43 protein-coding genes and 1 pseudogene (2 of these 44 only partly in view) are annotated in these 57,671 nt (G+C 61.0%); 28 read left to right on the forward strand and 16 right to left on the reverse strand.

Going from position 1 to position 57,671, the window contains the following annotated elements; genetic code table 11:
* Positions 1 to 1,020 carry the 5' portion of a H(+)/Cl(-) exchange transporter ClcA gene (gene clcA, locus EV679_RS08435; RefSeq protein ID WP_264623002.1) on the reverse strand. It extends 330 nt beyond the left edge of the window, so the window shows 1,020 of its 1,350 coding nt (coding positions 1-1,020); its start codon is at positions 1,018 to 1,020; its stop codon lies off the left edge, out of view.
* Between the two features lie 579 nt (positions 1,021 to 1,599).
* Between clcA and EV679_RS08440 the strand changes: the two genes are divergently transcribed.
* Positions 1,600 to 2,103, forward strand: a complete 504-nt coding sequence (locus EV679_RS08440) for a macro domain-containing protein (RefSeq protein ID WP_127773794.1) — start codon at positions 1,600 to 1,602, stop codon at positions 2,101 to 2,103.
* Positions 2,104 to 2,247: 144 nt separating this feature from the next.
* On the opposite strand, the gene EV679_RS08445 is transcribed toward EV679_RS08440, so the two are convergent.
* Together EV679_RS08445 and EV679_RS08450 are read right to left on the reverse strand one after the other, a co-directional pair.
* The gene (locus EV679_RS08445) at positions 2,248 to 4,134 is read right to left on the reverse strand and encodes a LeoA/HP0731 family dynamin-like GTPase (RefSeq protein WP_207224908.1); all 1,887 of its coding nucleotides are present in this window, start codon (positions 4,132 to 4,134) and stop codon (positions 2,248 to 2,250) included.
* Between the two features lie 19 nt (positions 4,135 to 4,153).
* A complete protein-coding gene (locus tag EV679_RS08450; protein ID WP_130486960.1) occupies positions 4,154 to 6,376 on the reverse strand; it encodes a hypothetical protein in 2,223 nt (740 codons plus the stop codon).
* Between the two features lie 176 nt (positions 6,377 to 6,552).
* On the opposite strand from EV679_RS08450, the gene EV679_RS08455 reads away from it, so the two are divergent.
* The 24 genes from EV679_RS08455 (at position 6,553) to EV679_RS08570 (ending at position 40,381) form a co-directional block, all read left to right on the forward strand.
* On the forward strand, positions 6,553 to 7,359 hold the full coding sequence (locus EV679_RS08455) for a hypothetical protein (RefSeq protein ID WP_207224909.1): 807 nt from the start codon (positions 6,553 to 6,555) through the stop codon (positions 7,357 to 7,359).
* Between the two features lie 553 nt (positions 7,360 to 7,912).
* Positions 7,913 to 11,986 carry an Ig-like domain-containing protein gene (locus EV679_RS08460; protein ID WP_165390002.1) on the forward strand — a complete coding sequence of 1,358 codons (4,074 nt, stop codon included), beginning with the start codon at positions 7,913 to 7,915 and terminating at the stop codon, positions 11,984 to 11,986.
* 85 nt (positions 11,987 to 12,071) lie between these two features.
* Complete coding sequence (locus EV679_RS08465; protein WP_165390003.1) at positions 12,072 to 13,934, forward strand: TolC family outer membrane protein; 1,863 nt, start codon at positions 12,072 to 12,074, stop codon at positions 13,932 to 13,934.
* Positions 13,921 to 16,095, forward strand: coding sequence for a type I secretion system permease/ATPase (locus tag EV679_RS08470; RefSeq protein ID WP_068368114.1), 2,175 nt, complete (start codon positions 13,921 to 13,923; stop codon positions 16,093 to 16,095). The genes EV679_RS08465 and EV679_RS08470 overlap by 14 nt, the downstream gene beginning before the upstream one ends.
* 128 nt (positions 16,096 to 16,223) lie before the next feature.
* Positions 16,224 to 17,363, forward strand: coding sequence for a beta-barrel domain-containing protein (locus EV679_RS08475; protein ID WP_068369254.1), 1,140 nt, complete (start codon positions 16,224 to 16,226; stop codon positions 17,361 to 17,363).
* A complete protein-coding gene (locus tag EV679_RS08480) occupies positions 17,353 to 19,140 on the forward strand; it encodes a ShlB/FhaC/HecB family hemolysin secretion/activation protein (protein WP_130486963.1) in 1,788 nt (595 codons plus the stop codon). The genes EV679_RS08475 and EV679_RS08480 overlap by 11 nt, the downstream gene beginning before the upstream one ends.
* A gap of 360 nt (positions 19,141 to 19,500) precedes the next feature.
* Positions 19,501 to 20,970, forward strand: coding sequence for a collagen-like triple helix repeat-containing protein (locus EV679_RS17960; RefSeq protein ID WP_130486964.1), 1,470 nt, complete (start codon positions 19,501 to 19,503; stop codon positions 20,968 to 20,970).
* 102 nt (positions 20,971 to 21,072) lie between these two features.
* Positions 21,073 to 21,657, forward strand: a complete 585-nt coding sequence (locus EV679_RS08490) for a MarR family winged helix-turn-helix transcriptional regulator (RefSeq protein WP_083969431.1) — start codon at positions 21,073 to 21,075, stop codon at positions 21,655 to 21,657.
* Positions 21,658 to 22,039: 382 nt separating this feature from the next.
* The gene (locus EV679_RS08495; RefSeq protein WP_068369245.1) at positions 22,040 to 22,225 is read left to right on the forward strand and encodes a Flp family type IVb pilin; all 186 of its coding nucleotides are present in this window, start codon (positions 22,040 to 22,042) and stop codon (positions 22,223 to 22,225) included.
* A gap of 51 nt (positions 22,226 to 22,276) precedes the next feature.
* Positions 22,277 to 22,750 carry an A24 family peptidase gene (locus EV679_RS08500; RefSeq protein WP_083969430.1) on the forward strand — a complete coding sequence of 158 codons (474 nt, stop codon included), beginning with the start codon at positions 22,277 to 22,279 and terminating at the stop codon, positions 22,748 to 22,750.
* Between the two features lie 168 nt (positions 22,751 to 22,918).
* Complete coding sequence (locus EV679_RS08505; protein ID WP_165390004.1) at positions 22,919 to 23,425, forward strand: TadE/TadG family type IV pilus assembly protein; 507 nt, start codon at positions 22,919 to 22,921, stop codon at positions 23,423 to 23,425.
* Positions 23,426 to 23,447: 22 nt separating this feature from the next.
* Complete coding sequence (locus EV679_RS08510; protein ID WP_165390005.1) at positions 23,448 to 24,008, forward strand: TadE/TadG family type IV pilus assembly protein; 561 nt, start codon at positions 23,448 to 23,450, stop codon at positions 24,006 to 24,008.
* 76 nt (positions 24,009 to 24,084) lie between these two features.
* Entirely contained in the window at positions 24,085 to 25,122 is a 1,038-nt protein-coding gene (cpaB, locus tag EV679_RS08515; RefSeq protein ID WP_130486966.1) for a Flp pilus assembly protein CpaB, read from the forward strand.
* A gap of 52 nt (positions 25,123 to 25,174) precedes the next feature.
* Positions 25,175 to 26,620: a type II and III secretion system protein family protein gene (locus EV679_RS08520; protein ID WP_242611448.1), complete on the forward strand. Its 1,446-nt coding sequence runs from the start codon at positions 25,175 to 25,177 to the stop codon at positions 26,618 to 26,620.
* Between the two features lie 10 nt (positions 26,621 to 26,630).
* Complete coding sequence (locus tag EV679_RS08525; protein WP_130486967.1) at positions 26,631 to 27,995, forward strand: P-loop NTPase family protein; 1,365 nt, start codon at positions 26,631 to 26,633, stop codon at positions 27,993 to 27,995.
* A 50-nt stretch (positions 27,996 to 28,045) separates the two neighbouring features.
* Entirely contained in the window at positions 28,046 to 29,356 is a 1,311-nt protein-coding gene (locus EV679_RS08530; protein ID WP_372726461.1) for a TadA family conjugal transfer-associated ATPase, read from the forward strand.
* Positions 29,356 to 30,285 (forward strand): type II secretion system F family protein, encoded by a 930-nt coding sequence (locus EV679_RS08535; protein WP_130486969.1) that lies wholly within the window; start codon positions 29,356 to 29,358, stop codon positions 30,283 to 30,285. Before EV679_RS08530 ends, EV679_RS08535 begins: the two co-directional genes overlap by 1 nt.
* A gap of 17 nt (positions 30,286 to 30,302) precedes the next feature.
* Positions 30,303 to 31,295, forward strand: coding sequence for a type II secretion system F family protein (locus EV679_RS08540; protein WP_242611455.1), 993 nt, complete (start codon positions 30,303 to 30,305; stop codon positions 31,293 to 31,295).
* Positions 31,292 to 32,416 carry a tetratricopeptide repeat protein gene (locus tag EV679_RS08545; protein WP_130486970.1) on the forward strand — a complete coding sequence of 375 codons (1,125 nt, stop codon included), beginning with the start codon at positions 31,292 to 31,294 and terminating at the stop codon, positions 32,414 to 32,416. The genes EV679_RS08540 and EV679_RS08545 overlap by 4 nt, the downstream gene beginning before the upstream one ends.
* 105 nt (positions 32,417 to 32,521) lie before the next feature.
* Complete coding sequence (locus EV679_RS08550) at positions 32,522 to 33,040, forward strand: DUF3613 domain-containing protein (RefSeq protein WP_068368085.1); 519 nt, start codon at positions 32,522 to 32,524, stop codon at positions 33,038 to 33,040.
* 90 nt (positions 33,041 to 33,130) lie between these two features.
* Positions 33,131 to 35,383 carry a pilus assembly protein TadG-related protein gene (locus EV679_RS08555; RefSeq protein ID WP_165390006.1) on the forward strand — a complete coding sequence of 751 codons (2,253 nt, stop codon included), beginning with the start codon at positions 33,131 to 33,133 and terminating at the stop codon, positions 35,381 to 35,383.
* A gap of 336 nt (positions 35,384 to 35,719) precedes the next feature.
* Complete coding sequence (locus EV679_RS08560; protein WP_130486972.1) at positions 35,720 to 37,147, forward strand: sigma 54-interacting transcriptional regulator; 1,428 nt, start codon at positions 35,720 to 35,722, stop codon at positions 37,145 to 37,147.
* Positions 37,148 to 37,260: 113 nt separating this feature from the next.
* Positions 37,261 to 38,001, forward strand: coding sequence for a DUF2968 domain-containing protein (locus EV679_RS08565; protein ID WP_130486973.1), 741 nt, complete (start codon positions 37,261 to 37,263; stop codon positions 37,999 to 38,001).
* 253 nt (positions 38,002 to 38,254) lie between these two features.
* A complete protein-coding gene (locus EV679_RS08570) occupies positions 38,255 to 40,381 on the forward strand; it encodes a hypothetical protein (RefSeq protein WP_130486974.1) in 2,127 nt (708 codons plus the stop codon).
* Positions 40,382 to 40,580: 199 nt separating this feature from the next.
* Here EV679_RS08570 and rpsT read toward each other — a convergent pair whose 3' ends face one another.
* From rpsT to lpxK, 6 genes are all read right to left on the reverse strand, one after another.
* Positions 40,581 to 40,844, reverse strand: a complete 264-nt coding sequence (gene rpsT / locus EV679_RS08575) for a 30S ribosomal protein S20 (protein WP_068368072.1) — start codon at positions 40,842 to 40,844, stop codon at positions 40,581 to 40,583.
* 222 nt (positions 40,845 to 41,066) lie between these two features.
* The gene (locus EV679_RS08580; protein ID WP_130486975.1) at positions 41,067 to 43,298 is read right to left on the reverse strand and encodes a phosphocholine-specific phospholipase C; all 2,232 of its coding nucleotides are present in this window, start codon (positions 43,296 to 43,298) and stop codon (positions 41,067 to 41,069) included.
* 382 nt (positions 43,299 to 43,680) lie between these two features.
* On the reverse strand, positions 43,681 to 45,231 hold the full coding sequence (gene murJ, locus EV679_RS08585) for a murein biosynthesis integral membrane protein MurJ (RefSeq protein WP_130486976.1): 1,551 nt from the start codon (positions 45,229 to 45,231) through the stop codon (positions 43,681 to 43,683).
* 179 nt (positions 45,232 to 45,410) lie between these two features.
* Positions 45,411 to 46,067 carry an adenylate kinase gene (gene adk / locus EV679_RS08590; RefSeq protein ID WP_130486977.1) on the reverse strand — a complete coding sequence of 219 codons (657 nt, stop codon included), beginning with the start codon at positions 46,065 to 46,067 and terminating at the stop codon, positions 45,411 to 45,413.
* Positions 46,068 to 46,333: 266 nt separating this feature from the next.
* The gene (locus EV679_RS08595) at positions 46,334 to 46,522 is read right to left on the reverse strand and encodes a Trm112 family protein (RefSeq protein WP_068368059.1); all 189 of its coding nucleotides are present in this window, start codon (positions 46,520 to 46,522) and stop codon (positions 46,334 to 46,336) included.
* 21 nt (positions 46,523 to 46,543) lie between these two features.
* A complete protein-coding gene (gene lpxK / locus EV679_RS08600; RefSeq protein WP_127773842.1) occupies positions 46,544 to 47,641 on the reverse strand; it encodes a tetraacyldisaccharide 4'-kinase in 1,098 nt (365 codons plus the stop codon).
* Between the two features lie 459 nt (positions 47,642 to 48,100).
* On the opposite strand from lpxK, the pseudogene xseA reads away from it, so the two are divergent.
* Positions 48,101 to 49,540: pseudogene (gene xseA / locus EV679_RS08605) on the forward strand (exodeoxyribonuclease VII large subunit); the annotation flags it as partial.
* A gap of 455 nt (positions 49,541 to 49,995) precedes the next feature.
* Here xseA and EV679_RS08610 read toward each other — a convergent pair.
* Positions 49,996 to 50,475 (reverse strand): DUF192 domain-containing protein, encoded by a 480-nt coding sequence (locus EV679_RS08610; protein WP_130486978.1) that lies wholly within the window; start codon positions 50,473 to 50,475, stop codon positions 49,996 to 49,998.
* A 354-nt stretch (positions 50,476 to 50,829) separates the two neighbouring features.
* Positions 50,830 to 51,075, reverse strand: a complete 246-nt coding sequence (locus EV679_RS08615; RefSeq protein ID WP_068368049.1) for a cold-shock protein — start codon at positions 51,073 to 51,075, stop codon at positions 50,830 to 50,832.
* Between the two features lie 302 nt (positions 51,076 to 51,377).
* On the opposite strand from EV679_RS08615, the gene clpS reads away from it, so the two are divergent.
* Positions 51,378 to 51,713: an ATP-dependent Clp protease adapter ClpS gene (gene clpS, locus EV679_RS08620; RefSeq protein ID WP_068368046.1), complete on the forward strand. Its 336-nt coding sequence runs from the start codon at positions 51,378 to 51,380 to the stop codon at positions 51,711 to 51,713.
* Positions 51,714 to 51,812: 99 nt separating this feature from the next.
* On the forward strand, positions 51,813 to 54,140 hold the full coding sequence (gene clpA, locus EV679_RS08625; protein ID WP_068368043.1) for an ATP-dependent Clp protease ATP-binding subunit ClpA: 2,328 nt from the start codon (positions 51,813 to 51,815) through the stop codon (positions 54,138 to 54,140).
* 104 nt (positions 54,141 to 54,244) lie between these two features.
* On the opposite strand, the gene dut is transcribed toward clpA, so the two are convergent.
* From dut to ileS, 5 genes are all read right to left on the reverse strand, one after another.
* On the reverse strand, positions 54,245 to 54,694 hold the full coding sequence (gene dut, locus EV679_RS08630) for a dUTP diphosphatase (RefSeq protein WP_127773848.1): 450 nt from the start codon (positions 54,692 to 54,694) through the stop codon (positions 54,245 to 54,247).
* A gap of 102 nt (positions 54,695 to 54,796) precedes the next feature.
* Complete coding sequence (locus EV679_RS08635; protein ID WP_130486979.1) at positions 54,797 to 55,510, reverse strand: hypothetical protein; 714 nt, start codon at positions 55,508 to 55,510, stop codon at positions 54,797 to 54,799.
* A 75-nt stretch (positions 55,511 to 55,585) separates the two neighbouring features.
* Positions 55,586 to 56,797: a bifunctional phosphopantothenoylcysteine decarboxylase/phosphopantothenate--cysteine ligase CoaBC gene (coaBC, locus tag EV679_RS08640; protein ID WP_127773851.1), complete on the reverse strand. Its 1,212-nt coding sequence runs from the start codon at positions 56,795 to 56,797 to the stop codon at positions 55,586 to 55,588.
* 18 nt (positions 56,798 to 56,815) lie between these two features.
* Positions 56,816 to 57,334, reverse strand: a complete 519-nt coding sequence (gene lspA, locus EV679_RS08645; protein WP_127773853.1) for a signal peptidase II — start codon at positions 57,332 to 57,334, stop codon at positions 56,816 to 56,818.
* Positions 57,331 to 57,671, reverse strand: the 3' portion of a protein-coding gene (gene ileS, locus EV679_RS08650) for an isoleucine--tRNA ligase (protein WP_127773855.1). The gene runs 2,542 nt beyond the window's last position; the window shows 341 of its 2,883 coding nt (coding positions 2,543-2,883); the start codon falls outside the window, past its right edge — the gene reads right to left on this strand; it ends in the stop codon at positions 57,331 to 57,333. Before ileS ends, lspA begins: the two co-directional genes overlap by 4 nt.

Raw genomic sequence — 57,671 nt, forward strand, 5'->3', positions numbered from 1 at the left:
GGCCAGGGCCAGGATGGGCGCAAAAATGCCGGCCGGGGCGCCGGTGGAGTAGCTCGCTGCCGTCATGAAAAAACGCAGCAGGATCACCAGACCCAGCAGTCCGATGGGCAAGGGGTTGCTGACCAGCGCGACGGCCAGGGATTCGCCGCCGCCGGTGGCTTCGGGAAACAGAACCAGCATGGGGCCGATAATAAGGCCCAGCAGCGCCGGGATCAGGTAGGGTGAAGCTTTCAGCCCGACGTGCCGGGCAATTTCCAGGCCAGCGATGATGGTGCGGTTGAACAGGACCCCCAGGACGCCCAGCACCAGGCCCAGCCCGACGAAGGCCGGCAGGAAATATGTGGGTATTTGATCGGCGCTCATGGCCATGTAGGGCGTGGCACCTGTCAGGGCGGTAGTGGTCAGTGCGCTGAAGCCACAGGCAATGATGACCGCGCCATAGGTATTGATCCGGTACGGGAATGCGTCGCGTGCTTCTTCGATGATGAAGGCAATGGAAGCCAGGGGCGCATTGAAAGCGGCGGTCAGGCCTGCGGCGCCGCCAGCGCCCCAGAGCGCGCGAGCCTGTTCGGCGGCCAGAGAGAAACGCGAAGTCATGGCCTTGGCGATGGACGCCCCCATATGGATGGTCGGCCCTTCCCGGCCGCCGACCAGCCCGGCGCCCAGCGCCATTGTGCCGCCAATGAATTTGACGGGCAGGACGCGCTGCCAGCGGATGTCCCGCAGCCCCTGCATGGCGCCTTCTATTTCCTGTACGCCGGAGCCGCTCGCTTCAGGGGCGAAACGCCGCACCAGCGCAACGGCGCCACAGAACATCAAAGCCGAGAACACGCCCATGACGACATAAAGAGCCGGGCCGGAGAGTTGCAAGGCCGTGGGCAACTGGCGGCTCCATGCCAGGGCATGGTCGACGAGGCTGTGGAAGGCGCTGCCCAGCAAGCCAGTCAGGGTGCCAATGAGGGCGGCGAGAAAATAGTAGGTCCGGTCGCTGATCTGGCGCGGCATAAGTCTTGGGTGCAAGCGAGTCTGGGGGAACCGTCGGGCCGCGTGGGCATGGCCGCCTGGCGCTGGGAAAACTCTTATTCCCTCATTCTAAAGGGGTTTATCGAAGTCCCAAAACTGCGCTGCTTTTTTTCGTTTGCTTTGTGAAGAATTGCAAAAAAGCTGTTGGATGCCAGGGAATATCCGCTTGATTTTTGCCATGCATGGTTAAGGGTGCCCAGAAAAATGTGGGATTAATGGCGACGCGAAAAAACGTTAAATAAATTCAGGCTGTAAAATTATGCCGATAGCGGCATTGTTGTGGGTGGGATTCAATCTTGGTATTCCTGGTCAAAAAACGAATGCTGGTATTTTTCCGGCGCCGGGATGGTGTGGCCGGAAATATATGTGCGCCGGGCTTGCGCTGTATCAAACAGGGCGGGTAGAGATTCTCGCGACGCTTCCTATAATGGAATTGAAAGATTGACGCTCCGGCCTGGGAATCGAAATTCCTGCTCCGGGACGAAAAGGTTTTTGAATGGGAGCCCAAGGCTCCCCAATCCTGGCGGTGCCATGCCGGCATGAGTCCGGTGCGCCGCCATTAACGGGAGAACGTAATTGATCAAGGAAGTGACTGGCGATATTCTGCTGACCAAGGCCGACCTGCTGGCGCACGGTATTGCAGCCAATGATCCTTTTGACAGCGGCTTGGCGCTTGCATTGCGCGAGCGTTGGCCTTCGCTGGTGCGTGACTACCGTCACGATACGCGTTCCAAGGCGATCGAACCGGGCGAGGTCTGGGTTTGGGCTGGTGTGGACGAGCAGGGCGGCATGCGTCGTATCGTCAACCTTGTCACGCAGAACAGCGTTGGCGAAGGTCCGACGGCCAAGCCTGGCAAGGCAACCCTGGAAAATGTGCGCCACGCCTTGCAGAATCTGGTGCGCCTGGTACAGAAAGAAGGCATTACCAGCCTGGCGCTGCCGCGCCTGGCCACGGGGGTAGGCGGCCTGGAATGGGATGAAGTGAAGCCCCTGGTGCAGCAATATCTGGGCGAGCTTTCGATTCCGGTGGTGGTTTACACCGTGTACCAGAAGGGCCAGCAGGCTGACGAAGGCCTGTAAGCGAAAAATGCACTGCCTCCGGCCAACTCGGTAGGGGCTTTGTTGCAGCACCCCGTATGCCGGACTCGAAATCCGGTATACGGGGTGTTTTCATGTCCGGCATCCATGGCAGAGCGGGCCAGCGGCTGCATGGGAAGGCAGGGTTCAGTCGAACCAGCGCTTCCAGAAGCCTTTGCGCGCCGGGCTGGCGGGAATTTGCTGTTCGGGCGTCGCCTGGGGCGGGGCGCCAGCTGGCGCCAGGGGGGCCGGTTCAGGAGAGACGGGTGGCGCGAGGGCCGGGGCAGCGGGCGTCCCGGCTGTGCTGGAGGGCAGGGTCTCCTGCGTATCGGCCAGCGTTTCCAGGCGGGCAGCGTGAATGCGTTCACCCTGTTGACGCCACTGCTCGAAGCGGGCCAGCCGCTGGCGCAGTTCGTCGAGTTCGCAGGAGATTTCCTGTAACTGGGCCTGCAAGGGCGCCAGGCTGGGGAAGAAGCTCGCCTCGAAGCTTTCGCTTTCGATGCTGGCGACGAGGTTGCGGCTTTCTTCAGCCATCTGTTCGCATAGCTTGTCGACGGCAGCGCGGAACATGCGTTTGCGCTGTTCCTGTTGCCAGGTGTCCCAGACTTCCAGCGCCAGACCCAGGATGGAGAGCATGCCATTGATGCCCTTGGCGAGATTGACCGCACCGAAGGACTTGAATACCAGGTACTTGCCGATATCCATGCCCATGGTTTTGGCGATGCTGCTCAGGCCGTCACGCGCGGCCAGGATGTTTTGCGTGCTGATCAGGTTGCTGCCCGTCAGGTAGTGCAGCCCGTGTTTGCCCAGTGTCGCTGCCGTACTGTTGAAGTGTGAGATCCCGGATTCCAGCGTGATCTGTATGCGGTTCAGGTCTTCGGTAATACTGCTGACTTCTTCGACAAAGTATTCCTTGAGGCGCTGGCGCACCAGGCTGGCTTCCGAGCCGATCTCACGGTGATAGAAATCGGTGAAGGTATCGGGGGTCGTGCCCTGGGCCTGAAGAATCAGTTCTTCGAAATAACGCACAATCTTGCCGCTCAGGCGAACGCGGGCCTGGGCGATTTTCTGCTGTACCAGATGGATTTCACCTTGCTGGCCCTGGCGTATGGCGTCCAGTTGCCTGCTTTCTTGCAGCAGATCGGCCGCGCTGCGGCGCGCTAGCGGCAACTGTCGTTCAAGCAGATCGGAGACGATGCTGTGCCGCATGGCCTGGGCCAGCGCCAGCGGGCCGCCACTCTGGCTGATGCGCTGTTGTGTGGCGGTCTGCAGTGCGCCGATGTGGGATAGCTGCCGAAATTGTTCCAGGTGCTGCAACCAGTGCGCCGTGCCCAGGCCGAAAGGATTGGCAGCAACCGCGACGATGCTGAGGGCTGCGCGTTCCTGGGCGGAAAGCGCCAGGATGGCATCCAGGCGCTCCGTGACGCTGTGTTGCTTGATGGCGAGTTTCTCCTGGTATTCCTCTTCGTCCTCGAGGTCGGCCACCTCGTCGAAGCGGCCCAGCACGAACAAGGTGCGAGGCAGGAGGCCCAGGGTACGGAACAGCCATTGAAGCTCTTCCTCATGGCTGGCCTTTACCGGATTGGTGGCATTCATGACATACAGCACCAGATGCGCTTCGCTGACATATTGGCGGGTGATGTCGCGGTATTTCTCAATGGCGCGGCTATCCGGGTTGAATTGTTCCTTGAAGCCGAACAGTCCCGGCGTATCAACCAGTTCGAGCATGTCGCCGATGTCGTAGCGTTGCACCTCGTTGGAGGATTCACGCTGGCTGATATGCATGGTGCTTTCGTCCAGGCGCTCCAGCCAGGCGGCCGCCAGTGCCGTTTTGCCTTCCGAGAATCCACCCACCAGGGCGATGCGCAATTTTTCCTGGCCGATGTCCTGCCTGGCTTTGTCCAGCTTGCCTGCCAGCGCAGCGGGCAGTTCCACACCCAGTTCCCGGCCCTGCTGCAGGAAGCTGGCAAGTTCGTTCAGCAAAGCCAGGGCTTGCTGTTTCTGGCGGTTGAAGGTGTCCAGCGTCTGGCTCATGTTGCTATCCGTGAAAAGGTCAGGGCAGGCGTCTGCGCAGGCCGGCAATACCGTCGTGGGCCTGCTGCATGGCGTTGCGTATCAGGCGCACGGATTGCACAGGCGCGTCCAGGCGGCTGCGCACGGGTTCCGAGGCCTGCCGGATCTCCTGGGCAAGTGTTTCCATCTGCTCATCCAGGCTTTCCGTCAATGTACCGAACATGCGGCTGATATTGTCATCGGCTGCCTGGCGTTGTTGTGCCTGCCTGTGACTGGTGCTGAGGAAGCCTCGTACTGAGTTGTAGAGACTGAGCGCCAGTGTTGCCGCGCCAATGGCGGCCAGGATCCAGCCTGCCGGGTTCCAGGCCAGCAGGGCGGCGCCACCCAGGGTGGAAGCGAGGCTGACAGTCGAAATATTGCGGCGCAAGTGGAATTTGAGATCCACGGGCGGCAAGGCAGGATGAAAGCGCTGGGGCAGGGCCTGGACCAGCATGTGTTCGGTCTGCATGGCCGAGCGTTGCGCCAGTTGTTCCAATTGCTGCTGGTACGCTGCGAGTATCGGGGTAACCGCGGCCGTCAGCGCCTGGGCGAGCGCTGCACCGCTGTCTTCGGTATGGCGGCGCAGCTTGCGCTTGAAGGCATCGTTGCCGATGTTCTGGTCGATATCGTCATGGATGCGGCGCCGCAGCTGTATGCGTTCGTTCTCCAACACGTCATGGCTGGCGGTGCACAGGTGCTTTTCCGTACTGGTGCAGATGGCATCCAGTTCCCGCCTGTCATTGGCGGCCTGTTTGGCCAGGCCGGATGCCGCTTGCGCCAACTGGTTGCTGATATCCTGCAGCAATTGTTGGCCGCGCAGCAGGGCCGCGTTGATTTTGCCGGTATTGGCCTGGCGGATTTTCTCGCGATAGCCCTGACAAAGGTCGATGCTGATGAAGCGGCAGAAAGCATGCATATTGCTTTTTTCCAGCAGCTGTTCCGGCGTCATGGCAGCCCGGAACTTGGCGCGTGCGCGGTAGGCGGAACTGCCTGGCAGCAGGCAGTCGGCTACAGCATAGAATGCGGGCAGTGCACTGATGCTGATTGTATCGCGGTAGCTGCTGCCCAGTTGCGCGCGCAACTGCGTTTCGAGTTCCAGCAGGCCCCGTGCTTCATCCGGGTCGGTGAGCGCCGCGCCCTGCAAGGCCAGTGGGTTGGTGATCCGCTTGTTGAAAACGGACCAGACTTCGGCCTGGTCGGACAAATGGTCGGCGATTTTTTCCAGCGTGCCAGGGGCGTCGCCATCGCCCTGGTTGGGCGGTGCAGCCTTGGGGGTGATATACAGCACCGCGTGAGCCTGGCGGATGGCATCCTGGATGTTTGCCAGGACCTCGGCTTCCTTGCCTTCTATGCCGGGTACATCTATCAGTGCGAACTTTTGCCCATTGGCTGCGAATTCGTACCGCCTGGCGGCGCGAGTGAAATCGGCATGGCCCTGGCCGATGATGGCGCCATCCTGCAGTTCGGCCAGCGCGGCGTGGCGTGACAGCGAATCGCGTTGGTGTGCGACTGCGGCTGCCAGGCGGAGATCCAGCGCAGCGATCTCGGCCGTTTCCCGTTCCTCGGCCTGGGCTTGCGTGCTCAGTAGCGCTTCCAGGTTCCGCGTAGCCTGGGCCAGGCCAAGCGCTTCGGGCAAGGGACGGAACCATCGCATGATCTTCTGCCACCACCCGAGGGCTTGCTGCCTGGCCTGCCATTGTTGTTGCAGGCTGGCCAGTTCCTGGTGTGCTACGGTCCGTGCTTCGGCGCGTTGTTGCTGCGCCGCATCCTGGGCGGCGCGGGCCTGCTGTATATCCCGGGCCAGTTGCTCCGAGGCCTGTTCCTGGCTCTCAAGCGCAGGCTCGTCCAGGCGAGTGTCCTGCGCCAGCGCCTGAAAACGGGCGCGTTCTTCCTGCTTGCCGGGTTCGCCCAGCAGGATGCGCAGGGTTTCGATAATGGTCGACTTGCCGGCGTTGGTTTCACCGTAGAGCGCGATGGTAAAGACATCCCATTCGGCTGCGTTTTCCAGGTTCTCCAGTTCGCGGTCCAGCTGTGCCCGATAGGCGTTCAGCTGATCCAGGGCTGCAGCATGGGCAGCGCGCGCGGTCTGGCTGGCCCCTGCGCCGGCATGGGCTGGCGCAGGGGCGCTGGCGCCGATCTGCGCGATCAGTGCATCAAGTTGCCGCCTGACTTCGGCATGCAGCGCGGCGGAATGCCGAGGGGCGATGGCGGGTTGGGACGTCATGGCTCACCTGTAAAGGCCGTGCGGTTGATGAATGCACGGCAACGCCTCAGGGTAGAATTCCCTGGCCTGGCAGGCCCCCCTGGGCAAATGGAATAACGGTGCAAGCGGCGGGCGCAGTGGCACCCTGCAGGCAGATGGTATCAATATGCTTGCGGGCTGGAACTTAAATGATGGTCATGAAGCAAAAATTCAAGTCCCGGGCCCTGCTCCTGGGCACGATCCTGCTGGCAGGTACGGCCACAGCGCAGGCTGATGAAGGCCGGCAATTGCGGTTCGATACGGCGGCAAGGCCCTCCTGGGCCTTGCAAATCACGCCCTATCTTTGGGCGGCAAGCCTGGATGGTTCGGTGTCGCCGTTCCGGCGCAGCCCCACGCTGACCGTCGACAAACCCTTTTCCGAGATTTTTGATGATCTCAATTTCGGTGGCTTCATTGATGTCTGGGGCCGCCGCGGCGATTACGTCTTTTCCGCCAACCTGGCCTATACCGATATTACCGATAGCCGCACAAGCGGGCCGTTGCCGGTGCTGGATGGTACGCAAGGGGTGGACGGCAAGGCGGATACCCGGCAATTCACTGCATCCATGAAAGCGGGCTATCGGGTGCATGAGGGCGAGCGGGAAGTGCTGGAACTGGTGGGGGGACTGCGTTATTGGCATATTTCCAATGACGTAAACGTGCGCTACGGAAATATCAGCCGGTCTTATGGCGAAAGCTTTTCCTGGGTAGACCCTGTTCTGGGCGGGCGCTTCCGCTATCGCTGGAATGACCGCTGGCAGGTGCAGGTGCAGGCCGATATCGGCGGCCTGGGGGCCGGGGCTCGATTCACCTGGGAGCTGCTGAGCGTTGTCAGCTACAACATTTCCGAGCATTTCTCTGCATCGGCGGGCTACAAGGCGCTGGGTGTAGATTACCGCTCGGGCGGGCATGTTTTCGATACCACCATGCGTGGCCCGGTGCTGGGCCTGACCTACCGGTTCTGACGTATCTGTCGCGGCAGGTGCTCTTGGTCTGCTGGACGTCTTGCGCCGTGCGGTAGCGGCGGCGCAACGGCCAGGCGGGCCTATTTTTCGTTTGTTTGCAATTTAATTATTCTGTCCGCCTGCTCAGGGTTTTCTCGGGTTGCAGCGGGATCATTCCGCTTTTTTTTAATAGTTTTCGTTGTTTGTTGCCAGAATGACAGGGCTATTACTAATTTAATTAATATCTGTTGAGCCCATTAAAAGATGGAATGAATTGGCTCGGCATTTAACTATTCACATTTTTTTGAATATCAAAAAACAGCAATTTTATTGTTGCTAGAATTTTTCCTGGAATGGCTTGCCATAGGTTGAAGAAACCATGATGCCCGTATGGAAACAGCGTTTACACGTTGTGCCGGGCGAGCGGAAACAACTCGGCAAGCGCAGTGATGACGCGGCCTGCAAAGGCGGCGGTTGCGCATTTTCGCTAGTCGAACCCCCGGTGATCCGTCAGCCCTTGCTGGCCCGGTGGTTCTGCGCCAGGTAAAAATTTATTCAATTAAAGGTGATGAGTATGCCGACTGTTGCAGATGAAATCGGGAATTTCCCTGGCAGCAATATATCCCTGGTAGAGCCCAGCATCGTCAAGTTGCCGATTTCGCCGGAGCTGGTGACGGCATACGAAAAATCTGGCAATAACCTGATATTGAAACTGGAGAACGGAAAAAATGTTTCTGTTCTCGATTTTTTCAAGGTTGCCGAAGACGGCACGCGTAGCGAACTGGTGCTGGAAGCCGCGGACGGAACGCAATACTGGGGGCAGTACGAACAGCCCTGGTCTGAGTTTTCGTTCACGCAGATTGATGAAACCGAACGCAATGCGTTGGCCGAAGCCGAAGCAGAAGCGGCTGCGCGTGGGGATAGCGCCGCGCCGGTGGAATTGACGGGCGGGGCCGCTGAACATGATTTCAACTGGCTGGTTGGTGCATTCGCCGTTCTGGCCGGAGCCGGGATCGCGATCTTCCGCGACAGCCTGTCTTCCTCCGGCAGTTCCGGTGAGCCCTCAGACAACGAGGCGCCGGGTGCTCCGACCGACGTTGGCTTTGCCGACGATGGCAAAACTCTGGTTGGCAAGGGCGAGCCGGGTGCGACGGTCAACGTCAAGGATCAGGACGGCAACCCGGTGCTGGATGCCAACGGCGATCCGATTACCGGTAAGGTGGATGATGACGGTAATTTTTCTGTCGTGATCGAGCCGCCGCCCGCAGCGGGGACGGAATTCGACGTAACGCTGACCGATGGCGCGGGCAACGAGTCTGACCCGACGAAGGTCGTGGCCCCTGGTGAACCGACCAACCCCGATACGGAAGCGCCTGAAGCCCCGACGGACGTGGCCTTTGCCGAAGACGGCAAGACGCTGACGGGCAAGGGCGAAGCGGGCGCCACGGTGGTGCTCAAGGACAAGGATGGCAACCCGGTGCTGGGCGCTGATGGTCAACCGGTGACGGGCCAGGTGGGGGCTGATGGCAGCTTCTCGGTGGTGGTCGAGCCCGCACCAGCGGCCGGCACGGAAATCCAGGTCAGCCTGAAGGACGCGGCAGGCAATGAGTCCGACGCCACGACAGTGACGGCCCCTGGTACCCCGACCAACCCCGATACGGAAGCCCCGGCGGCCCCGACGGATGTGGCCTTTGCCGAAGACGGCAAGACGCTGACGGGCAAGGGCGAAGCGGGTGCCACGGTGGTGCTCAAGGACAAGGACGGCAACCCGGTGCTGGGTGCCGATGGTCAGCCGGTGACGGGCCAGGTGGGCGCCGATGGCAGCTTTTCGGTGGTGGTCGAGCCCGCCCCGGCAGCTGGCACGGAAATCCAGGTCAGCCTGAAGGACGCAGCAGGCAATGAGTCCGACGCCACGACGGTGACGGCTCCTGGTACCCCGACCAACCCCGATACGGAAGCCCCGGCGGCCCCGACGGATGTGGCCTTTGCCGAAGACGGCAAGACGCTGACGGGCAAGGGTGAAGCAGGTGCCACGGTGGTACTCAAGGACAAGGACGGCAACCCGGTGCTGGGCGCTGATGGTCAGCCAGTGACGGGCCAGGTGGGCGCCGATGGCAGCTTCTCGGTGGTGGTCGAGCCCGCACCAGCGGCCGGCACGGAAATCCAGGTCAGCCTGAAAGACGCGGCAGGCAATGAGTCTGACGCCACGACGGTGACGGCCCCCGGTACCCCGACCAACCCCGACACGGAAGCGCCGGCGGCCCCGACAGACGTGGCCTTTGCCGAAGATGGCAAGACGCTGACGGGCAAGGGTGAAGCAGGTGCCACGGTGGTGCTCAAGGACAAGGACGGCAATCCGATGCTGGGTGCCGATGGTCAACCGGTGACGGGCCAGGTGGGTGCCGATGGCAGCTTCTCGGTGGTGGTCGAGCCCGCACCGGCGGCTGGTACGGAAATCCAGGTCAGCCTGAAGGACGCGGCAGGCAATGAGTCCGACGCCACGACAGTGACGGCCCCCGGTACCCCGACCAACCCGGATACGGAAGCCCCGGCGGCCCCGACAGACGTGGCCTTTGCCGAAGATGGCAAGACGCTGACGGGCAAGGGTGAAACGGGCGCCACGGTGGTGCTCAAGGACAAGGATGGCAACCCGGTGCTGGGCGCTGATGGCCAACCGGTGACGGGCCAGGTGGGCGCCGATGGCAGCTTCTCGGTGGTGGTCGAGCCCGCACCAGCGGCTGGTACGGAAATCCAGGTCAGCCTGAAGGACGCGGCAGGCAATGAGTCCGACGCCACGACAGTGACGGCCCCCGGTACCCCGACCAACCCGGATACGGAAGCCCCGGCGGCCCCGACGGATGTGGCCTTTGCCGAAGACGGCAAGACGCTGACGGGCAAGGGCGAAGCGGGTGCCACGGTGGTGCTCAAGGACAAGGATGGGAATCTCGTCAAGGATGCCAACGGTCAGGTGGTAACGGCGCAGGTTGGTGCCAATGGCGAATTTGCTGTCGTGTTCGAACCTGCGCCTGCCGCTGGCACCGAATTCCATGTCAGCCTGAAGGATGCGGCGGGCAACGAGTCTGATCCGGCCTCTGTCACAGCGCCGGGCACTCCGACCAATCCGGATACCGAGGCCCCGGACGCGCCTACCGATGTTGCCTTCCTGCCGGATGGCAAGACTTTGACCGGCAAGGGCGAAGCGGGGGCGACTGTCATCCTGAAGGATAAGGATGGCAATGCCGTGCAGGATGGCAATGGGCACGATCTGACCGGCAAAGTGGATGCCGACGGCAATTTCGTCGTGGTGTTCAATGCGCCGCCGGCGGCCGGCACCGAATTCAAGGTGAGCCTGCAGGATGAGGCTGGCAATGAGTCTGACCCGGCTTCTGCGGTTGCACCGGGTGAGCCGGCGCGCATTCAGGCGAACGATGACGCGCAGGATGCCAGCATGGCGATTGCGGTCGGCCCGAAGAACGTCAGTTCCGACTCGGCCTATGCCAAGTCCGATCTCAGCCTGAACTTGCTGAAGGTCGGCCTGAACAAGGTGCTGGGGGTTGATCTGCTGGACCTGAACCTGCTGACCGGAACGTCTTCCTTCGACATCAATGTCGGTTCCGGGCAGACCCATACCGTCGGTTTCAAGGTCAAGGCAGGCGGCGTGCTGGGATTGCTGACCACCGTGAGCGTCCATATCTACTACGAACTGCCCGATGGCCAGTGGGCGCCGTATCAGAGCTTCAAGGACAAGTTCATCGGCATCAATCTGCTGGGTCTGAGCCCGAGCGTCAAGATTGATGGCGTGGTGCTGCCCGAGGGCAAATACAAGGTGCTGGTCGAGGAAACCGGCGGCATCAGCCTGCTGGAGACCATCAAGGTATCGACTACCAGCTATCTGGTGACGGACATCAATACCGCTGGTCCGGACGACATCAAGGTTGAAGCCGTGTCAGGCAACGTGATGCAGGATGACGCAACCTACGATTCGACGCGTCTGAATACTGTCAACGGCAAGGCGGTTGCTGCGGATGGCTCGACCGAAATCGAGGGCCAGTATGGCGTGCTGACCGTGCATGCGGATGGCAGCTATTCGTACCAGGCGTTTGCGGACACGGCCAACGTGGGCAAGAGCGATGTCTTTGTGTATGAAATCTACGATGCGGACCGCAATCAGAGTTCGCAGGCCAAGCTGACGATCGACATCAAGGGCGAGGTGGTCGAACCTGCTGCTGCCAAGGCGGCGGTGTTCGAGCACGACGTGACCGACGACGCGGGTGCGGCCGATGTCGTGGCGGACCAGGCAGATGATGCCGACGAAGGCCATGAAGGCGGCTCGCAGGATGCTGTCAGCCAGGGTGAGGATGGTTCCCTGGTGCTGGACCTGCTGCAGGCGGCGGAAACGCAGCAGGCGGATACACCGGCAGCTGATGCTGGCACGCCGTTGCTGTCCGATTCCGGTATCGACCTCGATGGCCTGTTGCAGGATACGCCGGCCGCCGCGGGTGGTGTCGCGGATGGTGTCGAAGAGGCCTTTGCCGCTCCGGTTGCCGCTACCGCAACGCCGGAAAACGGTATCGACGATGCCATCGCAGCTGGCCCGGCCAGTGTTTCCCTGGACGACTTGCTGCAGCAAAATGCATTGGTCTATTGAGGCAGGGCCATACGGCTCAAGCGTCCGCCGGCGCGGCGGACGCTGGTGTGCCAGGGCATTGGCCCTGGCTTGTGCGGGGGCATGGATGTTGCATGCCCCCGATGGCGTTGTGCAGGCACAGGAACTGGGCGCCCATCGGCGCCTTTTGCCCGTTGATAGCCTGCCGCTGGTTGTTCCGGACCGGACGGTCTGGCAAAGCGCGGCCGACGGGGGGGCCGGCACGGCGCCGGCGCAAGTCTTGCTGCCGGAGGCGGTGCCAGACATCGAGGCAGCAGGCCCGGACGCGATGGCCGTGCACGTTGTGCCCGGCGTTGCCCGTGGCGAGGAGGGGATGGACAGTGTTTTGCCGGCGATTGTCCGCGATGACGATGCCTTGCAGGCCGGCACCCCCATCGACGCGCTGTCGTCGCCGACGGCGGCGGATCTGGTAGCAAGGGAAGACATGCGCCAGGCGGCCGCGCCAGTCGTGAGCGATATGCCCCAGGAGACTTCAGGGGAACCTGGCATGGAACCGGCAGAGCTGGCAGAACATGCCGGTACCGGGATCAACGAGGCGCCGCAGGCGCGCGGGGCGGACGAGGATGAACCGCCTGTTGCCGTTTTGCCGCCCCCCATTCCGCCGGCACCAGCGTCGCTGGCCGAGTTGTTCAAAGTACGCCAGGAAACGCTGGCGCAGCACGAAGGCGCGCAAGTGCCTGCGGGTCCCTTGCCACTGGAAGAGCTGGTGGGCATGGCCGTGGACTGGCATCCTGCCATCAACCAGGAACTGGGCCGTATTCTGCAGGAGGGCGAACAGATCCGGGTGGCCAAGGCAGGCTATCTGCCGCAGATCCAGGGGGGTGTCAGCACTCAGTTCAATTCCAATACTGACAGTGGCTCCACGCGCCGGCATGTGCAGATGCTGAATTTCTCGGTATCGCAGATGTTGTATGACTTCGGCAAGGTTTCAGCGTCGGTCGGGATCGCTCAGGCCGGAGAACTGGTGGCCCAGGCCGGGTTGCTGTCCATGGTGGACGAGGTCGCACGCGATACTGCCGGGTCTGTGGTTGAGGCCTTGCGATATGCGCAATTGCTGCGCGTGGCGCGTGAGCAAGTCGATGGCGTCTCGGCGATTGCCAACCTGGCGCGGCGGCGCAATGAACTGGGCGCCAGCAATCAGTCGGATACGGTGCAAGCCCAGGCACGCCTGTCTGCCGCGCGCGCGACGGTGTTGTCAATGGAGACAGAGCGGGCGCGCTGGCTGAGCAATCTCCAGTCGCTGACCGGCCTGCGCGAGCCGCCGGAGATGGATGAGGAATTGCCGCTGGCCCTGGGGCGTTCCTGCATGACGGCCAAGCCGCAATGGGACAACATACCGGCGATGCTGGAAGCGCGGGCCGAACGCATGCGGGCCCAGTCGGAACAGGAGCAGGCGCGCGCCAACGGGCTGCCAACCCTCTCGATCAAGGGGCAATCCAGCAAGGCGCTCAATTCCATGCCTTCCTCGTATACGGGCGATGGCGTGACCGTCGCGCTGGAAGTCAGCGCGCCTATCTACCAGGGTGGCGCGACAGTGGCGCAGCGCCGGGCTGCAAGCTACGCCACCGGAGCAGCCGATGCCGCCATGGAAAAGGTCAGGGTCAGGACTGAGCGCAGCCTGTACGAGACGGTAACGCGGGCGCTGAGCGGCAACGAGCGCGAGGATATCCTGCTCGAACGCGAGCGCAGCACGCGCCAGACACGTGACCTGTACCGCAAGCAGTACCTGGATCTGGGAACGCGCAGCTTGCTGGACCTGCTCAATGCGGAGCAGGAATTGCACCAGGCGCGCATGGAAACCATCAACCATCGTTTCGATACCAGTCTGTTGCAGCTCGATTGCCTGCAATTGTCGGGCGGTTTGCGCCGTTTCATGGGCCTGGGCGGTGGACGGAGCATGAATTGGGAGGCAGTGGATGACGGAAACTGATGCAGGATGGCAGCGCGACGCGGTGCGCGAGCGCTGGATGGAGGCCCTGCTGCAGCTGGCTCGTCATTACCGCCTTGAGGTTTCGCCAGAGCACATCCGGGTATCGGCGGTGTGGTCACAGAACGGTGACGAGCGCGAGATGGTACGCCAGATGGCGCGCCAGGCCGGGATGGATTTGCGTTATGCCACCCCGGATCTTTCACGCCTGACCCCTTGGCTGCTGCCTGTGATCGTGCTCATGCAGGACGGCCAGCTGGCTGTCCTGCATGAATATGCCGAAAACACGCAGGAGTGCGTGCTGGGCTTCGCGGGCGACCAGGGCATGTTGACACGTGTGGCCATGGATGAGCTGCGTGAGCAGGCGCAGGCGCTGGTGCTGTGCCGACCGCGGCATTTGCCTGGCGATAGCCGGGTGGCGGAAATGGCGGCGGATGTGGACGAGAGCTGGTTCCGCCGTTTGGCGCTGCCAGACTTGCGGCCATATGGCTACATCATGCTGGCCTCGCTGGTGGCCAACCTGTTGGCCTTGGCTGGTGTCCTGTTTTCCATGCAGGTGTACGACCGCGTCATTCCATCGGGCTCCATGCCCACGCTCTACGTACTGTTTGGTGGCGTGCTGCTGGCGCTGGCCTGTGATTTTGCCTTGCGGCGCGCTCGCATGACGATCACTGACTGGATGGGCAAGCAGGCCGACCTGCGAATTTCGGATGCCGTCTTCGGGCATGCCTTGCGCGTGCGTACCGCCGCCAAGCCCAAGGCCACCGGGACTTTCCTGTCGCAGCTGCGCGAGCTCGAGGGCGTGCGCGAGATGTTCACGTCCACCACACTGACTGCTGTGGCAGACATGCCTTTCTTCGTGCTGTTTTGCATCGTCTTTGCCGCGATTGCCGGCGGCATGGTGTGGATTCCCCTGGTCGCGGCTGTTTTGCTGGTATTGCCGGGGCTGCTGATGCAAAAACGCCTGCGCCGCCTGGCAGCCGCCGCGATCAAGGAATCGTCATTGCGCCACGCCGTGATGGTTGAAGCCGTGCAGGGTAGCGAGGATATCAAGCTGCTACAGGCCGAGCAGCGTTTCCAGAATCAATGGAACCACTACAACGAAGTCACGGCCGAAAGCAATCTCGAACTGCGCCACCTGACGCATACTCTGACGGTCTGGATCCAGGCAGTGCAGGCTTCGGTCTTTGCCTTCGTGGTCTTTTTCGGCGCCCCGATGGTAATGGATGGTGAGATGACGACGGGCGTGTTGGTGGCTGCATCCATTCTGTCTTCGCGCATGATCTCGCCCATGGCCCAGTTGGGCCAGGTCCTGAACCGCTGGCAACAGGCCAAGGTTGCCAAGGAAGGGCTGGACCAGATCATGAAACTGCCGCTGGACCAGGCGGGCGAACGCAAGGTGCATCGTCCGGCCATCCAGGGGAACTACGAGTTCCGCGACACGGTATTCGGCTACGAGCCCGAGACTCCGGTGCTGCAGGTTGGCGCCTTGAAGATCGCTGCGGGCGAGCGCATCGCCGTGCTGGGCAAGAATGGCTCCGGGAAATCCACGTTCTTGCGCGCGTTGGCGGGCCTGACGGAAACCGGCAATGGTGCCGTGCTGCTCGATGGCATCAATATGGGCCACCTGGATGCGGCCGACGTCCGGCGTGATGTAGCGCTGGTGAGCCAGCAGGCAAGGCTGTTTCACGGCACGCTGAGGGAAAACCTCTGGCTGGCCGCGCCTGGTGCGAGCGACGAACAACTAGTCGCCGCCATGCGTCTGGCGGGTGCCTGGGGGTTCGTGCAGACCTTGCCAATGGGGTTGGACCACCTGGTGCGTGAAGGTGGCGCCGGGCTGTCGGGTGGCCAGTGTCAAAGCCTGCTGTTGGCACGGGCGCTGCTGCGTGAACCGTCCGTGCTGTTGCTCGACGAGCCGACCTCGGCGCTGGATGAGGCGACCGAGAAGCAGGTGATCGAAGCCTTGGGCCAGTATTGCGCTGGCCGTACCCTGATCGTGGCCACGCACCGTACCAGTGTACTGGCGCTGGTGGACCGGGTGCTGGTTCTGGATCGCGGCCGTATCGCCATTGATTCGCGCAAGGAAGACCTGGTGCGGCAAATGAAAGGCGGCGATGGCGGCAATCGGCGTCAGCCAGCGGCAGGCAGGACGGAGACTCAATAATGAATTTGCCTCAATCCCGGCAACCGGCCGCGGGCCAGGGGGCCGTTGTTTCCCGTGGGCAGCCCGGGCGTACGGCATCTGCAGGCAATGGCCTGGCCGCCTTGCACGATGAGCTGGCGCAGCGGGAAATGCCGTTGCGGCGCGCACGGCGGCTGGTACAGGCGCTGGTGCTGATCCTCCTGTTGTTCCTGGTGTGGGCCTGGTGGTTCGAGGTCGATGAGGTTTCCTCAGGTAGCGGCCGGGTGGTCCCGATCTCGCGCGAACAGGTCGTGCAATCGCTGGAAGGCGGCATCGTTACCGAACTGCTGGTGGCAGAGGGCGATATTGTCGAAAAAGGACAGGTGCTGGCGCGCCTGGACCCGACTCAATCTGCTTCCAATGTGGAAGAAAGCGCTGCCCGGTACCGTGCGGCGCTGGCCAGCTCCGCACGCCTGCAGGCCGAAGTTTCCGGTGCCGGAGAGATCCGTTTTCCGCCGGAACTGAAGGACTGGCAAACGCTGCGCAATGCGGAAACCCGTTTGTTCCGGTCCCGGCGTGAAGGCTTGCGGCAGTCGGTGAACGGCCTGAAGCGCTCCCTTGAACTGGTGAACCGGGAGCTGGGTATTACTTCCCGGCTGGTTGAAGAGGGGGCAGCCAGCAATGTCGAGTTGATCCGGCTGCAACGGCAGCGCGCGGAACTGCAGCTCAAGCTGGACGAAGCTGAATCCAGCTACATGGTGCAGGCACGGGAAGAACTGGCGCGGGCCAATGCCGAGGTCGAAGCCCTGTCGTCGGTCGTCAAGGGGCGCTCGGACGTGCTGGAACGCCTGACGCATCGCTCCCCGGTGCGCGGCGTGGTCAAGGATGTGGAAGTCACCACCATCGGCGGCGTCGTGCCGCCCAACGGCCGCCTGATGGAAATCGTGCCGCTGGGCGAGCAACTGCTGGTCGAGGCCCGGATCGCGCCGCGCGACATCGCGTTCATCCATCCCGGCCAGGCTGCCATGGTGAAGATCACGGCCTACGACTACGCCATCTACGGTGGCCTGCCCGGCAAGGTCGTCACGATTTCGCCGGACACCATACGCGACGAAGTCAAACCTGATGTTTTCTATTACCGCGTGTTCATCCTGACCGACAGCGATGCGTTGGTGAACAAGGCCGGGACGCAGTTCCCCATCGTGCCAGGCATGATCGCGAGTGTCGATATCCGCACCGGCAGCAAAAGTATTCTGGATTATCTGATCAAGCCCTTGAACAGGGCCAGGGAGGCATTGCGTGAACGTTGAGCATGGGCCGGGCGTACTGGACATAAGGGGCCGGTGGGCGCTTGGAAGTGGTGTGGTGCTGGCATTGATGGCGGTTGCCAGCGCGGGGGCCCAGTCATTGCGAGGCAATCCCGTGGATGCCGTGCCGGAACTGCGCCAGCCGGTTGTGCCTCAGCAGGCCGGCAGCATCGCGCCTGGCAGTCAGCGGCCTGGTGCGACGGAAACGGCTGCCGTGCTGGCGCAGCGGTTGGTGCCGCGCAGCTTCGTCGTCGAAGGGGTGACGGCAGTGCCCTTTGATGAAGTGGTGGCCTTGTTCGAACCGTTGGCGGGCAAGGAGACGACGGTCGCCGGTCTTGTCAGGGAAGTCAACGCCATTACCCAGCTCTACCAGCAGCGCGGTTTTGCGCTGTCCTATGCCTTGTTGCAGAACCAGGGCTTCAAGGATGGCATCGTGAAGGTCACGGTGGTGGAAGGGTATGTGGCGCAGGTAGTGTTTACCGGGGATGTCGGCCCGGTGCAGGAGCGCCTGGACCGCCTGGCGCTGAAGCTGACCGAAGAGCGGCCGCTGCGGCGCGAAACACTGGATGGCGTGCTCAATCTGATGCGTACCACGCCCGGCATCAGCATCGTACCCAGGCTGGATTGGCCCAGGCGTGCCGATGGCGCTACGGCAATGGTCATAGAAGCCAGCCGCGAAGGCATTACAGCGACGGCAACCCTCAGCGATATGGGAACCGGCAATCAGCCCTTGGTGGGCGCCACGCTGAACAGTTCAACTGCGTTGGGCGAAAAAATCTCGGTCGCCGCGTCAGTGCCGCTGGAACACGAGGATGTGCGCTATGTCCGTGGCGCCATAGAGTTGCCCTTGAACGATGCCGGCCTCAGTTGGGAAGGCGAGGGATATCATTATGAGGCACGTCCGCTGGAAGAAGGTGCCCTGACGTTTCAGCGCCGAATCAAGAACCAGCGCCTGGCGACCGGCTTGCGCTATGACGCCGCCGGCCCCTCCGGCCATTTCTGGCAGTGGCGTGCCGGGATGCAGGCCATGGATAGCAACGAACGCTGGCAGCTGCGCGACATCCTTCCCGGCCAGCTGGCCATCGACCAGCGGACGCGCAGTCGCGCGGCTTATGCGGAAATGACCTATTCTGGTAACGGTCCGTGGCGTTCGCAACATCGTTTTACCCTGGGGCTCACCAAAGGCTGGAAGGGCATGGGGGCCCGCACCGACTACTCGTTTTCGCCATTGCTGGCGGCCTTGCTCGGGCCGGCTGCGACGCAGAACATGTATCGGGAGGTCGCCGCGCAGGCTGCCGAACTGGACTATCTGAACATCAAGCTCAATGCCAGCGAAACGCTGCCGCTGGCGCCGCGCACCCAGTTGCGCCTGGGCGCATTGTTGCAATACAGCAGTCAGCGCCTGCCAAGCACCGAGCAGGTGTCGTTCGGGAAATGGCGTTACGGCATGGGCTATGAACAAGGCGCCATCGGCGGAGACAAGGGGCTGGGTCTGGAAGCGGAGCTCAGCCACAGATTGCAGACAGGCTGGAGCGGCCTGTCCGATGTGATCCCTTATATAGGCGTGGATTACGCGGCAGCCTGGTACAACGGTTTGCGCGGCGAACTTATCGGCCGACAGGCCATTGCATCAGCCTGGGTGGGCGTGCGCGTAACGGATCAACGGCGATATTTGCTGAATTTCAACCTGGCGCGGCCATTGCGCGATGTGAATCCCACCGTTGCGGAAGACAGTTGGCGCTTCAATGCCAGCTATTCCCTGTTTTACCGGGGATGGTGAGAATCGTTAGAAAAACGTTACGTCTGTAACGTAACAACGGGAACATAAACCCGGAAACGTTACCTTCGATCCAGTCAAAAAACGACCGGCGACCTGTGTTCAGCACAGGTCGCCGGTTTCATTTGTGACATGGGTTTCGCTCATCTTGTTGTTTTAAAAGAAAAAAAAGGATTTCTAAAATTTTTCAATACTTTTCAAACGTATTTATCTGAAATTTGGCACGGTTTTTGCTTAATAACCGTCATCGAATGGCTGAAGCCATCGGGCCGCTTCCGCTCGACAGGGGGCTCGCGGGGATCCGCAAGCGTCGTCGGAAGCACGGCAGGTAACTTTTTGATGACCTGAATTAGGAGAAAAAACATGCAGAACCAACCCCTGGCAGCCAAGCGCGTGCGCTTCAGCCGCCACATCGGCAGCCGCCTGACGCTGGCGGCCATGCTGCTGATGGCGGCAGCGCAAGCCCAGGCTGTCAGCAGCCAGTTGACCCTGACCACGCAAATGGACTTGACGCCGGGTAACCAGGCGGTTCTGGAAACCGCGTTGAGCAACACTGGCGCCGCTGTCGATAACCTGGCCAATCTTGGTCTGGCACCGACGCTCGGTGGCGTGGGTCAGTCGCTGGATGGTGTCGCCGCACCGGTGGTGTCGCAAGTCACCGGCGTGACCCAGCAAGTGGGTGCGGCAACCGGCCTGGGCGGCGCAGTCAGCGGCCTGACCGGCAATCTGGGGGAAACGGTTACTGCACTAGGCGATCGCGTGCAGGAAGTCAATCTGCCGCTGGGCCTGGGCCAAGGAGTGGGCGGTCTGGTCAGCGAGACCGGCCGCGCTGTTGGTAGCGCCGGCGGTCTGCTGGATGCCAAGACCGCCAATGGCGGCCAGCCGGTGGGGCAGGTGCTGAATCACGCCACGCAAGGTGTCGGCGAACTGACTGGCAGCCTGGGTTCGGGTGGTCTGCTGAATCTGGGTGGCCTGGCTGGCGGCAATGCCGAAGGCGGCCTGCTGGCACCGGTGACTGGCCTGGTTGGCGGCTTGCTGGGCGGTGAGGGTGGTGGCCTGCTGGGCGGTCTGGGTGGCGGCGACGGTGGCCTGCTCGCGCCGGTAACCGGCCTGGTTGGCGGTTTGCTGGGCGGTGGCGGTGAAGGCGGCTTGCTTGGCGGTCTGCTGGGTGGCGACGGTGGCCTGCTGGGCGGTATCGGCGGCGGCGAAGCGGCCCCCATTCTCGTGACTGCGCTGGGCAATACCGGGCAGGCGCTCGACAACGTCCTGCCGCTGGGCCTGTCGCCCACCCTGGCAAGCGTTGGCGAAACCCTGGATGGCGTGGTCAGCCCGGTGCTGGGCACGGTGACCGGCCTGACGCAGCAATTGGGCGGTGCGACCGGCCTGGGTGCGACGGTGGACGGCGTGACGACGCAGCTGGGTGGCGTGGTCAGCAGCCTGGGTGACCAACTGGGCGGCACGCTGCCCATCGCTGGTGTGGGTGGCCTGGTCAGCGGCCTGGGCGACACGGTCTCCAGCGTGGGTGCCTTGCTCAATCCGAATCATCCTGATGCCGGCAACCCGCTGGGTGCCATCCTGGGCAATGCCACGGGCGCCGTGGCTTCCCTGACGGAAGGCCTGGGTCTGGGCGATCTCGGCTTGGGTGGCGGCGAAGGTGGCGGCGGCTTGCTGTCGCCCGTGACCGGCCTGGTCGGCGGTCTGCTGGGCGGCCTGGGTGGCCAGGCTGGCAATGGTGAAGCTGGTCAGCAAAACGGTGGCCTGCTGGCGCCGGTGACTGGTTTGGTCGGTGGTTTGCTGGGCGGCCTGACTGGCGGCCTGGGTGGCGCTCGCTAAGTCGCGGGCAACTCGGTGCATGGCGTCCGAGGGACGCCATGCCATCTCGGTAAAAAACAGGTGCCTTGCCATTGTGCCGGGCCCGGAAGCAGGAAGTTGACTATGTATGCGGTGAATGAATCTATTTCGATGGAGCGGGCCAACGTTACCGGTGGCGAGCGCTTTCTCAGGCATTCTTCCAACGGCGTCATGCGCTCGGTGATGCCGGCGCAAACGCAGGATACGGACTTCCTGCTTGGCATGACGGCTGCACTTGCCATGCAGATGGGCGTGTATGGCCGTGCAGCCCAGGCAGCGCAGGCAGAGCGTGCCGGGCTGCCCCAGGCAGATTTCTCGGCCCTGGAATACATCGTTGCCTTTGATGGCCTGGCAGCCGGCCAGCTGGCCCAGCTGATGGGCATCAGCTACGGCGGCGCAGCTGCCATGGCGGACCGCCTGGAGCGCACTGGCTACATCACCCGCGCCCGCCATCCGCTGGATCGCCGCGTGGTGTTGCTCATGCCGGTCATGACGCGCTGCTCCGAAGTATTGAAAAACCGTTCCCGCGCCGTGGCGGAACTGAATCGCCGTCTGCTGGACAACTACGGCGAAGGGGCGGTGCGCATGATGCAAAGCATGTTGCGCGACAGCATGGAAGCCCTGAAGCAGGATGCTGCCCAGTGGCTGAACATTCCGGATATGGAATAGGAGTATTCCTAGGCTGGTTATTGTTAATTCAGTGAAATTCGAAGCTATTTGATTTTTCTGATGTTTTCCTGTCGTTTTGACCGCTAAATGAATGTTTTCTTGCAAGCGCTTTAAATATTGGTTGCGATTCTAATATTTGCGTTGCGATATAGATATTCAAAAATTTTGGAATATCCGAAAATTTGCTACATATGCGCTGGGAAATATCGCAAAATCCTCATGTGAACGGCATGCGGGTGTATGCGCGTGTGCAGATACCGCAATGCCATCATTGCTGAAGTCATTATTTTGCAATGATGGCATTGGAACCGTTCATGCCTGAGTCCATCCCTTGAACGGGTGGGTGCATGTGTATTTTTATGCTTTTCAATTGGAGCAAGCTATGAAAGAGCAAATCGTTCGTTTCCTGAAAGATGAAGATGGCGCAACGGCTATCGAGTATGGCCTGATTGCGGGGCTGGTGGCTGTGCTTATTATTGCGGCATTTGTTCTATTTGGTGATGGCTTAAATGAGTTGTTTACTAATATTGGTAGCAAGCTTAGCGATACAGCAGGAAAAATAAATTAATATTTTAGGTTTGTTGGTGCCTCGTCATTTTCTGATGGGGCACTTTCGAATATGTTGAATATATTCTGGATTTTCTCAGTATTTCTTATTTTTTTGTTGGTTTCTTATGGTGATTTCAGATATAGAAAAGTTTCAAATCGCTTGATGTTTTTTGTTTTTTTTGTGCAATTTCTATTTTTGCTTGTTTGTGAGGTTTTCAAGCTGAAGGCGGATTTTTTGAGTTTAAATGACTGCCTATTTGGCTTGCTTGGAGGGATGCTGTTTTTTTATCCATTTTGGTTGGTGCGGATTATGGGTGCCGGTGATGTTAAGTTTATTGCTGTGTTGGGTTTTTTGTTGGGCTGGCAATCTTCAGTATTGATCGTATTGATGTCTGGACTTTTAGCGGGCCCTCATGCATTAATTCAAGTTCTGAGGGTTCGCATAGAAGATAAATATAAGAATAAGAAATGTTTGGGTGTTCCTTATGCTGGCTACATCGCGCTTAGCGCTATTGTCTGGCTGATCTGGAAGTTATTGGAATAAAGGTAATTAAACATGCGGCAGTATTCGATGTCGTCAGTCCGGCAGTCCTGTCACTCAGGCAAGTACGCCGGGCGTGCATTGGCGGCAGCGGGAGAACCAGGCGCCGGCTGCCGCCCGAGGTCCTGCTTGCCGGGGGCAGGTGCAAGAAAACAATGCGGCGCCTATGCCGTGGAATTTGCATTCACGTTCGTGATGTTCTTCATGGTGCTGTACGGCATCATTGTGTATGGCTTGATTTATGTTACCCAGCAGAGCCTGAACCTGGCAGCCCAGGATGTCGCACGCTATGCCTTGCGCTGGCCGGGCACGGTGGCGGGCGACGAGCTGCAGGCGCGCGCGCAGAATGCGCTGGCCATGCTGGATTCCGCCGAAACGCTGGCCTGGCTGCAAGAGCGCGGCACCGGGGCTGATGATCCGTTGAATATCGCCATCTGCGGGCTGGTGCCAGGCGGTGCGGGGCAATTGCAAAAACTGGCAGGCACCGCCCATGGCAGCTGCCCGCAATCAACAGTGCTCCAGCCCAGTCAGCTCGAGGTCGTGGTTTCCTATGATTGGCAAAAATCGCCGCTGGCGCCCGACTTGAGCATGGGGCTGATCACATTGGTTGCACCTGAGCGGCTGGCGGGCTATGCCAGCACGCGGGTGCAGCTGGACAGCCAGAAGGCAGGGGGCTGACATGAGGACGCACTGTTCAGGCATGCACACACTGCGTGACACCATGGCCCGTGGTTCGCTCAACGGGCGCAGCCGCCAGCATGGCGTCGCAGCCATCGAGTTTGCGCTGGTGATCACGGTGTTTCTGGTGATCCTGTTTGCTGTCATCTCCTACGGCTCGCTGTTCTGGGTGCAGCAGCGCTTGTCGCAGGCGGCGGGGGAAGGGGCCAGGGCTGCCTTGGAACTGGCGCTGGAGCAGTGGCCGTACGCGGACGAAAGCGCAGGTGCGCTGGCGCCTCGCTATGTCAACGATGTCCAGACAGTCGTCACCCGAGCGGCGCATGGCTGGACCTTGGCCAGCAACCAGTTGAGCCTGGCGCGCGCCGGTTCGCCTCAATGCCCGGGGGCCGGAGCGGATTGCCTGATTGTTTCCGTGAGCTATGCCTCCAAGGATTGGCCATTGATCGGCTTGCTCAGCAGTCTTGCAGGCGTGTTCGGCGGGCAGCAAGGGTGTGGAGACGCGGGCACAGCCTCCCAAACGACTTCCTGCTGGATTCCACAAACCTTGCATGCCAGCGCCACGGTGCGCTTACGGCGCCACTGAGAGCCGCGTGCTGCGGCGCTCAGCCAGAACCCCATGAAAAATTCATACAAAACCATCGCTCAGGAGCGTTATTCCCATGAGTAACCTAAGCAAGATTGCGGCAGTCGTGCTGATTGCGCTGGCCGTAATATTGGGCATCTTTGCCTTCAAGCTGTCGCGTGAAAGCGCACCGGCGCAACCTGTCAGCGCCCCGTTGGCGGCAGCGCCTGCGGAACAGGCGCCACCGCCGCCGCAGTATCCGGTGGTCGTGGCGCAGCGTCCGCTGGTCGCGGGCCAGCCCTTGCGTCTGGAAGACCTGGTGGTCGAACAGTGGCAGGCACAACCGGCAGCGTCCTTCGACACGCCGGACGCCGTCCTGGGCGAACTGCTGCGTTTCGATATCGCCCCGGGCGAGCCTGTCACCAGCCAGGCGCTGATGCGTGGACTGGCGCGTTACCTCAAGGAAGGTGAACGTGCGGTGACCTTGCCGGTCGACGAGCAATCCGGCCCAGCCGCACATATCGTGCCCGGCGATCTGGTCGATATTTTCCTGACTTTCAACAAGAGCGGTGAAATCGGTGGCACGCAGTCGCGTCTGCTGCAATCGCGTCAGCGCGTCCTGGCCTATGGCATTGATTCTGTCGACGGTCCGCCGCAGCGCGAACCCCTGCCGGATGAAAAGGAAGGCGGCAAGGGCCAGCGTGGCAAGCCGGCGCCCAGCAGCCGCCCGCCGCGTAACAGCGTGGAAAATGCTGCGCCGCGCACGGCGGTGCTGGCTGTGCCGGTGGAGCAGGTCAATGAGCTGCTGCTGGCAAGCCGCAATGGCAAATTGCAGCTGGTTCTGCGTTCTCCCGAGGACGAGGCGCGTCCGGACCCAGCCTTGTTCCCCGAGCGCCAGTTGCTGCTGGCAGGCCGCCCCGACCTGAAACCGGAAGAAAAGGAATTGCTCAAGCAGGGTGCCAACCGTGCTTATGCGGGTGAAAGCCTGTTGCAACTGTCTGGCCCGGAACCCGAGAAGATCGAAAAGCCGGAAGAGAAAAAGAAACAGCAGGTGCGCGCGGCACGCGCTGCGCAGGCGCCGGTGCGCAGCATCGAAGTCGTGCGCGGCAGCCAGCGGGAACAGGTGCGTTATTGAGGCAGGGCCTAACCCAACTCATGAATCCTTCAGATACAGGCGGAAAACAGAGATGAATTCATTGGAAATGGCCACCGGGCTGCGCATGCCTCAGGCGCGCAATATGGTTGCTGGTCCCCTAAACACGGCGTTGAGTGCTGCATGGGGCGGCGGATGGCGGCTGATTGCCGCAGCGTCCCTGCTGGCCTTGTCTTGCGCGGGGACAGCCCAGGCGCAAGCCCAGCAGGCGCAGCGTCCGGTGGCGGTCGCCGCCCAGGGCCAGGAAATCGTGATGGCCGAACGCTCCCAGCTGATGTTGCCGGTGGCTGGCGTGCCGGTGCGCGTGCTGATTGACGACCCGTCGGTGGCGGATGTGCAGATCCTGTCGGCCAACAAGCGTGCCGACGTTTTCGTGCAGGGCCTGCAACCGGGCCGCACGACGGTTCAGGTCTGGTCTCGTGGCCAACAGCAGCCGCAACGCTGGCCTGTGCGCGTGGTCAGTGACGTGCATGCGAGCCTGTTGACCCGGCAACAACCGGTGCAGGCGCAGGTCGATGTTTCCGGCGGCAGCGCCGTCGTCAGCGGCCACTCCGATACCTTGGTGACGCATCACAATGCCGCCGCAGTGGCGGCTGCGGGTGCAGCGCCGGACCGCATTGTCGATACTTCCACGGTCGGCCCGAATCAGGTGGTGCAGGTCGAAGTCAAGGTGGTGGAAGTCAGCACCAGTGTGCTCAAGGAAGTGGGCATCAACTGGCGTGGCGGGCGCATTAGTCATGATGCAGTCACAGGTAAGGGGCCAACCAATTGGCAGGGCGGCAACAGCGCCGGTAGCGCAGGTGTCATCGGCGACGGTTTTTCGCTGCTCTACAGTGCGACCAATTTTGGGGCGTCGCTGAATCTGCTGCAAAGCAATGGCATGGCGCGCGTCCTGGCCGAGCCGACGCTGGTGGCCTTGTCGGGCCAGAGCGCCAGCTTCCTGGCCGGCGGTGAAATCCCGGTGCCGGCGGCAGGCTCCCTGGGGACCCAGAATGTGGAATTCAAGTCCTATGGCATCGGGCTGAGTGTGGCTCCGACCGTCTTGTCGGCAGACCGCATCGCGCTGAAGATCGCGCCGGAAGCCAGCGACCTGGATTACAACAATGCCATTGCCGTGGGGGATTCCTTGATCCCGGCCATCCGCACGCGCCGTGCCGACACCATGGTGGAACTGGCTGACGGCGAAAGTTTCGTGATCAGCGGCCTGGTGTCGCGCGAAACCACGGCCAATGTCGATAAATTCCCATTCCTGGGTGATCTGCCCATTATCGGCACCTTCTTCCGCAACATGAAGTACGAGCAGAAAGAACGCGAACTGGTCATCGTGGTGACTCCGCGCCTGGTGCGCCCGATTGCCAGGGGCGTGGCGCTGCCGCTGCCGGGTGAGACCCAGGAGCAGGGCGACAAGGCCATCAATGGCTGGTCCTATTTCCTGCTGGGCCCCGCGACCGGCCAGGGTTTGCCGGGTTTCTCGCGCTAACGGAATGAACATGATCGGGGTTGCTGAACGGGATCATTCTGCCGACGCGTTGCCTGCCTTGCTGCTTTGCTCGGCAGATGTCGGCCTGGCGCACGAGCTGGAAATGCTGCTGGCCGGCCTGGGCACCGTGCATCAGGTCGCACCTGAGGCGGCCGCGCTGGAAGCGGCTTTGCAAGCGGTGCCGCCGCAGCTGCTGTTTCTGGATTTCCTGGCGGCGCAGCAGGAGGGCGCGGCGGCAGCGTTGGCGCAGTTGGCCGGCAGCCGCTGGCCAGGGGTACCGCGTGTGGCGTTGGGCAGTGTTGACGCGCCCGGCAGTGCCATTGCCGCCTTGCGCGCCGGTGTCAGTGATTTCGTTGATCCCGGCAATGCCGTCGAGTTGCGGCAGGTGACCGAGCGCCTGCTCAAGCAGGTCAGCTTTCAGCGCCAGGATATGGCGCTCATGCCCCGCAGCGGCCGTTTGCTGCTGGTCTTGGGCAGCCGGCCTGGCGTGGGGAGTTCCACGGTGGCGGTGCATTGGGCGGGCCTGTTGCAGCAAAAGCTGTGGCGCGAGGCCTGTGCAGCCAAAGGGACGGGGAAAGCCGGTGCGATTACCCAGGACCAGATCCTGGCCTTGCCCACCGGCCAGCGAGTGGCCTTGCTCGATATGGGCTGGCCCTTGAATGACGCGTTGCTGTATGCCGGCCAGCACAGCAGCTTTGATTTTGCCGAGGCGGCCAGCAACCTGCGCCGTCTGGATCGCACCTTGCTGGATTCCGCTCTGGCGCTGGACAGGCGTGGCGTCGCCTTGCTGCCGCTGCCGCGCAAGCCGGAGCGCATGGCTCATGTATCGGCGGAAGAATCCCTGGCGTTGGTACGGCGCCTGATGGAACTGTTCGGTTACCTGGTGGTTGACGCCGGAGGCTTGGGCAACCTGGATTTCCTGACGGAGTTGTTGCATCTGGCCGACGAGGTCTGCGTGATGGCAGACCAGGGCGTCAGCTCGCTGGTTGCGCTGCACGATTTGCTCGCCGAGCTGGAGCAGCGCGGCGTGGCAGTCAGCGAGCGCATGAGTCTGTTGCTGAATCGCTATGGCGAACGCAACGGTCTGGATGCCGAGCATATTGCCAAGCGTTTCAGGTTGCGCCTGCGTGGCGCTTTGCCGGAACGCACGGCGCCGTTGATGCTGGCACAGGGGCAAGGCTTGCTGCTCGAGGAAACGGATGCCAGGGACCCGTGGATGCAGGCGTTCCGCAAGGCGTTGTTGCCGCAGGACGAGGTGGCCCAACGGGACGGAACAGGAATTTGGCAGCGTTTGTCCGGCTGGAAAGCCGGCATGCGCGGCAAGGATACGGCCCGGCCCAAAGGGACGGGAAACATGGGTAGAGCAGAGTCATGATGACAATGAAGAATGCGCTGTTCGATCCGGCGAGCACGAATGTATCGGCGATGCCGCGCTTGCAGGATCTGAAGAATGGTGCCTATGAGCATCTGTTGGGCCGGATTGAGGAACTGGGCGCCGAATTCGGACGCTGGTCGCGGGAGGCCATACAGGAGTTCGTCAATCTGGAATTGGCCAGTTACGCGCGGCTCAAGCGCCTGCCGGTCAACGAGGGTGAGTTGCGCCAGATGGTCGAGGCGCTGACCAAGGAATTGGCGGGTCTCGGGCCCTTGGAAGATCTGCTGGCAGATCCGGCCGTGGAAGATATCCTGATCAACGGGTACGACAATGTGTTCGTATCCCGTGGCGGCCGCCTGGAACGCGAGCCCATGACGTTCACCGATGATGCGCACGTGCTGCGCATCGTCCGGCGCATCCTGGCGCCGCTGGGGCGGCGTCTGGATGAATCCAGCCCGATGGTGGATGCGCGCCTGCCCGACGGCGGGCGGCTCAATGTCGTCATCGAGCCGCTGGCCGTGGACGGCCCCATGGTTTCCATCCGCAAATTCCGCAAGGACCCGTTGCGTCCGTCCGACTTGCAGGCACTGGGGACTTTCGACGAGGCCATTCATAACCTGCTGCAGGCCGCCGTGCACCAGCGCTGCAATATCCTGATATCCGGCGGGACAAGTTCCGGCAAGACCTCATTGCTGAATGCGCTGGCATTCTTCATCCCGCCGCAGGAACGGGTCATCACGGTGGAAGATACTGCTGAGCTGTCGCTCAACCACCCCCATGTCGGCCGACTGGAGGCCCGTCAGGGCGGTTTTGACGGCAAGGGCGAAGTCAGCATCCGCGACCTGATCCGCAACAGCTTGCGGATGCGGCCAGACCGCGTGGTGGTGGGGGAGGTGCGTGGCGCCGAAGTCATAGACATGTTGCAGGCGATGAACACCGGTCACGAGGGTTCCATGGCCACGATTCACGCAAACTCCCCGCGTGAATGCCTGTACCGGATCGAAATGCTGGCTGGTTTCGCGGGCTTCCAGGGCAGTGAGGACAGCTTGCGCCGCCAGATCGCCGGTGCGCTCGATTTCATTATCCAGATTGGCCGGCTGCCCAGCGGCAAGCGGCGTGTGCTGTCGATTACGGAAGTCACCGGTATGGGCGACAACGTGATTGCCACCCAGGAACTGTACCGCCACGAAACGGTATTGGGGCCGGACGGCTCGGAACTGGACCGCTGGGTGGGCCTGGGTATTCATCCGCATACCCCGAAACTGTCGGGCTATCGCGAAGAACAGCGGCAACGCCAGCAGGCCAGCCTGCCTGCCGCCGATACGCCGCCGAGCGGCGGGTTCTGGGGCAGGAGGCGCTGATGCTGGTTCAAGGATTGATTATCGGAGGCTTGGCTCTCCTGCTGCTGGCTGCCGCACTGTGGCTCTGGCAGCGTGGCACGCGGAACCAGGCGCAGGCCCAGTTGTCCTCGCACGTAGAGCAGGCCTTGCGCCAGCGCCAGGCAGGCAGCCTGGCTGACGGGCCCGTGGGCGCGGCAGTGGCGCGTCAATGGCGTGGTGACGGCGACCTCAGCAGTGTGTTGCTGCGGGCCGGCATCAACGGCGGCCCGGGGTTTGTCCTGCTCGCAATCGGCCTGCCGCTGCTACTGGCGTTGCTGGCGTGGCTGCTGATCGGTGCAGTTGCCGCAGTCGGCATCCTGATCCTGTCTGGCGTGCTGCTCAGCTTTTCCATCTGGTGGCGCATAGAAAAACGGCGCAAACGCATGGTGGCGCAATTGCCGGGCTTCCTGGAAGGCATGGTCAGGCTGATCACTATCGGCAACAGCATGGGAGCAGCGTTCCAGTCGTCGGCGGCCAATGTCGAGATGCCTTTGCGCGAAGCCCTGGATCGTGTGGCTGCCTTGTCGCGCTCGGGCAAGGACCTGGACGAAGCCATGCGCCAGGTGGCGCGCCAGTTCGACCTGCACGAGTTCTACCTGGCCGCCTCGGTGGTCGGGGTGGCCTTGCGCTTCGGGGGCCGTAGCGACCAGGTGCTCGAACGCCTGGCCGCTTTCATGCGGGATCTGGAGCAGGCGCGCATGGAAATGACGGCCATGTCGGCGGAACTGCGCCTGTCGGCGTGGATTCTCGGGCTGCTGCCGATTGCCCTGGCTAGCTTCATTCTGTTCATGAACAACGACCTGTTCATGAATATGTGGGAAGACCCGCTGGGCTTCAAGATGCTGATAGGCGCCGCAGTCATGCAGACGGTGGGCGTGTTCTGGCTATATCGCCTGGCGAAATCGGTCTGATGGAGTAAGCAAAAGTGCTGGAAAAAATTCAAGCCGTTAATCCCAATCTGCTGCTGGCCATTGCTGTCTTGCTGGTGGCGCTGGCCCTGCTGACGCTGGGCCTGGGGCTGGCCGGGCGTGCCCTGCGCGCCCGCAAGCGGGCCCAGGAAGTCGAGCGCGTCATGGCCCTGCATGCCGGGCAGGTCTCCGATGGTGCGCGCCCCCAACTGGAAGAACGCCTGCAGCATGTCGTGCAGGAGGCCGCTGCACTGGGCGAGCGCTGGGAACAGGGCAAATTTGGCGATTCCTTGCTGGCCGCCGAAGACAAGGCCTTGATCGACCTCTGCGGCTTTGCCAATCCGGGCCGTGCCAGGGCCTTGTTCGTCTTCGGGCGGACCTTGCTGGCCCTGGCGCTGCCTTTGCTGGGCTGGCTGTTCATTGGCACGCCTGCCGTGCTGGGCAACCCGTTGCTGGGCGGCGTGCTGATTGTGTTTTTCGGTTTTGGCCTGGGCTGGATGCTGCCCAAATGGTGGCTGTCGGGCCGGGCGCAGGCCCGCAAGCTGGCTGCCGGCGATGAATTATCCCTGTTGGTGGATTTACTGCGCCTGCTGCAGGGCGTCGGCCTGTCCATAGACCAAAGCCTGTATGTGATCGTCAATGATTTCCGTGAGGTCATGCCGGTACTGAGCCAGGAATTGCAGCTGGCCACCGAGCAATATGCACATGGGCGCACGCGTGAGCAATCTTTCCAGCGCCTGGCCAAGGGCTTCGGGAACGATGACCTGGCCGCAATCTGCGCGCTGATCGACCAGGTGGACCGCCATGGCGGCGCAGTGCAGGAACCGCTGACCCAGTTTGCCGATCGACTGCGTGAGAAGCGCCGCCTGGGATTGAAGGAAAAGGTTGGCAAGCTGACAGTGAAGATGACCGGCGTGATGGTGCTGACCTTGCTGCCTGCCTTGTTGATCGTGACGGGTGGAGCAGGGTTCCTGGCAGTACTGCGCGGCCTGTCGCGCATGGGAGGCGCATGATGGCGCAGCGCGAATCCTGGCGTTGGTGGTGCGTGTTGGGCTGCCTGCCCGTGCTGGCCGCCTGCGCGGGTAATGGGGACCAGAGCGCCTGGCGTGTGATGCAGGAACAGCAAAACCAGCAGGCCCAGCTGCGTGCGCGGGAAGAAGCCGAACTCAATGCGCAGGCTGCCAATGAGCCGGGCATGTTGCGGACCCTGGCACAGCAGAATTACAGCCAGCAACGCTATTTTGCCGCGCTGGCCTATGTGGATGACTATCGCCGCCGTTTCGGGAATATCGACGGCCTGGAAGCGATACGCGCCGATGCCTTGATGAAAACGGGGCAACCGGATGCAAGCCGCCAGGAGTACGAAGCCATGCTGCGTACCGCCAACCGGGCGCAGGGCCTGCATGGCCTGGGCTTGCTGGCAGGAGAGGCTGGCGACTATGTCCTGGCGGAACGTCATTTCCGCGAAGCTGCGGCCCTGGCGCCGACACAGCCCGAAATCCTCAATGACCTGGCCTATGCGCGCATCAACCTGGGTGATTATGCCGGGGCCCGTATCCCGCTGGGGCAAGCGCTGGAATTGGGCCGCGAGGAATCCACCGTGCTGGCCAACATGGCTTTGCTGCTGATGCTCGAAGGCCGCATGGCCGACGCGCGGCAACTGATGAATAGGGCAGGCCTGCCCGAAGAAAGCCAGGCAGGCATTGCGGTGCAGGCCGCCAGGATACGGGCGCAAGGGGTGCAAGGCGCGGCCTGGCAATCCCCAACGGCTTCCGATGCTGGGCTTGCGGCCGCCGTGCCGCCAGCCGCGGACGTGGCCGGGGTTGCTGGCGCGCCGGTGGTGACACGCGCTCCGGCGGCGCCGGAAAGCGGTGCGGCAATGTCCGGCACCCAGGCGCTGGCGGCACCCGTAGTGGCACCTGCAGCGGCACCTGCAGCGGCACCCGTAGCGGCACCCGTAGCGGCACCCGTAGCGGCACCTGCAGCGGCATTGGACAGCGGCCGTGTGGCCATCGTGCCCTTGAGCGCGGCGGGCAGTGATAGCAGCCGCAGGGCAGCGCAAGCGCCGCAAGCCTCGGGCCGGGATGAAATGGATGCGGGTTTGCTGCGCCGCGTCCTGGAACGTTTTAGATGAGATCTGCCGGACACCCGGCAGATCGGCGTGGCAGCTGTCCGTACGGCCGCTACGTCAACTGATTGACGCATTTGCAGGATTGACTGGATTCACTGGAGGCAACTCATGAAACAACCTTATCGCTATTTGCTGCTGGCGACTTGCCTGGCCGCAACGGCAGCACACGCGCAGAATCGCCCGTTGACCGGCGAAATGGCGCATACCCCGGCCGCACTCGGCCAGCGTGGCCTGGTCGTCGTGCCGGCCCAGCCCAGCGCGGTGACCGTGCAGGCCGTTGACGATGGCAGCGCATCCGATGTCGCTGGCGCGCGTGCCAGTATGGAGGCCATCCACCGTGGCGCCGAAACAACGCAGCCTGCCGTCGTGCAGGCGCCTGCGGTTACGCGCAACACCGTCCAGGTCGCGCCTGTCGTACACCCGCAGGTGGTCAGTACCGGTCAGGTGACACGCAGTCTGCTGGCCGCCCAGGCGACGGGAACCTTGAACGGACGCAACATTGCGGGCCAGGCGTTGCCTGCGCTGGGCGCTACTGCCGGATTGACCTGGCAGCGCTATGTGGACAGTTTCTCTCACCCGATTCCGGAATGGTTTGAGGAAAAGGTCGAAGACAACAGCAGCAACTAATGTTTTCGGACGATTGATTTCCCCCGCAGCGTGCAATATGGAATGGTTTGCCTGCAGCGGGGGAAGTGCGGTGTTTTTGAGGATTGTTTCATGTGGATGCAGAGAGGCCGGCTGCCGGGGCGCCAGCGCGGTTCAATTATTTTGCCAGCGGTGGCAGCATTGATCGTATGCCTGATCTTACTGGGTTCAGCGAACCTGGGTTATCTGTTCTATGTGAAAAGGGAATTGCAGAACGCGGCTGATCTGGCTGCATTGAGTGGTGCTCAGTATATTGAGGCTAATGGTGTGTGTGGCTCGGCGCCAGAGCAAGCATATCAAGCAATTGATGATTTTTTTGCTAATAAAAAAATTATCAAATTAGATAGGGGTGATGTTAGTCCTGAATGTGGTGTTTGGGATCCTGATTCTGTTGTGAATGAAAAGGATCATTTCTTGGCCAGATCTAGTGAGGTCAATGCAATCAGGGTTGTTATTGATCGAAAGGATATAGTTTCTTTTTTTCCTTTTTTTGGTTCTTCTGAGATAAGTGTCGCTGCTGTTGCAACTGCTTCTGTTAGGCCGGTTGCTGCGTTTAGCGTCGGGCCACAGCTATTACGTTTGGATGATGGGCTATTAACTGCCTTGCTAAGCACGGTAGGTTTAGATCTTCGAGGTGTTAGTCTTGCTGATTATAGAGGTTTAGCTAATATAAAGATTACTCCAGCGGGACTGTTGGGGGCGCTCGGGGTGAAGGTGCCTGCAGATATAACCGTTGGCGGACTAGAGGAATTGTTAGGAGGGGGGCTAGAGCTTGCAGCATTAGGAATTGATGTTTTAAAGGCTGCGCTACAGATCGCGGATGAAAAAGGTTTGTTGACTGTTGGACAGTTGAGTTTATTGGAAAATCTCGTCTCCTTAGGTGGTGCGGGAGAGGCAGGGGGAGAAGAGAATCCGGCTTTGGGTCCTCTAGGGCTTTCGTTGAAATTGTTTTCAGATGATCCTGGTAGTCGCGGGCTATTTGCTTTGATTGATGCAAGTAGAAATTCTCCGGCGGGCTTAAATGCAGAAGTGGCAGTCGGGGATATTCTTAATGTGGTGCTTGCCGTTGGATCAAAAAATCATGCCTTGCATGTGCCAAATTTGAATCTAAATTTAGGTGGGCTGTTAAAGGTTGAATCTGAAGTAAGGGTGATAGAACCACCTTCGATAGGCATCGGCCCTGTTGGAACAACTGCGCATAGTGCTAATGTTAGAGCCTTTTTAAGAGTTTGTTTATTGGATGGATGTTATAAGTCTTCTAGTTTGTTGGGGTTGATAAGGCTAGGTGTAGATTTACCTATAGTGGCTGAGGTGGTCAATGGAACAGGCCGGCTAGAACAGATTTGTGTCATGAATCCAAGAAATAATCATTTCCCATCGGCGGAGATTTCGGTGGAAGCGAGTGTATTGGATCTGTGTGTAGGGAAGTTTGATAAGGAGAATGCGTTCTCAAATGCTCTGAGCTGTGTGGCTAGAATGAGGTCGGATCCTGATTCCTTTAATCATAAGTTGATTGATTTGCAGCTTTTGGGATTGCCATTGCTATCGCTAAATTCACACTTGGGTGTTAGTGCAATTAAATCCGAGTCTGGGTATTCCACTGTTTCTGGTGCGGCTTATTTTGATGAGGGGGAAATTAAATACCTGCCAGAATATGGCAATCCATTGGCTTTGGGCAGTACGGTGAAAGAATTAGTTGATGGTTTGCTTGCCTTGTTGGTTGGCAAGCAAATCAAAAACTCGGGAGGGGCCATTTCTTCTGAGCAGGCAAAAAAAATAGCAGCAGAATTTTGGGGTGAATCTAAGCGTAATGTTGGGTGTAATGTGTCTAGTGCGATATGTCGCGGTGATATCTATCGCGATGTTGTAAATAAGATGCAAAGTTCAGTCCAAGGCTTACATGGCTTTGTAGGTGGTTTATTGGGGAATGTGCTTGGTCTGGTTGATGATCTGTTGCATTTGAACTTGTTGGGTGTGGTGGGGAATGTTGTAGGTGTGGTTGGGGATCTGTTGAATTTGCTGTTGAAAGATATCTTAGGGAATTTGTTGGGGTTTCATCCATGCACGGGGTATTTGACTGGTTCGGAAATTGGGTGCATTAATGATTTGGCAGGAAATGATCTTGTAAAAGGAACTACAGATGGTCGGCCCAATATTTTGTTTGTTCTATTGGGTGTTGTTCTGGATGTGCTTAAGGCGCCTCTTGATATGATAGGGAGTCATGTTTTGAGTCCTTTGTTAAATGGGCTGGGAGTGCGTTTGGGGCAAGTGGAGACGAATTTGATTTCGATGGATTGTGAGCCAAAAATTAGATTAGTGTACTGATTTATTGGTTCTTGGATAGTTTTTAATGAGATTTTTTCTGATTCAAATGGCTTGGTATAATCTAATGCGGTAAGGCCAGTTTGTGATGTTGAAGGAAATGGAGGTTGTCGTTGCCTGTAGAGAACAGGCGAGAGATAAAATGCGAGGCTCGCATTGATTGCGTGCTTGGCAAAGGGGGGCGGTTTTGGCATTGTTTAATTTTAGAATTGCTTTATTTGTTGTTGCTTAATTTGATGGTGGGTTTTCGTGAGTTGCGCTTGAAGAGAAATTGGCGTATGGGATATTTTTGCGTATGCTTTGGGCTGGCAGCAGATTGCATGCCGCTGGAGTGGCTGAATGACTAATAGTGCTGAGCTGCCAGAGTTCGAGCTTTATGTCTGGGAGGGCAGCGCTGATATCGTTGCCCGCATAGAGCGAGTGTTTGCGGATTTGCCAGCCACTATCATTCCGGCCGAGCAGCCGGGCGTCAATCTGGCGCGGGACGAGTTGCGTCCCGCTGTCGCGCTGGTGTCCGTCTCTGTGATGGCCAACCATCGTTTTCAAGCCCTGGAATGGTTGAGCGCTCAGGCCATTCCTGTCATCTGGATCGCGGCGACGACATCCTACCGCTCCCAGCACCAGCAATTTTTCCCGCCTGAGCATTCGCACACCTTGCCGGCTGAGTTCAGCCATGCTGAGGTGCGCAATATGGTGTTGAAACTGGTCAGCACCATCCAGCCGGTGGCAGCTCCACCCAATGTCGCGCCGCGTGAAGAAATCATTGCCGTCTCGCTGGAAATGCGCGAATTGCTGGGCGAGGCCCGCATGGTCGCAGGCTGTCATTCCAATGTACTGATCTACGGCGAAACGGGCGTAGGCAAGGAGCGGGTAGCGCGTTACGTGCATGAGCATTCGGAACGCCAGGATGGGCCGTTCGTGGCGGTCAACTGCGGCGCAATTCCCGAAACCCTGTTCGAGGCTGAATTCTTCGGTCACGTCAAAGGGGCGTTTACTGGCGCCATGGCGACCCGCAAAGGCTATTTCGAGCAGGCCAGCGGGGGGACCCTGTTCCTGGATGAAATCGGAGAGTTGCCGCTGCAGCAGCAGGTCAAGCTGCTGCGGGTATTGGAATCACGCCGAGCCATGCGCGTTGGCTCCTCCCAGGAAATCGAACTGGACTTCCGGCTGGTGGCCGCAACCAACCGGGACCTGGTGGAGCAAGTGCGCCTGGGCGCTTTTCGGGCCGATCTTTATTACCGGCTCGCTGTCATTGAGCTTTACATTCCTTCGCTGGATGAGCGTGGACCGGCAGAAAAAATCGCCTTGTTCCGCGCCCTGATGGCACGCTACCTGCATGCTGTCGGAATAGATGACCCCATTCCGCCAGACTGGATGCTGGACCGCGTGGCTGCCATGTGCTTTCCAGGGAATGTACGTGAAATGCTGAACTTGGTGGAGCGGCTGGGGCTGTTGCGCCTGGTCCTGGGGAACTGGAACCCCGGACGTTCGGAGCAGGTCTTCAGCCGCATGCGCAGCCTGGGTTTCCTGCACGTGCCGGTGGCGCCGGCGGACGAGGCCGTGATCAGCCAGACGCTCAGTGAGGCAGACCGGGCAGAGCGGATGAGGATTATCGCGGCTTTGGAAAAACATGCCTGGCGGCGTCAGGAGACAGCCGCAGCTTTGGGCATCAGCCGCAAAGCGCTGTGGGAAAAAATGCGCAAGCTGCAGATCCAGGCTGGCAGTGACGGCAGCGTTGCCTTGGGCGGTATTTATTCCTCGGCATAATCAGCCAGGCTCGCGTATCATGCCAGGCTTCTGTAATGGTCTTTGGGTCTTTATGAGATTGCGAAAGGCTGGCGGTAAAAAATCAGAATGAATCAGGTAAAAGGTTGAACAGTATGTTGACTCGAAAGGATTTTCAACCCACGCGCATCGTGCTGTACGGCTTGGCGCTGGCAAGCCTGGCGGCTTGTGCCAGCACGCAGCCGGATACCGGCAGCGCTGCCATGTCCCGGCCCGTGGTGACCCAGGCGACTGTCCAGGCCGCGCCGGCGCCGGCAGCCGCCAGTGCGGAAGTTCGTCCGCCTGCGGAACTGGCGCCGCCTTCGCTGGTGGCCCAGAGCTCGGCCGTGGAGCTGGAGCAGTTGATCCAGGACCGCAAGGTCAGCGAGTTGAGAACAACCTATAACGGTAGTTACGGTGCCAGCCTGCTGTTCAAGGCGGACGAGCTGCTGTATTACGTGGCGTTGTTCCAGCAAAAAGACTTCTGGCGCGTTTTCCGGACCAAGGATGAACGATTGGCCGAGGAGACTTACCGCGGCTTCAGCCAGCAAACCTATGAGTTGGCCGAGGCGGATGTCCGTCGCATCAAGTTGCAGGCCGAGCACGCGCACCTGGAGAAGGAGCTGATGCAGCGCGCCAACCGCCTGAATGCGCTGCAGACCGACCTGGCACTGCAACGCCAGCAGGAAGACCGCGTGGCTGCCCGGCAGCAGCAGGCGCAGCAGGATGCGGCGCAGCTGGCAGCCCAGCAAGAGGACGCGCAGAAGCAGTTGCGCAGCCTGCAACGGCAGATCGAGCGCCTCGAAGCCGAGCAAGGCAAGGCAATTCAAGGTGCCGGTGCTGCCGTGCGGCGCTGATCACATACGTATAGCGGTAAAACACCCCGGCCAGAGCATAGCCATTTGCTCTGGCCGGGGTGTTTTTATTGCGTCATCGACAAGGCTGCATCCCTGATATCAGTGATTGTCGTGGGTCTGGGAAAGACCTTTAATCATCAAGGCTTGCACCTGCTGATCGTGTTTTCCTGATTGGCCAGGTTTCTTCCAGACACTCTTCCCAAGGCCGATGATGCGTCCAATCAACACTCCGCCGTCCCCGACTGATACCAGCGTGCCATCTGATGAGCGCAGTTCTTTGGAGCCGGGCTCTCCGGCTGTGTTTGCCACGACGTTGCCGGGCCGTCGCGCAGGCGGGCAAGATGATGGTTTTGATGCATTCGGGCCTGATGCAGGCCCTTGGGTCCTGGAAGGGCAGGCCTCATATGCCGATGATGTTGCGGAAGTGCCATGTGGCGACGCTTATGAGTTGGACCTGGATCCGGACCGTGTGGTCGACGCGAAAATCTTCGGGCAGGTCGAACACGACGGCGCTTATCCTGTATCGGTGGCGGCCTACACCCATGGCGGCCAGTTGATCGGACAGGCCATCAGCGATGCCGATGGCCATTTTGTGATACCGGGGGTGGCGCGATCCGGCATGCGCCTGGTGGCGCAAACCTCAGGGGCGGCGCTGTCCGCGTATGACATCGGGCGGGAGATCCTGGCTGACGAACCATGGCATATCAATGTACTGACCAGCCTGGTTGACCGTTTGCGGATCGCGACAGCTTGGCGCCATACCCAGGCCGAGCAGCGTATGCAGGATTTTCTGGGTATCGCCCGCCATGATGCTGTACAGATATCCGGGCCATTCCATCCGGGTTTCTCGCTGAAGGCCTTCATGGCTGCACAGCAGCAGACAGGGCTGGATCTGGATGGTTATATCAATCAGGTGGTGTCGGCAGCCCGGCAGGAACCCCACGTCACTGGCGCACTGAGCTTTGCGCGTGAGGCACAGTCTTTCGAGGAAGCTGGCCGGCCTGACCGTCGGGCGGGGCAGGTGCTGGCTGCGGGAGTTGATCCGCAGGAGGCCGCCAAATTCTTTCTGAGCAAGATCCTCAGCTTGCTCGATGGTGCGCTCAGCGATGAGGAAAAAGAGGAACTGTTTGGCGGCTTGCTGGTGAAGCTGGGTATTTTTTCCACGACCTCGCCCATGGAAAAAATGATTGCCCAGCTGGCCGAACAGGTTGCGGTCATTGTTGGCGACGTCAATGCCTTGCTGAAGAAGCTGAACAATGCGGAATTGAACCGGGTGGTCAGCCCGGTCAATGACATTATCCGCGCATGCTTCAGTATCAGTAATGACCTGAAAGCCTTGCAGGGATATACCAGCGAGGCTGACTATGCCATTCGCTCTGCAGTGATCCGTGAGCAGATCCAAAGCAAGCTGGGTGATACGCCGTATACCATCACGCAGCTTTTTATTGGCTATCCCGGGCAGTTGGGTGTTGGCAATACCGTGATGGATGCGTTGATGCAGACAATTCAGTGCAGCGAAGTGACGCATTTTTATGGTTACCCGGCGCAAGCGGTTTTCCAGCGTTATATGGCATCGCTGCGCGCATTCCAGGCATATATCCTCACCTTGAAGGTGATGCGCATGCTGTCGCTCAAATACCAGGAACGAGAGCAGATTGACGAAACCTATCTATTGGAGCTTTGCCGCGCCGCCGTGCAGTATGACAAGGTATTCGAACAAATCAGTGTGACTGCACTGCCGCATGACAAGCTTTATATCGACTTGCGTACCGGGTATGGCTGGTGGGCCGACGCCTCATTGTCGAAATACTATGGCACCTGGCGTGATAAGGATGACCTCCAGCATGCTGAATCGAGATTGCCCGAGGCGGTAAGGCAGTTTGGCAGCCGCCCGTGGGAAGTACCGCAGCGTGCTGATATTGAAACTCCCTTCTTCAAGGAGTCGCAGCGGCGGGCGCTTAGCTTCAAGAGCTATATCATCGGTTTTGGCGGGCCTGCAGATGGTTTTTATGATGTGTCCGAAATCGAATCGGCGCCGAAGTTCAATTTCTGGCTGGACGACACGTTCCAGTCTCATACCGTTATCAATCCGGATCAGCGGCGGCCGCCGATAACAGTGCTGTCCTCACAGCGCGCCTATGCGCGGCCCAGCACCAATGAGCGTGATTTCAGGAAGACCAACGGGAGTAACTGCATCATCGGCCAGGGAAGCTGCGGCTGGGAGCAGGATTTTGGCAACTATGGGGGAGCCGGGAACTACTTCTATCCGGTGAACAAGCACGTCGTCAAACCGGAACAGTACTATCCCTGGGTGACATTTGCCGCGGTGCGTGAGAAATATAAAAACTTTGATCACGTCACCATCATGACGGCATCCTGATAGGGCAGGGTCTGGCGGCAGCCTGTGCCTGTTGATGCAGCCAGGTGTGTTGCCTGGTTGCGTTTCAGGTAGCGAAGAACAAAAAAAGCAGGCTGCATGCAGCCTGCTTTTTTGATTCCACGATGATGAAATCAGCCCGAAGGCTGTATCACAGGGCGCTTCAACCAGCAGAGGACGGGAAGCGCGCCTGTGTCATCAATCAGGCCATCGCCTTGATGGCGGAGGCCAGGCGGCTCTTGTGGCGAGCGGCCTTGTTCTTGTGGATGATGTTCTTGTCGGCGATGCGGTCGATCGTGCTGGACGCCTTTTGGAAAATTTCAGAAGCAGCAGCCTTGTCGCCAGCAGCGATGGCCGCGCGCACACGCTTGATTGCCGTGCGCAGAGCGGAACGCAGGCTGGAGTTGTGCTTGTTGCGGGCCACCGATTGGCGGGCGCGCTTGCGGGCTTGTGCGGAATTGGCCATGTTGGTTGATTATTTATAGAAAAGAATTCTGGAAAGCCTATTATTCTATCAGCATTCCAGCATTATGCAAGCCGTGGCTCGTTCCAGATCCTGGCGGGCCACGACATGCGGGAATTGCCGCCAGCCTCGGGGAGGCTGGCGGCTCGTGTCAGGTCGCGAATCGGGACGTTCGGGATGCCTGTGAACCGATGGTTGCCAAAGATGCCTGGGCATCAAGAGCGATCAGTTCCTTGCTGGCGTACCCATGGCGGGATCACTGATGGAATCCTTGCCGGTTTCCACACGACCGGCAAACCGCCTGAGCCAGGCTGGCATGCGGCCGTTTTCGATACGGACAGTGAAATCATACCAGTGTCCGCTTGAGGATAGGTCCCAGAATGTTGTTTCCGCGCTGCCGGCAGGGACATTCAGCTCCCATTGCTCCCCGTTGCCGAAATAGGCATTGGCTGCAATGTGGAATACGCAGGCTTCATTGGTCGGATTCAGGGCATCCAGGTAGACATTGCCATTGGCGATGTCGTAGCAGACACGGATTTCCGGTTCCTGGGTGCCGCGCGGCTGGAGCTCGTTCAGGTTACCGGTGAAATGGCGATGGAAGCCGTTGGGCCCGAGCACCCAAAGGTCATAGCGTCCGTTGTTTTCCGCAACCGCTTGCCATTGGTCGGTCAATTGCAGGCCCGGGCCCACGACGTAACGCCTGGGGGTGCGGTCCAGGTGCAGCTTGTCGTAGACATGGAACAAGCAGGTGCTGCTGCCGGTATTGGAGAAGACCAGCTCCATGGTGCCGTCGCTGGTATTGGCACGGCCGCTGACGTGGGGCTCGTAGGGCAGGGCGCGCGAGGGCCGGATGCCGGTGGCCTGCTGCGGCAGGGTCTGCACATACTCGTTGGGCAGGGGAACCTGCGCCAGTTGCTCCTGCGCCTTGCGCAGCGCGTCGGCAGCATTCTTTTCCAGTTTCAGCAGGTCCGGCGCCTTGTCCAGATTCGGATTCACGAAATCGAAGGCTGAAGTCAGGTCACCGAATACTGCGCGGCGGTAGGGGCTGATATTGCTTTCCTTGACGCCGAAGCGGGCTTCCAGGAAGCGCAGTACCGAGGTGTGATCGAAGTTTTCCGAATTCACCCAGCCGCCGCGACTCCAGGGCGAAATGACATACATCGGAACGCGCGGTCCGGGGCCATAGCAGTCCTTGTCCGGCAGGGGCATGAAGGTGCCCAGCACACGGTTGTGCTGGAAGTATTCGTAGGACAGGTCCTCGTCGACCAGCGTGGCGCGGCCGCTCATCTTGCCATTCTTGTCCAGCGAGGGCGCACAGGGCGGCGGCACGTGGTCAAAGAATCCGTCATTCTCATCAAAGTTGACGATCAGTACGGTTTTGCTCCAGACCTCAGGATTGGCGGTCAGTGCATCCAGAACTTCCTGCGTATACCAGGCGCCCTGTATCGGCGATGACGAGCCGGGGTGCTCCGAATATTCGGCTGGCGCCACCACCCAGGAAACCTGCGGCAGCGTGTTGGCGGCGATGTCGCGCCGGAAGGTTTCCAGGAAGCCCCCGTCGGGCATGGTATTGGCGATCCCCTTGTAGAGCGGGTTGCCGGCGTTGTCGGTGGCAGGGTCGTATGCCGGGTTGCTTTTGCGGTCATGGTAGACCGGTTTGCCCGAATCGCGGTTGGCCTTGCGATACTGCTTGAAACCCACCAGCGGGTTGTCGGTGAAGTTGTTGGGCATGTTCTGGTAGACCATCCAGGACACGCCTGCCTGTTCCAGCCGCTCCGGATAAGTGGTCCATTCGTAGCCCATGCGCAGAATATCGTCGGCGACGTTGATGGAGTCCCAGGCGTTGTTCACGACCACGCGCTGGTCTTCGGTCGTGGCGCCGTTGGTGCCGGTCCAAAGGAACATGCGATTGGTGTTGGTGCCGCCATGCAGCGAACAGAAATAGGCGTCGCAGATCGTGAATGCATTGGCCAGCGCAAACTGGAACGGCAGCTCCTGTTCCTTGTAGTACCCCATGGACTGGGATTCCTTGTGCTTCGGCCATTCCGTCATGCGGCCCTTGTCCCAGGCATCGCGCGCATCGTTCCAGCTGTGTGGCGTGCCGCTAACACGCTGCGCATTACCGTTGGTCTGGTCCAGGTGATACGGCAGGATGGGGCGTTTGCCGTCCGTCTGCTGCCAGACGCTGCGGCCATCCGGCAGCGGGATAGTGATACGGTCGCCGAAGCCGCGCACGCCGTGCAGGGCGCCGAAGTAGTGATCGAAGGAACGGTTTTCCTGCATCAGGATCACGACGTGCTCGACATCCTTGATGGTGCCGGTGCGATTGTTGGCCGGGATCGCCAGGGCTTTGCGGATGCTGGGCGGGAACAGCCCCAGGCCGGCCGCGCCACCTGCGCCATACATGGCCTGCATCAGGAATTGACGCTTGCGATTCGAAAAGGACGGGTCAGACATACCTTGTATCCGGAAAGAGTGGGCAACGGTCTTCCCGGCATGAGAACGTCGGGCAGCCATGAGTCGAAGGCGGGCGATCATGGCGGCAGCGGTAGCTCAAGTTGAGTGTCTTGGGCTGCGGTAGGCGGATGCGCCAGGTGGCATGCCATGGTGGCTCCTGCTTCTGCTGGCATCTTCAGCTGTACGTATGAAATCCCGATGAAGCAAGCGGCAATTCGGCTGATGGAGTGATCAGAAAAATGATCATCAGGTAACAAGCCGCTTCAGGATTGCCAGGGCGCGCGCAACCCCGCAGGCCTGAAGAGCCGGTGGGAATGTGGGGCGGGCAGGGCTCACGCGCGCCGGATGGCCGGCGGGCGGGATGAAGCCGGTGTGGCGGAGACTAGCGCCGGAAGTCGGACGGGCGCATACCGCTCAGGAACAGCACGGCAAAGTAGCTGAAGGCGGCGGCACCTGCGACGCCTGCGAGCAGCAGCACACGCATCCAGGGAGTGGTTTGCAGTGCGATCCAGTCGATGTGCTGGTTGGCGCTATACAGGATGGCGGCCATGGCGGCCAGGCCCAGGGGCATGCGCCAGACGTAGCGCGTCCAGCTGGCGCCGGGGCGGTAGATGCCGCGCTTGAGCAAACCGCGCAGCAGGGCAATGGCATTGATGCACGCGCCCAGGCCGATGGACAGCGCCAGGCCGGCATGGCTGAGCAGTGGTACCAGCGCCAGGTTGAACACCTGCGTGATGATGAGCACGAAAATGGCGATCTTCACCGGGGTGCGGATATCCTGCTTGGCATAGAAACCCGGGGCGAGGATCTTGACCGACAGGATGCCGATCAGACCGACGGAGTAGGCTGCGGCGGCAGTCTGCGTCTGGCTGACGTCGATGGCCTTGAATTCACCGTAGTGGAACAGGGTGGCAACCATGCCTTCGGAGAGCATGGCCAGCGCCAGCGCGGCCGGCAGGCCCAGCAGCAGGGTCAGGCGCATGCCCCAGTCCAGCAGGCGGCTGTAGGTGTCTATGTCCTGGCTGGCATGCGCGCGCGACAGGCTGGGGAGTAGTACCGTGCCCAGCGCGATGCCCAGCAGTGCCGTGGGAAATTCCATCAGGCGGTCGGCAAACGACAGCCAGGTAACGCTGCCGGAAGGCAGCCAGCTGGCGATATTGGTATTGATAAGCAGGGAAATCTGGGCTACGGAAACACCCAGGATAGCCGGGAGCATCTGTTTGCCAATGCGGCGGACGGTTGGGTCCTGCCAGGCCTGGCGCACAGAGCTGCGGCGCCAGCTGGGCAAGACGCCCAGGCGCGCCAGCGCCAGCCACTGCACGGCCAGCTGCGCCACGCCGCCCGCCATGACGCCAATGGCCAGCGAATAGATGGCGGGTTCTATGCGCGGCGCGAGCCACAGTGAAGCCGATATCATCGCCACGTTCAACAGCACGGGCGTGAATGCAGGAATGGCGAAACGGCGCCAGGTATTGAGCACGCCCGAAGCGAAAGCGACCAGCGACATGCACAGGATGTACGGGAACATGATGCGCGTCATGGTGACGGCCGCATCATAGCCGTTGCTGCCGCCGGCTTCGTTCAGGCCGCTGGCAATGAGATAGACGATCCACGGCGCGGCCAGGACGCCCACGGCCGTGACGGCCATGAGGATCAGGGTCAGAATCATGGCGACCCGGTCCAACAGTTCCTGCACTCGCTCTTCGCCGTTTTCTGTCTTGACCGCGCCCAGAATGGGAACGAAGGCCTGGGAAAAGGCGCCTTCGGCAAAAAGGCGGCGCAGCAGATTGGGGATGCGGAATGCGATCCAGAAGGCGTCGGTCAGGGCGCCGGCCCCGTAGGCGCGGGCAATGAGAACATCGCGCACCAGTCCGGTAATGCGGGAGAGCAGCGTCAGGCTGCTGACGGTGGCGGCGGAACGAAGCAGGCTCATGGGGCGGTGAAAAAAGACGTGGCGGGAGTCACTGGCACGGTGGGCGATGCAAGGACAGCGGGCGCAGGTCCGGCAGCATGGTCACGGCCCGTTGCCGATAAAAAAACAGGGTCCGAAAACCAAACCGCCAGGCACTGGGCCTGGCGGAGGACAAAGGGCTGGCCTGGAACGGCTGCCGGTCAGCTCTTCAGGGCGGCTTCGATGCGGGCCTGGATGGCTTCGACATCCCCCACGCCGGCGACCTTGCGGTAGCGCGGCGCGGCCTGGTCGCCGCTGTCGGCCCACTGGGAATAGTAGTCCACCAGCGGGCGGGTCTGTTCCTGGTAGACCGCCAGGCGTTTGCGAACCGTGGCTTCGCTGTCATCGTCACGCTGGATCAGGTCCTCGCCGGTTTCGTCATCCTTGCCGGCGACTTTGGGCGGGTTGTAGCGCACGTGGTAGCTGCGGCCGCTGGCCGGGTGTACGCGGCGGCCGCTGATGCGGTCGATGATGTCGTCTTCCGGGACGTCGATCTCGATGACGTAGTCCAGCGCAACACCGGCGTCCTTGAGTGCGTCAGCCTGGGGGATGGTGCGCGGGAAACCGTCGAGCAGATAGCCTTTCTCGCAGTCCGGCTGTTGCAGGCGATCACGCACCAGGCCGATGATGATTTCATCGGAGACAAGTTTCCCTGCATCCATGATTTTCTTGGCTTCCAGGCCGAGAGGCGTGCCGGCCTTGACAGCGGCGCGCAACATGTCGCCGGTCGATATCTGGGGGATACCGTACTGACGCGTGATGTAGGCGGCCTGGGTACCCTTGCCCGCACCGGGGGGGCCAAGCAGAATGAGACGCATGGGAACTCCTGTGGTTGTTATATCTTGCTGGCGGAGATGAATTGCCTTGTCGCGTTGCGGTGAGTGCTCTAACACTGGCGGTCAGTCGTGTTGGGCCACTACCGGCGTGCTTTTATTGTGCACTGCGCATATAACGCGGAAGGCATTTTTATAACCGATTTGCGCTTGCTTCGTATTGCGTGGATATGGGGATTTCCCCTGTATCCGTGAAAAATGCTTGCCTTTCCCGGAAGGGCCTGTCAGTCGTTCGGCCGGCAGGTTGGGGATCAGTGCTGCGCGGCGTTGTCCTGGGATTCCAGCTTGCGGGCTTGCTCCACCAGCATGACGGGGATACCGTCACGGATGGGAAAGGCCAAGCCGGCGCCGCGCGAAATCAACTCGCCGCGCTGTGCGTCGTATTCGAGACGGCCCTTGGTCAGGGGGCAGACAAGGACCTCAAGTAAGCGGGTGTTCATGTTTCGATTTTATCCCTTTTTTTACCCGTTTCCATCCTGGCCGGGCGCATTCATTGCATGCGCCTGCTCATTGGCGGGCAAGGGTAGGCGCGCCAGCCAGTCCGCAGGCTGGAAGGATGGTGCGGCATGTACCACCCACAGGCGGTCGTCCGTCAGTGCACGGCATTTGGTGGCGTCCTTGGCGGTAATCAGGATGCGTTCGGCTTGCAGGCGGGCGAAGGGATTGTCGTCATACGCATGATGGTCTGGCAGTGGCAGGGTTGTATCGAGGTGCAGCCCCTGCTGGCGCAGCATGGCAAAGTAGCGGGCAGGGTTGCCGATCCCGGCTGCCGCAGCCAGCGGCAGTCCGGCCGCTTCAGCGGTGAACATCGCGGGCGACAGGCTGCGCCCACTGGACAGGTGTTCGTAGCGTTCGGGCTGCAGGCTCATGCTGACAGTCATGGGCCGCAGGGCTGTCGTGGTAGTCGCTTTGGCGGCAGGAGCGGGCAGCGCCTGGCGATTGGTGATGATGATGTCGACATCCTGCAGGCGTTCCACAGGCTCGCGCAACGGGCCGGCGGGCAGCAGGCGGCCGTTGCCGGTGCCGCGTTCGTCTTGCACGACGATTTCGATGTCGCGTTGCAGGGCAAGGTGCTGCAGGCCATCGTCGCAAATCAGGATGTCGATATCCGGCCAGCGGGCCAGCAGGGTCTGGGCTGCCAGTGGCCGCTTGGGGTGTACGCCGACCGGCACGCCGGTGGCGGCGGCAATCAGCGCGGGTTCATCGCCATAAAGCGTGGCGTCCAGCGGTGCCATGCCGCAGCGCGGCGCGGCGCCGATGTCAGCGCCATAGCCACGGCTGATCACGCCAGGACGCCAGCCCTGCGCACGCAGCGCGTTGACGGTGGCGATGGTCACGGGCGTCTTGCCGGTGCCGCCGACATAAATATTGCCGATGACAATGACGGGTACCGGCGCGCGCCAGGACGGTTTGCGGCCGGTGGCATAGGCTGAGCGCTTGTTGCGCACGTGCCAGGCGGCGAGCGCACCCAGCGGGCGCAGCAAAGTGGAGAGCCAGCCGCCTTGCTGCCACTGATGCTGCACGAAACGGGTCAGGCTTGCACGTAATGGGGAGGGCATGCGGCGAAAGGCGGCAGGGTGTCGGAAGAAGGGGCGCAAGAGCGGACGCGGGGCCCGGTCCGTGGGCCGCATGACAGGTGCTGCGCTGCCGCAATGCGGCCAAACGATTATGCTAACGCATCAGAACGCAATCGGGGAGGGGCTGGCTCGCGCACGGCAGATCCATTCCTGGGGGGCTGTGTATCTTTGTGGCTGCTGAGTGCAGGCGCGGGTGGGACGCCCAAGCTATCCACAGAATCTGTGGATAATTCTGTGGGTAAGAGTGTGGAAGGCAGCGTCATTGCTGGCTGTAAGCTGGGCTGCTCAAAATTTGACTTATTGTGGAAATAATTAAAAATTCAATAAAAACAATAAGTTGTGGGCTTAATTTGAAGCGGATGCTGATCTTGAGCCATTTCTGGCACTCAAGGTATGATGGCGGCCCGGCTTGACTTTTCTGTGGACAGTTGTTCCTGATATATGACTTTTTCTCCTCGCCGCCGCTTCGAATCTCCTGCCTGTGTCGTCCCCGCCGAAGAGGATATCCATCGGGAAACAAAGGGTTTTCCCGATGTGGGCGATCCGCAGGATGAGGCGTTTCCGCCTGCAGGCGGCCGTAGTCGGCCACCCGTTTTGAGCGTCTGGCAATTGAACCAGCAGGTCAGTGACATTCTGGAAGCAGGTTTACCGCAACAATGGGTGGGCGGAGAGGTTTCCAATTTCACCCGGGCGGCGTCAGGGCACTGGTATTTCACTCTCAAGGATGCGCGGGCCAGCGTGCGGGCCGTCATGTTCCGTGGGCGCGCCCAGGCCGTCGGCTTCGAGCCGCGCCAGGGGGACAAGATCGAAGTCCTGGCACGCGTGTCAGTCTATGCGCCTCGTGGTGAATATCAATTGCAAGTCGAGGGCATGCGCCGCGCGGGTCTGGGCGACCTCTATGAAGCGTTTTTGCGCTTGAAGGAAAAACTGGCGGCGCTGGGCCTGCTTGATGCGGAACGCAAGCGTCCCATTCCTGTTCTGCCTCGCGCGATCGGTGTGGTGACCTCCCTGCAGGCCGCAGCGCTGCGCGACGTGTTGTCGGCACTGGCGCGTCGTGCGCCCAATGTTCCGGTCATTATCTATCCCGCGCCGGTGCAGGGCGACGATTCCGCCGCGCGCTTGCGAGAGGCTGTGCTGACGGCAGGGCGCCGGGCGGAAACCGATGTTCTGCTGGTCGTGCGGGGGGGCGGCAGTATCGAATCGCTGTGGAGTTTCAATGATGAAGGCCTGGCGCTGGCCATCGCCAACAGTCCGGTGCCGGTGATCAGCGGTGTGGGGCATGAAACGGATTTCACCATTGCCGATTTCGTGGCAGACCTGCGGGCCCCCACGCCGACGGCAGCCGCCGAATTGGCGTGCGTGCCCAGGGCAGACTGGCTGGCACGCCTGGCGACATTGGGGCGCGGCTTGGCGCGCGCCCAACGGCGGCGCCTGGAATTATGGGCGCAACGGCTGGACTACGCCCAGGCCCGCATGGTGTCGCCGGCGCAGCAATGGGCGCAGCGTCGCGAACGCCTGCAGGCCCGGCTGGCTTCCATGCAGGCCAGTGTCCGGCACCAGCAGTCCAGGCGCAGCAGCCAATTAGCCTTGTTACAGGCAAGGCTCGCCCACGCTGTGCCGGATCCCGAACGGCATGGACAGCGCCTGGCGCAACTGCGGCGTGACTTGGTCCAGCGTGCGCAAGGTGCGCAGGAGCGTCGCCAGCGCAAACTGGAAAATCTGGTGGCTCGCCTGCGCACGCTGAATCCCGAAAATACCCTGGCGCGTGGTTATGCCATCGCCTGGAGCGAGGCTGGCCATGTCGTGACCGATGCTACTGCACTGGCAGCCGGCCAGCCGCTGACCTTGCAGTTGGCGCAGGGTAGCAAGCAGGTGGCAGTCATGGGTGCGGATGGCGCCGGCCGCAGCCAGGAAAAACCTGCGGCCCAGAGGCGTACGCCAACAAAGGCGCAGCCGCGTGCGGCAGCTAGGCGTCCAGCCGGACAGGACGCAGACACGGATAATCAGGGCAATCTGCCTTTGTAAGGATAGCGGCATGGGGTGCCCGCTATGCTGCGCCCGCCATTACCTCGATGGCGAGCGGGCGTTGCGTGCGACCTTAAATACGGAATTACTGATTTTGGGACTATTCCCAGTGTGCCTCTGAGGCAAATTATTTCGCCGCGCAATCCCATATTGATGGCATGGGATCTATCTCGCATCCAAATTGCCCATTAGCTTATGGAATTTCCTAATTGGCAAATGTGCCTGGCAAGGCGAGGATCGGCTCTTGTACTGGTGCATCGTGCCTTCAGGCCCCCAAGACGCCCGACCTCAGGCCGGGCGTCTTGGTGTACTCAGGGCTGGACCGGTGCCGGCAGCCCGCGCAATACGGCACCTGCGGCAAAGCCGCGCTCGGCAAACCAGCCTTGCGGCATTTCCAGCGCCTGGCTGACCGGTTCTTCCGAGCAGTGAGGCGTGTCGTCCTGGGGTTGCATGTCGGCAATATTGACAATGCCGCCCTGGTTGTCCAGGAAAGCGATGCTCAGGGGGATATAGGTGTTGCGCATCCAGAAACACTGGACGTCAGGCGCTTCGAAGACGAAAAGCATGCCGGCGTTGGCGGCCAGTTCACGGCGGAACATCAGCCCGGTCTGGCGTGTTTCAGGGGTATTGGCGACCTCGGCATGGATCAGATGCATGCCTGCCTGAATTGTGATGACAGGTAAAGGTGCGGCAGGGTTGCCCTGGACGGGCAGGGCGGCATTGGCCAGTAACAGGGCTGACGCCCAGGCGAAGGCGCCAGCACGGCGCTTGAACAGGGAAACAATGGACATGTTGCAGCAGGGCAGCAGGTGCGGTGGAAAGGGTTGGGAAGCCGGTACGGACACAATGCCTGAATGATAACGGTGTCGTGGGCCTGGCGGAAACGGCTGGCGCTGCAATGGGCGAGGACGCCGGGGCGGCTATGCCGACGCGCAGGGAAGCTGGGCGTGCCGGCCGGTGCACTGCCTGGGCGGCAGCAGTCTGGCTGACGGAAAAGTGTGGGTTGGGAGGGGCGGCGGATATCCGGCGATGCTGCCTTCTGGCAAAGGGGGAGCGCAAGGCGGCGCAGGGTGGAACCAGCCGGTGCAGGCACTGGGAAGCCAGCCCTTCCTGAGTGGAAGGGCTGGTTAATCGGCCACGGAAGCTTAGGCGGAAGTAATATTCAGGGCTTGTTTGCCCTTCGGGCCCTGGATGATGTCGAAGGAAACCTTCTGGCCTTCCTTCAGGGTTTTGAATCCTTCCATCTGGATGGAGGAGAAGTGAGCGAACAAGTCCTCGTCGCCGTTGTCGGGCGTGATGAAGCCAAAGCCCTTGGCGTCATTGAACCACTTGACGGTACCCGTGGATTTTTCAGTGGACTCGGTTTGAGTGGAAGCAGTAGTGTCGGACATGCAAACAGCCTCATGAATCGAGTGAAACGGTCCGGCATGTACGGCTGCCGGTTCTCCGATATTGATAATGCTTGGGCTGTCGGGTCACCGTCAAGTGTTGCAAACCCTTAAAATGTAGCCAATGACATAAATACATTGTTTTAAATCACGTTTTGGGCCGATTTCGGGCTTGAGGCGGGGTTACTGATTGTTGCTTGTGCCGGGCGTGCCGGGACGGGGATGATGACAATTTCCTCCCCGATGCGGCGCCCGCATTGTTCTTTGGCGCATCGGGCGCCGGTCAAATATCCTACAATACAAGAATGATTAGCATTAATCTTGCCGCCCAGAGCGGTGTCGAAACTACCGTCGTGGCCCCGCCCGCACCAGCGGAGCAGAAGGTCGGGCCGCCGCCGCTGTACCAGGTCATCCTGCTCAACGATGACTACACGCCGATGGAATTCGTCGTCGAGGTGCTGCAGAAATTTTTCGGCAAGGGCATGGAGGAAGCGACTCGCATCATGCTGCAGGTGCATCATGAAGGTCGGGCGGTCTGTGCGATCTATCCGCGTGATATCGCCGCCACGCGTGTGGCGCAGGTGTCCCGGTATGCGCGTACGCATCAGCATCCTTTGCAATGCGTTATGGAATCTACCTGATTTCCGTGTTTTGCCTCTCGGGAATGGTGCGCAGCACGGATCAGCATAGAATATAAACCTGTCTCATCGTCCGCCTCGAACGATAATGGAGGGAGCGTCGTGATTTCCCAAGAGCTTGAAGTCAGTCTGCACATGGCGTTCGTCGAGGCGCGCGCCGCCCGTCACGAATTCATCACCGTTGAGCACTTGCTGCTGTCGCTGCTGGATAACGTTTCGGCGGCTGAAGTACTGCGCGCCTGCAACGTCGATCTTGAATTGCTGCGCAGCAATTTGCGCCAGTTCGTGGCCGAGAATACGCCCGTGGCGGCAGAGGGTGCCGAAGTCGACACCCAGCCGACCCTGGGGTTCCAGCGCGTGATTCAGCGCGCCATCATGCATGTGTCGTCCAGTGGCGGTACCGCGCGCAAGCCGGTCAGCGGCGCCAATGTCCTGGTGGCCATCTTTGGCGAAAAGGATTCTCACGCTGCCTACTACCTGCAACAACAAGGGTTGACACGGCTGGCTGTCGTCAACTACCTGTCGCATGGCATTGCGCCCAAGGCGACTGAAGAGGCGCCGGAATCGCCTGCGCCCCAGCAGCCCCGCACGCCGCAATCCGAAACGGGCGACAACCGCCAGCAATCGCCGTTGGAACAGTATGCGCACAACCTGAACGCTGCCGCGCTGGCGGGCCGCATCGACCCGCTCATCGGGCGCGAAGAGGAAGTCGAACGTGTCATCCAGATTCTCTGCCGCCGGCGCAAGAACAACCCCTTGCTGGTGGGTGAGGCCGGTGTCGGCAAGACTGCCATCGCTGAAGGCCTGGCCTGGCGCGTAACGCGTGGCGACGTGCCAGAGATTCTGTGCGAAACCCAGGTTTACGCACTGGATATCGGTGCCTTGCTGGCCGGGACCAAATACCGTGGCGACTTCGAGCAGCGCCTGAAGGCGGTGCTCAAGCAGCTCAAGGGCAACCCGAACGCAGTACTGTTCATCGACGAGATCCACACCTTGATCGGTGCCGGTTCTGCGTCTGGCGGTACGCTGGATGCTTCCAACCTGCTCAAGCCTGCCTTGTCCTCGGGCCAGCTCAAGTGCATGGGCGCGACCACCTATACCGAGTACCGCGGCATTTTCGAGAAGGATTCGGCGCTTTCGCGGCGTTTCCAGAAGGTGGATGTTGCCGAGCCGACAGTGGCCCAGACCGTACAGATTCTGCGCGGCCTGAAAAGCCGCTTTGAATCCCACCACGGCGTGCGCTACGCCAATACGGCGCTGGTGGCCGCCGCGGAATTGTCCGCACGCCATATCAGCGACCGGCATCTGCCGGACAAGGCCATCGACGTCATTGACGAAGCTGGCGCGGCGCAGCGCCTGCTGCCCAAGTCCAAGCAGAAGAAGGTGATCAGCCGGACCGACATCGAGGCCATCGTTGCACGCATGGCCCGCATTCCGCCGCAGTCCGTTTCGACAGACGACCGCAATCGCCTGGCCAGCCTGGAACGCGACCTGCAAGCGGTCGTGTTCGGCCAGGATCCTGCCATCGAGGCGCTCGCGGCGGCGATCAAGATGTCGCGCTCCGGCCTGGGCAAGACGGACAAGCCCATCGGTTCTTTCCTGTTCTCCGGTCCAACGGGGGTAGGCAAGACCGAAGTGGCGCGCCAGCTGGCGTTCACGCTCGGGGTCGAGCTGCTGCGTTTCGATATGTCCGAGTACATGGAACGCCATGCGGTGTCGCGCCTGATCGGCGCGCCGCCGGGATATGTCGGCTTTGATCAGGGCGGTTTGCTGACGGAGGCTGTCAGCAAGCATCCGCATTGCGTGCTGCTGCTCGACGAAATCGAGAAGGCGCATCCTGACGTGTTCAATATCCTGTTGCAGGTGATGGATCATGGCGCGCTGACGGACAACAACGGCCGCAAGGCAGACCTGCGCAACGTGATTCTGATCATGACCACCAATGCCGGTGCGGAAAGCCTGAGCAAGCGTTCGATCGGCTTTGCCCAGAGCGAAACGCGTGGCGATGAAATGGCGGAAATCAAGCGCCTGTTCTCGCCGGAGTTCCGCAACCGGCTGGACGCCATCGTGTCGTTTGCCCCCTTGTCGCGCGACATCATCCTGCGCGTGGTGGACAAGTTCCTGCTGCAACTGGAACAGCAGCTGCACGAAAAGCGTGTCGAGGCGACTTTCACCGATACGCTGCGCGAGCATCTGGCAGCGGAAGGTTTCGATCCGCTGATGGGGGCGCGTCCGATGCAACGCCTGATCCAGGACACGATACGCAAGGCGCTGGCTGACGAACTCCTGTTCGGCAAGCTGACGCAGGGCGGTTCCGTGGTGGTGGATCTGGATGGCAACGGCAATGTCGTTCTGAACTTTCCGAAACAGGACGATGCCCAGGCCAGTGGTGCAGGCAGCGACCGCCCCGAAGAAGCTTTGGCGGATTGAACCACTGCCTGTAAATGCCCGCCTGATGGCAGCCATTGCGGGCTGCCATGAAGAAACCCGGTCAGTTCACATTCTGGCCGGGTTTTTTATTCGCGCGGCAGGGCTCAGCGGGTGCCGGTGCTGCCGAATCCACCGGTACCGCGGTCGCTGCTTTCAAAATCTTCCACGACTTCGAATGCCGCCTGGACGACGGGAACAATGATCATCTGGGCGATGCGTTCCATGGGTTCGATGACAAAGGCTTGCTGGCTGCGGTTCCAGACCGAAACCTGCAGCTGGCCCTGGTAGTCCGAGTCGATCAGGCCCACCAGATTGCCCAGTACGATGCCGTGCTTATGGCCCAGGCCGGAGCGGGGCAGGAACATGGCGGCGTAGCCGGGGTCGCCGATGTGGATGGCCAGGCCGGTGGGAATCAGGGCCGTAGCGCCCGGCGCCAGTTCCAGCGGCGCATCCAGGCAGGCGCGCAGGTCCAGGCCGGCGGAGCCTGGCGTGGCATAGGCGGGCAGCGATGCCGCCATGCGCGGGTCCAGGATTTTCAGGGCGATGGTTTTCATGACTTGTGTCCTGTCTTGTATCAAAAAGCTTGTGTCTTGAAGTTGCTGGCGACGCGGTGCGAATACCGGGCGCGTGGGGCCGGCCTGTGGCCGGGCCGGGACTCAGTGCCCGGTGTTCGGATAATCGTCGTCTTTCTTGATGGCAGGGCGTTTCTTGCCCTTGTCCGGCTCATTGCCGGATTTGATCGAGTGGCGGATGGAAAAGATGACGAACACCGCCACGATGATGAAAAACAAGCCTTCCGGCCTGGGGTTGTTCAACATGTCCCCGACAATATTGAAGAGGGGCACGAAAACCAGTATGGCAATGAGCAAAGGCCAGTTGGAGCGTTTCTTCCTGCTTGCTGCTTCCGGCTTTTCCTGGGGCGAGTCGGCGGCGTTAGGCGCCGCCGACTCGGGAACATTGCCATAGTTGCCGTAGCTGGCGGAGTTGCCCGTTGAGACCGACTGCGATGATGCTTTCTGGGCCTGCCATGCGCTACCCAGCCTCAGGCTGTCGGACGCGGCGGGAACAGAGGCGGCCGTGGATTGCTTGGGCGTTGCGTTACCTTGGGATGTCCGGGACGTCTGGGAGGCTGGCCGCGAGGTTGCCGTTGCACCGTCAGCCGAAGCCTGTGCTGCTTTCCGCTTGGCCTCCTGCAATGCTTTTTGCGCGGCTAGCTGGATGGCTCGTGCTGCCGCCGGCTTGCGAGTGCTACCCGCATTGCCTGCGTCTGCCTCGGGCAGTCCGAAGTTGCCGGCCTGGCTGCGTTGCGTCAGTTTTTCGATATAGGCGGCGTAATCGCCTTTTGGGGGCGTATCGTCATGCAAGGGCATGCGCTTCTCCTGGGGCCCTGGGCTCTCCTGGCCGCCCGGCACGCGCAGATGACGTGCCCGGCGGCCAGGAATCAATCAGGCGCTGTGATGGCGTTGCGGTGCCCGGCGGGCGATTTCGCCTATCAGGCGCCGGGCGGCGCTGAGCTTGTCGGCCGCAGGAAGGTGATGGCAGCCTGCGGCGTCAAACAGGCTCAGGCGGGTATCGTCGCCATCCATGACATCCTGTGCAAGATTACCGACCAGCAAGTCTATGCCTTTGCGTTGGCGCTTTTCCTCGGCGTGCTGAACCAGCTTCTCGGTTTCAGCGGCAAAGCCGACGCACCAGGGGCCATCAGGCAGGGCAGCGACGCTGGCAAGGATATCGGGATTCGGGATGAATTCCAGTACCGGCACGCCACGGCCGTTATCGGTTTTCTTGATCTTGTGCTCGGCAGGATTGGCTACCCGCCAGTCCGCGACGGCGGCGACCGCAATGAAAATATCGGCTTCGCCAGTACGGCTCATGACGGCTTGGTGCATTTCCAGGGCAGTGTGCACGGAAATGCGCTCGACGCCATAAGGGGCGGCCAGCGCCGTCGGGCCCGAAACCAGGGTAACGTTGGCCCCGGCCTCGAAGGCGGCGCGTGCCAGGGCATAACCTGTTTTGCCCGAGGAGCGGTTGCTGATGACGCGTACCGGGTCTATGGGTTCGGAAGTCGGGCCTGCCGTCAGCAGCACCCGCTTGCCCTGCAGCACCTTGGGCTGGAAGAAGGCGATGATTTCCGCCAGGATCTCCGCGGGCTCGAGCATGCGGCCGTCGCCGGTCTCGCCACAGGCCTGGTGGCCGCTGCCGGGGCCGATGATGATGACACCGTCCTCGCGCAGCTGGCGCACGTTGCGTTGCGTGGCAGGGTTGTCCCACATTTCGCGGTTCATGGCGGGTGCCAGGATCAGCGGGCAGGTGCGGGCCAGGCACAGGGTCGCCAGCAGGTCGTCGGCGCGGCCCTGTACCAGGCGCGCCATGAAATCCGCCGATGCGGGGGCGATGACAATGGCATCGGCCCCGCGCGACAGATTGATGTGCGGCATGTTGTTGGGCTGGCGGTTGTCCCAGGCATCGGTATGAACCGGCCGGCCGGACAGCGCCTGCATGGTGACGGGCGTGATGAAATGCGTGGCGGCATCGGTCATCACGACATCCACCGTGGCGCCGTGGTCGCCCAGGCGGCGCAGCAGTTCGGCGCTTTTGTAGCAGGCGATGCCGCCGGTCAGGCCCAGTACCAGGCGTTTTTTGTGCAGTTCAGGCATGGCAAGAAGACCGCCTTATCAGGAACCGGCGCGGACGCGGCGCGCGCGTGCCAGTTCATCCCAGAGCAGGAGGATGGCACCTACGGTAATGCAGATGTCAGCGAAATTGAACGCAGGGAAATAAGCGTTGTTCCAATAGAACAGCAGGAAGTCCACGACATGGCCGTGCTGCAGGCGGTCGATCACGTTGCCCAGTGCGCCACCGAGGATCAAGGTCAGCGCCAGGGAAAAGCGGCGCTGGGCCGCATGGCGACGCAGCAGGAACAAGATGAGCGCACTGGCCACGAAGCCCAGGGCAGTGAAGAACCAGCGCTGCCAGCCGTCGGCGCCTGCCAGGAAACTGAAGGCAGCGCCTTCGTTGTAGAGCAGGGTGAAGTCGAAGAACGGCAGCAGGTTCATGCGCTGACCATACTGCAGTACCGTATTAAAGTGGTACTTGGTCACCTGGTCCAGGCCAATCAGCAGGACGGCCAGGGCCACCCAGCGCCAGAAATCCGGCGCCGAGAGGCGATTCGAGGCTGGCTTGCCCTGGTTCATGCGAACCTGCGCTGTTCGCCAGCGCCGAAAAGGTTGCTGACGCAGCGGCCGCACAGTTCGGGATGATCGGCATGGCTGCCGACATCCGCGCGCCAGTGCCAGCAGCGTGCACACTTGAGATGGCTCGAGGCGGACAGCGTTACGCGCAATTCACCTTCGCTTGGCTGCACCGATGCGCGTGAAACGATCAGCACGAATTTCAGGTCGTCTTCCAGGCTGGCGAGATCGGCGTATTCCTGGCCGCTGGCATGCACCGTGACTTCCGCCTGCAGGGAGGAACCGACGCTGCCGGCTGCCCGCAAGGTTTCCAGTTCACGCAGGATCTGCGCACGGACCT

It is taken from the genome of Kerstersia gyiorum (genome assembly GCF_004216755.1).
In the GTDB taxonomy this organism is placed as follows: Bacteria; Pseudomonadota; Gammaproteobacteria; order Burkholderiales; family Burkholderiaceae_B; genus Kerstersia; species Kerstersia gyiorum.

Coding starts and splice junctions, on each gene's coding strand:
- EV679_RS17960 (WP_130486964.1), top strand. CDS start 19,501: ATGCAGAACCAACCCCTGGCAGCCAAGCGCGTGCGCTTCAGCCGCCAC.
- EV679_RS08500 (WP_083969430.1), top strand. CDS start 22,277: ATGTTGAATATATTCTGGATTTTCTCAGTATTTCTTATTTTTTTGTTG.
- EV679_RS08530 (WP_372726461.1), top strand. CDS start 28,046: ATGCCGCGCTTGCAGGATCTGAAGAATGGTGCCTATGAGCATCTGTTG.
- EV679_RS08450 (WP_130486960.1), bottom strand. CDS start 6,376: ATGACGTCCCAACCCGCCATCGCCCCTCGGCATTCCGCCGCGCTGCAT.
- EV679_RS08565 (WP_130486973.1), top strand. CDS start 37,261: ATGTTGACTCGAAAGGATTTTCAACCCACGCGCATCGTGCTGTACGGC.
- EV679_RS08555 (WP_165390006.1), top strand. CDS start 33,131: ATGTGGATGCAGAGAGGCCGGCTGCCGGGGCGCCAGCGCGGTTCAATT.
- EV679_RS08550 (WP_068368085.1), top strand. CDS start 32,522: ATGAAACAACCTTATCGCTATTTGCTGCTGGCGACTTGCCTGGCCGCA.
- rpsT (WP_068368072.1), bottom strand. CDS start 40,844: ATGGCCAATTCCGCACAAGCCCGCAAGCGCGCCCGCCAATCGGTGGCC.
- EV679_RS08560 (WP_130486972.1), top strand. CDS start 35,720: ATGACTAATAGTGCTGAGCTGCCAGAGTTCGAGCTTTATGTCTGGGAG.
- EV679_RS08635 (WP_130486979.1), bottom strand. CDS start 55,510: ATGCCCTTGCATGACGATACGCCCCCAAAAGGCGATTACGCCGCCTAT.
- EV679_RS08490 (WP_083969431.1), top strand. CDS start 21,073: ATGTATGCGGTGAATGAATCTATTTCGATGGAGCGGGCCAACGTTACC.
- adk (WP_130486977.1), bottom strand. CDS start 46,067: ATGCGTCTCATTCTGCTTGGCCCCCCCGGTGCGGGCAAGGGTACCCAG.
- EV679_RS08455 (WP_207224909.1), top strand. CDS start 6,553: ATGAAGCAAAAATTCAAGTCCCGGGCCCTGCTCCTGGGCACGATCCTG.
- coaBC (WP_127773851.1), bottom strand. CDS start 56,797: ATGCCTGAACTGCACAAAAAACGCCTGGTACTGGGCCTGACCGGCGGC.
- EV679_RS08465 (WP_165390003.1), top strand. CDS start 12,072: ATGTTGCATGCCCCCGATGGCGTTGTGCAGGCACAGGAACTGGGCGCC.
- EV679_RS08460 (WP_165390002.1), top strand. CDS start 7,913: ATGCCGACTGTTGCAGATGAAATCGGGAATTTCCCTGGCAGCAATATA.
- EV679_RS08525 (WP_130486967.1), top strand. CDS start 26,631: ATGATCGGGGTTGCTGAACGGGATCATTCTGCCGACGCGTTGCCTGCC.
- EV679_RS08535 (WP_130486969.1), top strand. CDS start 29,356: ATGCTGGTTCAAGGATTGATTATCGGAGGCTTGGCTCTCCTGCTGCTG.
- EV679_RS08470 (WP_068368114.1), top strand. CDS start 13,921: ATGACGGAAACTGATGCAGGATGGCAGCGCGACGCGGTGCGCGAGCGC.
- lpxK (WP_127773842.1), bottom strand. CDS start 47,641: ATGCCCTCCCCATTACGTGCAAGCCTGACCCGTTTCGTGCAGCATCAG.
- EV679_RS08545 (WP_130486970.1), top strand. CDS start 31,292: ATGATGGCGCAGCGCGAATCCTGGCGTTGGTGGTGCGTGTTGGGCTGC.
- EV679_RS08495 (WP_068369245.1), top strand. CDS start 22,040: ATGAAAGAGCAAATCGTTCGTTTCCTGAAAGATGAAGATGGCGCAACG.
- EV679_RS08475 (WP_068369254.1), top strand. CDS start 16,224: ATGCCGTTGCGGCGCGCACGGCGGCTGGTACAGGCGCTGGTGCTGATC.
- lspA (WP_127773853.1), bottom strand. CDS start 57,334: ATGAACCAGGGCAAGCCAGCCTCGAATCGCCTCTCGGCGCCGGATTTC.
- murJ (WP_130486976.1), bottom strand. CDS start 45,231: ATGAGCCTGCTTCGTTCCGCCGCCACCGTCAGCAGCCTGACGCTGCTC.
- EV679_RS08520 (WP_242611448.1), top strand. CDS start 25,175: ATGAATTCATTGGAAATGGCCACCGGGCTGCGCATGCCTCAGGCGCGC.
- EV679_RS08595 (WP_068368059.1), bottom strand. CDS start 46,522: ATGAACACCCGCTTACTTGAGGTCCTTGTCTGCCCCCTGACCAAGGGC.
- dut (WP_127773848.1), bottom strand. CDS start 54,694: ATGAAAACCATCGCCCTGAAAATCCTGGACCCGCGCATGGCGGCATCG.
- EV679_RS08445 (WP_207224908.1), bottom strand. CDS start 4,134: ATGAGCCAGACGCTGGACACCTTCAACCGCCAGAAACAGCAAGCCCTG.
- clpS (WP_068368046.1), top strand. CDS start 51,378: ATGATTAGCATTAATCTTGCCGCCCAGAGCGGTGTCGAAACTACCGTC.
- EV679_RS08610 (WP_130486978.1), bottom strand. CDS start 50,475: ATGTCCATTGTTTCCCTGTTCAAGCGCCGTGCTGGCGCCTTCGCCTGG.
- EV679_RS08510 (WP_165390005.1), top strand. CDS start 23,448: ATGCACACACTGCGTGACACCATGGCCCGTGGTTCGCTCAACGGGCGC.
- cpaB (WP_130486966.1), top strand. CDS start 24,085: ATGAGTAACCTAAGCAAGATTGCGGCAGTCGTGCTGATTGCGCTGGCC.
- EV679_RS08580 (WP_130486975.1), bottom strand. CDS start 43,298: ATGTCTGACCCGTCCTTTTCGAATCGCAAGCGTCAATTCCTGATGCAG.
- EV679_RS08615 (WP_068368049.1), bottom strand. CDS start 51,075: ATGTCCGACACTACTGCTTCCACTCAAACCGAGTCCACTGAAAAATCC.